At 35.8% G+C, this 57671-nt stretch carries 47 protein-coding genes, 1 riboswitch and 1 other annotated feature (1 of these 49 cut by a window edge); of the genes, 36 read left to right on the top strand and 11 right to left on the bottom strand.

Features of this window, described 5'->3' with window-relative positions:
- The first annotated feature begins 98 nt into the window (after positions 1 to 98).
- Positions 99 to 1766, top strand: coding sequence for a formate--tetrahydrofolate ligase (locus G8Y84_RS02015; RefSeq protein WP_037574397.1), 1668 nt, complete (start codon positions 99 to 101; stop codon positions 1764 to 1766).
- A 154-nt stretch (positions 1767 to 1920) separates the two neighbouring features.
- Here the strand turns inward: G8Y84_RS02015 and G8Y84_RS02020 are convergent, their stop codons facing one another.
- Positions 1921 to 2742 carry a transglycosylase domain-containing protein gene (locus tag G8Y84_RS02020; RefSeq protein WP_084276034.1) on the bottom strand — a complete coding sequence of 274 codons (822 nt, stop codon included), beginning with the start codon at positions 2740 to 2742 and terminating at the stop codon, positions 1921 to 1923.
- Between the two features lie 410 nt (positions 2743 to 3152).
- Between G8Y84_RS02020 and tyrS the strand changes: the two genes are divergently transcribed.
- On the top strand, positions 3153 to 4415 hold the full coding sequence (tyrS, locus tag G8Y84_RS02025; RefSeq protein ID WP_037574392.1) for a tyrosine--tRNA ligase: 1263 nt from the start codon (positions 3153 to 3155) through the stop codon (positions 4413 to 4415).
- A gap of 48 nt (positions 4416 to 4463) precedes the next feature.
- Here the strand turns inward: tyrS and G8Y84_RS02030 are convergent, their stop codons facing one another.
- Positions 4464 to 5693 carry a S1C family serine protease gene (locus G8Y84_RS02030; RefSeq protein WP_051604965.1) on the bottom strand — a complete coding sequence of 410 codons (1230 nt, stop codon included), beginning with the start codon at positions 5691 to 5693 and terminating at the stop codon, positions 4464 to 4466.
- A 154-nt stretch (positions 5694 to 5847) separates the two neighbouring features.
- On the opposite strand from G8Y84_RS02030, the gene G8Y84_RS02035 reads away from it, so the two are divergent.
- Both G8Y84_RS02035 and G8Y84_RS02040 read left to right on the top strand, forming a co-directional pair.
- Complete coding sequence (locus G8Y84_RS02035) at positions 5848 to 6465, top strand: lysophospholipid acyltransferase family protein (protein WP_105962874.1); 618 nt, start codon at positions 5848 to 5850, stop codon at positions 6463 to 6465.
- A gap of 203 nt (positions 6466 to 6668) precedes the next feature.
- Positions 6669 to 7796, top strand: coding sequence for an HAD family hydrolase (locus G8Y84_RS02040; RefSeq protein WP_037574387.1), 1128 nt, complete (start codon positions 6669 to 6671; stop codon positions 7794 to 7796).
- Positions 7797 to 7935: 139 nt separating this feature from the next.
- Here G8Y84_RS02040 and serA read toward each other — a convergent pair whose 3' ends face one another.
- The 3 genes from serA to G8Y84_RS02055 all read right to left on the bottom strand — a co-directional run bounded on the left by serA (position 7936) and on the right by G8Y84_RS02055 (position 11214).
- The gene (gene serA / locus G8Y84_RS02045; protein ID WP_037574637.1) at positions 7936 to 9528 is read right to left on the bottom strand and encodes a phosphoglycerate dehydrogenase; all 1593 of its coding nucleotides are present in this window, start codon (positions 9526 to 9528) and stop codon (positions 7936 to 7938) included.
- Complete coding sequence (locus G8Y84_RS02050; RefSeq protein ID WP_037574385.1) at positions 9518 to 10678, bottom strand: pyridoxal-phosphate-dependent aminotransferase family protein; 1161 nt, start codon at positions 10676 to 10678, stop codon at positions 9518 to 9520. Before G8Y84_RS02050 ends, serA begins: the two co-directional genes overlap by 11 nt.
- A gap of 89 nt (positions 10679 to 10767) precedes the next feature.
- Positions 10768 to 11214 (bottom strand): SACOL1771 family peroxiredoxin, encoded by a 447-nt coding sequence (locus G8Y84_RS02055; RefSeq protein WP_165806084.1) that lies wholly within the window; start codon positions 11212 to 11214, stop codon positions 10768 to 10770.
- A 76-nt stretch (positions 11215 to 11290) separates the two neighbouring features.
- On the opposite strand from G8Y84_RS02055, the gene G8Y84_RS02060 reads away from it, so the two are divergent.
- Positions 11291 to 12034 carry a glycerophosphodiester phosphodiesterase gene (locus tag G8Y84_RS02060; protein ID WP_103159170.1) on the top strand — a complete coding sequence of 248 codons (744 nt, stop codon included), beginning with the start codon at positions 11291 to 11293 and terminating at the stop codon, positions 12032 to 12034.
- 130 nt (positions 12035 to 12164) lie between these two features.
- Here the strand turns inward: G8Y84_RS02060 and G8Y84_RS02065 are convergent, their stop codons facing one another.
- From G8Y84_RS02065 to G8Y84_RS02075, 3 genes are all read right to left on the bottom strand, one after another.
- Positions 12165 to 13124, bottom strand: coding sequence for an ornithine cyclodeaminase family protein (locus G8Y84_RS02065; RefSeq protein ID WP_037574379.1), 960 nt, complete (start codon positions 13122 to 13124; stop codon positions 12165 to 12167).
- Positions 13125 to 13292: 168 nt separating this feature from the next.
- Positions 13293 to 13895, bottom strand: coding sequence for a 30S ribosomal protein S4 (gene rpsD, locus G8Y84_RS02070; RefSeq protein ID WP_037574377.1), 603 nt, complete (start codon positions 13893 to 13895; stop codon positions 13293 to 13295).
- Between the two features lie 227 nt (positions 13896 to 14122).
- Positions 14123 to 14578, bottom strand: coding sequence for a GAF domain-containing protein (locus G8Y84_RS02075; protein WP_037574375.1), 456 nt, complete (start codon positions 14576 to 14578; stop codon positions 14123 to 14125).
- A 169-nt stretch (positions 14579 to 14747) separates the two neighbouring features.
- On the opposite strand from G8Y84_RS02075, the gene ezrA reads away from it, so the two are divergent.
- The 7 genes from ezrA to G8Y84_RS02110 all read left to right on the top strand — a co-directional run bounded on the left by ezrA (position 14748) and on the right by G8Y84_RS02110 (position 22753).
- Positions 14748 to 16448, top strand: a complete 1701-nt coding sequence (gene ezrA, locus G8Y84_RS02080; protein ID WP_105962873.1) for a septation ring formation regulator EzrA — start codon at positions 14748 to 14750, stop codon at positions 16446 to 16448.
- 276 nt (positions 16449 to 16724) lie between these two features.
- Positions 16725 to 17861 (top strand): cysteine desulfurase family protein, encoded by a 1137-nt coding sequence (locus tag G8Y84_RS02085; RefSeq protein WP_037574371.1) that lies wholly within the window; start codon positions 16725 to 16727, stop codon positions 17859 to 17861.
- Positions 17858 to 19078: a tRNA uracil 4-sulfurtransferase ThiI gene (gene thiI / locus G8Y84_RS02090; protein ID WP_105962872.1), complete on the top strand. Its 1221-nt coding sequence runs from the start codon at positions 17858 to 17860 to the stop codon at positions 19076 to 19078. The genes G8Y84_RS02085 and thiI overlap by 4 nt, the downstream gene beginning before the upstream one ends.
- Positions 19079 to 19098: 20 nt before the next feature.
- Positions 19099 to 19872, top strand: coding sequence for a sulfite exporter TauE/SafE family protein (locus G8Y84_RS02095; protein ID WP_037574367.1), 774 nt, complete (start codon positions 19099 to 19101; stop codon positions 19870 to 19872).
- Between the two features lie 89 nt (positions 19873 to 19961).
- Positions 19962 to 20456, top strand: a complete 495-nt coding sequence (tpx, locus tag G8Y84_RS02100) for a thiol peroxidase (RefSeq protein ID WP_037574364.1) — start codon at positions 19962 to 19964, stop codon at positions 20454 to 20456.
- A 71-nt stretch (positions 20457 to 20527) separates the two neighbouring features.
- Positions 20528 to 21475 carry a class I SAM-dependent methyltransferase gene (locus tag G8Y84_RS02105; RefSeq protein ID WP_165806085.1) on the top strand — a complete coding sequence of 316 codons (948 nt, stop codon included), beginning with the start codon at positions 20528 to 20530 and terminating at the stop codon, positions 21473 to 21475.
- 81 nt (positions 21476 to 21556) lie between these two features.
- Positions 21557 to 22753 carry an acetate kinase gene (locus G8Y84_RS02110; RefSeq protein ID WP_037574360.1) on the top strand — a complete coding sequence of 399 codons (1197 nt, stop codon included), beginning with the start codon at positions 21557 to 21559 and terminating at the stop codon, positions 22751 to 22753.
- 196 nt (positions 22754 to 22949) lie between these two features.
- Here G8Y84_RS02110 and G8Y84_RS02115 read toward each other — a convergent pair whose 3' ends face one another.
- Positions 22950 to 23450, bottom strand: a complete 501-nt coding sequence (locus G8Y84_RS02115) for a universal stress protein (protein ID WP_037574358.1) — start codon at positions 23448 to 23450, stop codon at positions 22950 to 22952.
- Positions 23451 to 23597: 147 nt separating this feature from the next.
- Here G8Y84_RS02115 and ald point away from each other — a divergent pair, with 147 nt between their 5' ends.
- The gene (gene ald / locus G8Y84_RS02120) at positions 23598 to 24713 is read left to right on the top strand and encodes an alanine dehydrogenase (RefSeq protein WP_037574356.1); all 1116 of its coding nucleotides are present in this window, start codon (positions 23598 to 23600) and stop codon (positions 24711 to 24713) included.
- Positions 24714 to 24790: 77 nt separating this feature from the next.
- Here the strand turns inward: ald and G8Y84_RS02125 are convergent, their stop codons facing one another.
- Complete coding sequence (locus G8Y84_RS02125; protein ID WP_037574355.1) at positions 24791 to 25846, bottom strand: M24 family metallopeptidase; 1056 nt, start codon at positions 25844 to 25846, stop codon at positions 24791 to 24793.
- A gap of 122 nt (positions 25847 to 25968) precedes the next feature.
- On the opposite strand from G8Y84_RS02125, the gene G8Y84_RS02130 reads away from it, so the two are divergent.
- Entirely contained in the window at positions 25969 to 26664 is a 696-nt protein-coding gene (locus tag G8Y84_RS02130) for a metal-dependent hydrolase (protein WP_037574354.1), read from the top strand.
- Between the two features lie 155 nt (positions 26665 to 26819).
- On the opposite strand, the gene G8Y84_RS02135 is transcribed toward G8Y84_RS02130, so the two are convergent.
- Complete coding sequence (locus tag G8Y84_RS02135) at positions 26820 to 27233, bottom strand: universal stress protein (protein WP_037574634.1); 414 nt, start codon at positions 27231 to 27233, stop codon at positions 26820 to 26822.
- 185 nt (positions 27234 to 27418) lie between these two features.
- Between G8Y84_RS02135 and G8Y84_RS02140 the strand changes: the two genes are divergently transcribed.
- From G8Y84_RS02140 to infC, 22 genes are all read left to right on the top strand, one after another.
- Positions 27419 to 28714, top strand: coding sequence for a DRTGG domain-containing protein (locus tag G8Y84_RS02140; RefSeq protein ID WP_037574353.1), 1296 nt, complete (start codon positions 27419 to 27421; stop codon positions 28712 to 28714).
- A gap of 13 nt (positions 28715 to 28727) precedes the next feature.
- On the top strand, positions 28728 to 29663 hold the full coding sequence (locus G8Y84_RS02145) for a DHH family phosphoesterase (RefSeq protein ID WP_105962870.1): 936 nt from the start codon (positions 28728 to 28730) through the stop codon (positions 29661 to 29663).
- 24 nt (positions 29664 to 29687) lie between these two features.
- Positions 29688 to 32885: a DNA polymerase III subunit alpha gene (locus G8Y84_RS02150; protein WP_165806086.1), complete on the top strand. Its 3198-nt coding sequence runs from the start codon at positions 29688 to 29690 to the stop codon at positions 32883 to 32885.
- A 117-nt stretch (positions 32886 to 33002) separates the two neighbouring features.
- The gene (ystJ, locus tag G8Y84_RS02155; RefSeq protein WP_105962868.1) at positions 33003 to 34232 is read left to right on the top strand and encodes an NADP-dependent malic enzyme; all 1230 of its coding nucleotides are present in this window, start codon (positions 33003 to 33005) and stop codon (positions 34230 to 34232) included.
- Between the two features lie 36 nt (positions 34233 to 34268).
- Positions 34269 to 35129: an acetyl-CoA carboxylase, carboxyltransferase subunit beta gene (accD, locus tag G8Y84_RS02160; protein WP_103159064.1), complete on the top strand. Its 861-nt coding sequence runs from the start codon at positions 34269 to 34271 to the stop codon at positions 35127 to 35129.
- Positions 35129 to 36073 (top strand): acetyl-CoA carboxylase carboxyltransferase subunit alpha, encoded by a 945-nt coding sequence (locus G8Y84_RS02165; protein WP_105962867.1) that lies wholly within the window; start codon positions 35129 to 35131, stop codon positions 36071 to 36073. Before accD ends, G8Y84_RS02165 begins: the two co-directional genes overlap by 1 nt.
- Positions 36074 to 36432: 359 nt before the next feature.
- Complete coding sequence (gene pfkA, locus G8Y84_RS02170) at positions 36433 to 37404, top strand: 6-phosphofructokinase (protein ID WP_105962866.1); 972 nt, start codon at positions 36433 to 36435, stop codon at positions 37402 to 37404.
- Positions 37405 to 37420: 16 nt separating this feature from the next.
- Positions 37421 to 39181 carry a pyruvate kinase gene (gene pyk / locus G8Y84_RS02175; protein ID WP_105962865.1) on the top strand — a complete coding sequence of 587 codons (1761 nt, stop codon included), beginning with the start codon at positions 37421 to 37423 and terminating at the stop codon, positions 39179 to 39181.
- Between the two features lie 397 nt (positions 39182 to 39578).
- Positions 39579 to 40700, top strand: a complete 1122-nt coding sequence (locus G8Y84_RS02180) for a citrate synthase (RefSeq protein WP_105962864.1) — start codon at positions 39579 to 39581, stop codon at positions 40698 to 40700.
- Between the two features lie 49 nt (positions 40701 to 40749).
- Positions 40750 to 42012, top strand: a complete 1263-nt coding sequence (gene icd, locus G8Y84_RS02185; protein WP_107366492.1) for an NADP-dependent isocitrate dehydrogenase — start codon at positions 40750 to 40752, stop codon at positions 42010 to 42012.
- 339 nt (positions 42013 to 42351) lie between these two features.
- Positions 42352 to 43056, top strand: coding sequence for a response regulator transcription factor (locus G8Y84_RS02190; protein ID WP_165806087.1), 705 nt, complete (start codon positions 42352 to 42354; stop codon positions 43054 to 43056).
- The gene (pnpS, locus tag G8Y84_RS02195) at positions 43057 to 44757 is read left to right on the top strand and encodes a two-component system histidine kinase PnpS (RefSeq protein WP_105962862.1); all 1701 of its coding nucleotides are present in this window, start codon (positions 43057 to 43059) and stop codon (positions 44755 to 44757) included. It abuts the gene before it with no gap.
- Positions 44758 to 44983: 226 nt separating this feature from the next.
- Positions 44984 to 47611, top strand: a complete 2628-nt coding sequence (polA, locus tag G8Y84_RS02200) for a DNA polymerase I (protein WP_165806088.1) — start codon at positions 44984 to 44986, stop codon at positions 47609 to 47611.
- A 15-nt stretch (positions 47612 to 47626) separates the two neighbouring features.
- Complete coding sequence (gene mutM / locus G8Y84_RS02205; RefSeq protein WP_037574318.1) at positions 47627 to 48499, top strand: bifunctional DNA-formamidopyrimidine glycosylase/DNA-(apurinic or apyrimidinic site) lyase; 873 nt, start codon at positions 47627 to 47629, stop codon at positions 48497 to 48499.
- A gap of 15 nt (positions 48500 to 48514) precedes the next feature.
- A complete protein-coding gene (coaE, locus tag G8Y84_RS02210; protein ID WP_037574315.1) occupies positions 48515 to 49120 on the top strand; it encodes a dephospho-CoA kinase in 606 nt (201 codons plus the stop codon).
- A 228-nt stretch (positions 49121 to 49348) separates the two neighbouring features.
- Positions 49349 to 50359 (top strand): glyceraldehyde-3-phosphate dehydrogenase, encoded by a 1011-nt coding sequence (locus G8Y84_RS02215; RefSeq protein ID WP_165806089.1) that lies wholly within the window; start codon positions 49349 to 49351, stop codon positions 50357 to 50359.
- 132 nt (positions 50360 to 50491) lie between these two features.
- A complete protein-coding gene (nrdR, locus tag G8Y84_RS02220) occupies positions 50492 to 50959 on the top strand; it encodes a transcriptional regulator NrdR (RefSeq protein ID WP_037574309.1) in 468 nt (155 codons plus the stop codon).
- Between the two features lies 1 nt (position 50960).
- Complete coding sequence (locus G8Y84_RS02225; RefSeq protein WP_069191681.1) at positions 50961 to 52322, top strand: replicative helicase loading/DNA remodeling protein DnaB; 1362 nt, start codon at positions 50961 to 50963, stop codon at positions 52320 to 52322.
- Complete coding sequence (dnaI, locus tag G8Y84_RS02230; protein ID WP_037574305.1) at positions 52319 to 53242, top strand: primosomal protein DnaI; 924 nt, start codon at positions 52319 to 52321, stop codon at positions 53240 to 53242. Before G8Y84_RS02225 ends, dnaI begins: the two co-directional genes overlap by 4 nt.
- Positions 53243 to 53545: 303 nt before the next feature.
- Positions 53546 to 55483: a threonine--tRNA ligase gene (thrS, locus tag G8Y84_RS02235; protein ID WP_037574303.1), complete on the top strand. Its 1938-nt coding sequence runs from the start codon at positions 53546 to 53548 to the stop codon at positions 55481 to 55483.
- Between the two features lie 51 nt (positions 55484 to 55534).
- Positions 55535 to 55709: riboswitch (Lysine riboswitch) on the top strand.
- 106 nt (positions 55710 to 55815) lie between these two features.
- Positions 55816 to 57324, top strand: coding sequence for an amino acid permease (locus G8Y84_RS02240; RefSeq protein WP_037574300.1), 1509 nt, complete (start codon positions 55816 to 55818; stop codon positions 57322 to 57324).
- A gap of 41 nt (positions 57325 to 57365) precedes the next feature.
- Positions 57366 to 57500 (top strand) — a sequence feature (ribosomal protein L20 leader region).
- Positions 57501 to 57525: 25 nt separating this feature from the next.
- Positions 57526 to 57671 carry the start of a translation initiation factor IF-3 gene (gene infC, locus G8Y84_RS02245; RefSeq protein WP_165806223.1) on the top strand. 382 nt of this gene lie beyond the right edge of the window, so the window shows 146 of its 528 coding nt (coding positions 1-146); it begins with the start codon at positions 57526 to 57528; its stop codon lies beyond the right edge, outside the window.

A 57671-nucleotide genomic window follows, 5' to 3' on the forward strand; every position in this document is an offset into this window, starting at 1 on the left:
GTTATTATTAACTGTGGAAATAGTTTTTTTTAGAACTGTTTGTATGCGTTTACATAGCGCATGATTGTTAATGAAATTCATTTAAGGGGCTGAAAATTGTGAGTCATTTATCAGATTTAGAAATTGCAAATCAATCTACATTAAAACCGATTAGTGAGATTGCTCAAAAAGCAGGTATCTCAGAAGATGCGCTTGAGCAATACGGTCACTATAAAGCTAAAATTGATATTTCTAAAATTACAACAAAAGGTGAAAAAGGGAAAGTTGTACTTGTTACAGCAATGAGTCCAACTCCTGCAGGTGAAGGTAAATCTACAGTTACTGTAGGACTTTCAGATGCATTCAATAAAATTAATAAAAATGTTATGGTCGCTTTACGTGAACCCGCATTAGGACCAACATTTGGTATCAAAGGTGGCGCAACTGGAGGGGGTTACGCACAAGTTTTACCAATGGAAGATATTAACCTTCACTTCAATGGTGATTTTCATGCCATTACAACTGCAAACAACGCATTATCAGCATTTATCGACAACCATATTCATCAAGGTAACGAATTAGGTATCGATCAACGTCGTATTGAATGGAAACGTGTTTTAGATATGAACGACCGTGCATTACGTAATGTTGTTGTAGGTTTAGGCGGACCAACACAAGGTGTGCCACGTGAAGATGGCTTCAATATAACTGTAGCATCAGAAATTATGGCAATTTTATGTTTAAGCACAGGAATTATGGACTTAAAAGAAAACATCTCTAAAATTACAATCGGTTATACGCGTGATCGTCAACCTGTAACTGTTAAAGATTTAGGTGTTGAAGGCGCGTTAGCTATGATTTTAAAAGATGCGATCAAACCTAACCTAGTGCAAACTATTGAAGGCACACCAGCACTTGTACATGGCGGACCGTTTGCAAATATTGCACATGGTTGTAACTCTATTCTTGCAACAGAAACAGCACGTGATTTAGCAGATATCGTTGTAACTGAAGCAGGATTTGGTTCAGATTTAGGCGCAGAAAAATTTATCGACATTAAATCTCGTAAAGCAGGTTTTGAACCTGATGCTGTTGTGTTAGTTGCAACAATTCGTGCGCTTAAAATGCACGGTGGAGTAGCTAAAGATAACCTTAAAGAAGAAAATGTTGAAGCATTAAAATCCGGAATTAAAAACTTAGAACGCCATGTAACTAATATTAGAAAATTTGGTGTTGAACCGGTTATCGCCCTTAACGCATTTATCCATGATACAGATGCAGAAACACAATTTGTTCAAGAATGGGCAAAAGAAAACAATGTTCGTCTTTCATTAACAGAAGTTTGGGAAAAAGGCGGAGAAGGCGGCGTCGACTTAGCGAATAAAGTACTTGAAGTGATCGAACAGCCAAATGACTTTAAACGCCTTTATGACTTAGAATTACCATTAGAAGAAAAAATCGAAAAAATCGTTAAAGAAATCTATGGTGGCTCTAAAGTTACATTCTCAAGCAAAGCGCAAAAACAATTAAAACAATTCAAAGAATACGGATGGGATAATTACCCAGTATGTATGGCTAAAACGCAATATTCATTTACTGACGATGCAACTCAATTAGGTGCACCAGAAGGCTTCGAAATTACAATTCGCGAATTAGAAGCAAAAACAGGCGCAGGATTTATTGTTGCATTAACAGGAGCAATTATGACAATGCCTGGTCTTCCTAAAAAACCAGCGGCATTAAATATGGATGTTACTGAAGATGGACATGCTGTAGGTTTATTCTAATCTTAAGTTATCTTATTAGACTGGTGACAGGAATACTGTTTCACCAGTCTTTTTATGTATAGGTAGAAATTTAACTTTTTAAGAAGTATAAAAAAACAAACCCGCTTTTTATAAGTAGGTTTGTCTATTTCACAAAGGTCTATCGGATAAGGTTTTATATAAATCTTTCAGCTATTGGATATTTTAATGCAGCTTGATATTCTTTTTTTGTAATCATTTTTTCAATATACATCCGTTTTAAGACATATTTTTGACGACGTATAGAATCTGAAAGTGCTTGTTGGCTTTTAACCTCACCATAGGTGTTATAAGGCGTATAATAATATGGGCTTTGAACCAATCCTGCTAAATACGCTGATTCAGCCAAGTTGAGTAATTGTGGAGGTTTACCAAAAATACCATAGGACGCCGAGGTAATACCGGTAATATGATGTCCGTTCGTATCTCGACCAAATGACACACGATTAATATACGTATAAATAATTTCATCTTTACTCATTAGGTTTTCCAATCGCATTGCATACATAATTTCCTTAGCTTTACGGTTATATGTTTTTTGCTGAGATAACATTTGATTTTTAACGAGTTGTTGCGTAATCGTACTTCCCCCTGTTGGGTTCTCACGATTGAAAATATCTTGATACATTGCTCTGAAAATAGCTTTTGGTAAAATACCATGATGCGTATAAAACTGTGCATCTTCACTAGAAACAATGGCTTTTGTTACATATGGAGAGACCTCAGCGGGTCCGGCGATAAGAATCGGTGACTGTTCATTGTATAATGCAATGAGATTCACATTTTTGGATTTTATTGGAGGCATCTCAGGGAGGCGTGTAATTTCTCTAACAAGCGCATCATCATCAATTTCATTTGCATTCGAAACAATACTTGCAAAATAGCCTAACACAATGCCAATAAATAAAATTATAATCCAAATAAGAACAGTGATGGAAAAGATAAACAGATGTTTCATCTTTTTAAAGTACTGATCATAGCGATTCGTGTATTCTATCAATCGATGGGGATGTATCACGCCTCATTAGACCTCCTTTTTAACAATTATAGTATAGCATAATTTGGTTTTAGTCGTTTTAATCCTTCAAATGTGTATTATATTGACTTTTCAAGCACGACATTTTATAATATGAAGCATTATCAATAAGATTTGAAACAGAGGAGAAGTAACTTTATTTTTTTGAATTTTAGAGAGTCAATGGTGGGTGTGAATTGACATTCAAATTAAAGTGAATACACCTTGTGAAGTGTTTCATCGTTTTAGCAATGTACGTAACATTGTAAGAGTATCCAAGTATGGTGGTAACGTGCAACAGCGCCCTTACATTTTTGTAAGTGGTGTTTTTTTATTTTTAAGGAGGTTTTTCCATGGCAAATCAATTAATAGAGGAATTAAAATGGCGAGGGTTAATTTATCAACAAACAGACGAAGAGGGGATAGAAACCCTACTCAACAAAGAGCAGGTTAAATTATATTGTGGTGCTGATCCAACTGCAGACAGTTTGCATATCGGTCACTTATTACCATTTTTAACATTACGTAGATTCCAAGAATACGGACATCGCCCCATTGTTTTAATAGGTGGAGGAACAGGTATGATTGGTGACCCATCTGGTAAATCCGAAGAACGTCTTCTTCAAACTGAAGAACAAGTAGAAAAAAATGTTCAAGGTATTCAAAAACAAATGAAACAACTTTTTGATTTTGATACAGAAAATGGTCCTATTCTAGTGAATAATAAAGATTGGTTAGGTCAAATTTCATTAATTGAATTTTTACGTGATTTCGGTAAGCATGTGGGCGTAAACTATATGCTTGGGAAAGATTCCATTCAATCTCGCTTAGCAAACGGTATCTCATATACTGAATTTACTTATACGATTTTACAAGCGATTGATTTTGGTCATTTAAATCGTGAATATCAATGTAAAATTCAAATTGGAGGTTCTGATCAATGGGGGAACATTACCAGTGGAATTGAATTAATGCGTCGCATGTATGGGACAACTGAAGCCTATGGTTTAACAATTCCTCTTGTGACAAAAGCTGATGGCAAAAAATTTGGTAAAACAGAATCTGGTGCAGTATGGTTAGACCGTGAAAAAACAAGCCCATATGAATTTTACCAATTCTGGATTAATACACGAGACGAAGATGTTGTTAAGTTCTTAAAATATTTTACATTTTTAACTCAAGAAGAAATACAAAATTTAGAAGAATCAGTTGAAAATGAGCCTCATTTACGTAAAGCTCAAAAAGCGTTAGCTGAAAGTATGACACGTTTCATTCACGGAGAAGATGCTCTAGCTGAAGCAGAACGCATCTCAGCGGCATTGTTTAGTGGGGATTTAAAATCATTAACGGCTGATGAAATAAAAGCTGGTTTTAAAGATGTGCCACAAGTAACCCTTTCTGAATCAACTGTTCAACTTGTAGAGGCTTTAGTAGAATCAAAGATTTCACCTTCTAAACGCCAAGCACGAGAAGATATTACTAATGGTGCGATTTATATCAATGGGGAACGACAACAAGATTTGCAATATGAATTATCAAGTAATGATAAATATGATGATACATTTACTATTATCCGACGCGGTAAGAAAAAATATTATATGGTCAATTATTCGTAAAGTAGAAAGCCCCTCTCAGTGTGTGTTGAGAGGGGCTACATTTATAGGTTATTTTGCTGTATCTAGTGTGACTTTAATTTTTGAAGTTTTTCCATCTCGATTAACTGTAAACGTAACTTCATCTCCAGGTTTTTTATCTTTATACAGATAGCTACGTAAATCCGAATCACTTTCTACTTTATGTCCATCAATTTCAGTAATGATATCGCCACGTTTTAAATCTATGCCTTGTCTTGGTACGTTGGCGACATAAACACCTGAGTTTGTCTCTAAGTGGCGTTTATAATTGTCTGGAATATCTGTCACATTAATCATCTCAATTCCAATAGAAGGGCGTTTCACCTCTCCGTTATTGACAAGTTGTTCAATGACTAATTTAACTTCATTACTTGGAATGGCGAAACCAATACCTTCAACTTGAGGCGCAGCAATTTTTAAGGTGTTAATTCCTATTAAATTACCATTTAAATCGACTAATGCACCTCCAGAGTTGCCGGGGTTAATTGCAGCGTCTGTTTGTATCACATTCACTTTGTTTGAACCCGCTGAGGTGTCAGTTTCAATGGTACGCTCATTCGCTGAAATAATACCTGATGTCACTGTATTGGCAAATTCTAAGCCAAGTGGATTTCCCATAGCAAACACACTGTCACCCGTTTTTACTTTACTTGAATCGGCAAATGACATCGTTTTAATGTCATTTCTGTCTTTGATTTTTAAGACGGCTAAATCTGTTAATGAATCATTTCCGACTAATTCTGCTGAAACTTGTTGAGAATTATGTAGTTGGATTTTAATAGAGGATGCACCTTCAATGACGTGATTATTTGTAACGATATAAGCATTTTTACCGTCTTGTTGATAAATGACGCCAGAGCCAATGCCAGAAGGTTGAGACTTAAGGGATTTTCCGCGTAATAAGTCTTCTAGATTTTGTGCTTTTTGCTCATTAATCACTCCAACTATAGATGGGGCTTTATCATTTATCATTTGATTCACTGTTTTGTATTTGCTACTTTTGCCATCTAGCGTACTTCCACTAGAGTCTTGATTTGATTCATTGACTTGTGAGCCTGATTTGTTTGCAAAAGGGGAACTGAAATTAGAGGTCATATTTAATAAACTAAAAGCGATAAGTCCTCCAATTATCCCTGCAATAAGGGCGATAAGTATGGTTTTAAGCCATGGAAATTTACTTTTTTGTCGACGACGTGTAGCAGAGTTAGATTCATATTCATTTGATTGTTGTGAAGGATTAAAATTGTGTTCTTCTCTCATAAAATGCCTCCTTTAAATTTATTATCCTATGTTCATCACATTTTGACCAGTCTAGCGCTCTCCATCTTTAGTCGTATTTTTAAATGTAGTTGTTCAAATGTTTAGGAAGTGATAAAATTTAAAGGGCTAAAAGACGTAAAGAGTAGGTGTTAATATGTTATATCGATTAATTGCGAAAGCATTAGATTTTATTATCGTAAAAAAACTAAAAAAATTAGAAGTGTTTGGACTAGAAAACAAGCCTGATTCCAATCGGTATGTCGTTACATGTAACCATGAAAGTTACAATGAAATTATCCTTTTAGGATTAGCTTTATTACCAAATGAAATTCATTATATGGCCAAACAAGAATTATTCAAAAATAAGTGGATGCATCAATTTTTTACAGCGTTAAATGCTTTTCCTGTCAACCGAGAAAACCCTGGGCCAAGTACGTTAAAGGTTCCTGTTAAAATTTTAAATCAAAACAAAACTGTAGGTATTTTCCCATCTGGGCAACGTACTTCAGTTGAAGTGCCTTTAAAGAAGGGGGCAGCAACGATTGCCATGTTAGGAAAAGCACCTATTTTACCTGCAGCTTATGTGGGACCTACTAAAATCCCACATCTTTTTACTAAAAAGGCCTATATTAAGTTTGGGGAGCCGATTGATACAACAGCCATCCCAAAAGATTTGAAACGCCAAGAAAAAGTAGAATACATTACGCAAATGTTAACTGAACGTACACGTCAGTTACAAAAAGAGCTAAATGCATACGTAGAAGGTCACTAATGATTAAACATATAGAAGCTTGGACATAGAATTCATCAAAAAATTATTCTCAATAAATATATAAGGATAACTTTATTCTATGACATGCTTCTTTTTGTTTTATGCACCTTTAAAGATAAAATATACAAATACAAGTGCATACTCATGTAGGTTTTTATGTTATAGTTGTTTTATCTGAAAATTCTGTTTATGGAGGTTGCCCTATGGAAAAAGTGATTTTATTTGATGTAGATGGTGTTTTTTTAGATGAGGGAAGATGTTTTGATGTTTCAGCATTAGCAGTTTATGAATTACTTTTTGATGAAATGTATTTAAATTTAGGCGATAGTGTAGATTTGAGTCATTTAAAAGATTCTCAAATCCAGGCGATTCGTAATGATATTTTTGAGAACGATATGATTTTAAATCACTTGAAATCTTTAGGGATCAACTCGAATTGGGATATGTTATTTGTTGTATTTTCGATTCATTTTATCAATTTGTTAAAACAGCTCAATGAAGAAGACCGTCAGCATTTTTTAGATTCAAAGTCAATTTCTCAAACACAAATCAAAAGTTTAGGTGACAAATTCACAAATAAAGTCATCGACTATGCAGCACCATTAGACTTTTTATCCACTTGCTCAAAAGGTAAAGAAGCATTGTATGAAGAATTAAAACAATTTGCAGGTTTACAATTGAATACGACAAATGTTTCGCTCTTTGATATTCAAAGTCCTTTGTGGAAGTTTGCGCAATCCATTTATCAAGAGTGGTATCTAGGACGAACATTATTTGAAGAAGTTGAAAAGCAACAGCCAAAATCACATTTTAAAAAGGGTTATATATATCATGAAAAACCACTTGTTCCAATAGACGAAGTTAAAAACCTTTTGTGTGAACTTAAAGAAAAGGGATATAAAATCGCTATTGCAACAGGACGAACTCGGGGAGAAACGTTAATCCCCTTTAAGTCATTAGGGCTATTAGAACATTTTAATGAATCACATATTGTAACTGCGAGTGAAGTGATGGATGTCGAGCAGAAATATCCGGATTTGAAACCACTAGGTAAACCTAATCCTTTTAGCTATATTGCAGCTTTAAACGGTAATCAAGTAGAAGATTATTATCAATACGCAACAAATCAATCAAATTGTGTAAACAAAGAAGAAGTGACGATTGTGGGAGATTCTCTAGCAGATTTAATATGCGCCCAAAAAATGAATGCCTATTTTATTGGGACCTTATCGGGATTAAAAGGTCAAGATGCACGTGAAGAATTAGAAAAGCATCATGCTGACCAAATTGTAAATCATGTGCTAGATATACGTGCGACATTTATTGAGTAGTGGGTTGTAGATGTAATAAGAGCGTCAAGATATAGAAGATAACTTAAATAATAGAGCCATCAAAATTGAGGTGAGGTAATTTTGATGGCTCTATCTTTATATGATTAAACAAAAGAATTTACAAATGGTCTTATTCCTACTACAAATTCAAAGTGACAGGTGTTACTGAACGAAAGCCATCAATATGCAACAAATGAGATTCAACTTGATCATTAATAGGGTGATCTATTGATAAAATCATCATGGCATGACCGCCAATATTTGTCCGACCTAAGTGCATAGAGGCTATATTAACATCATGTTCTCCTAAAATTTGTCCTGTCTTTCCAACGATACCTGGTCGATCATGATGATGAATGACTAATTGATATTGTTCCGGTCTAAAATCAACAGGATAGTCGTTGATACGTACAATACGAGGGCCAAATCCATTTAGAACAGTGGCTCCAATTTTAACTGTGTCCCCTTTGTTAATTAACTCAAGTTCGATATAATTGCTAAATCCTTTTTTACTTTTTGTTTTTTCAATAGAATAAGTGACATTTTGTTCGCTTAGAAGTGCAAGTGCATTTATCAGATTCACATGATCTCCCATATCTTGCTGTAATACCCCTTTGACGAGTGTTCGTGTAATCAAACTTGTATCATCTAAAGCAATATCTCCTGCATAGGTAATATTTAATTCACGTGGAGCTTTCGGTAAAAGTTGAATACCCATTTCACCAGTAACTCGTGCCAGTTCAACAAATGGCTGTAATGCTTCGTCGTCTCCTAAAATAAAATTAGGGGCGTTGACGGCATGTGCAATATGTTGCTCTGTTAATATATCGATGATGTCTTCAGAAACAGACACGGCTACTTTTTCTTGCGCTTCAATTGTAGAGGCTCCCAAATGAGGTGTGACTATGACTTTTGGATGTTGTACCAAAGGTGAATGAGTTGCTGGCTCATTTTCAAATACATCTATCGCTGCTCCGGCGATTTTTTCATGATCTAAAGCTTCAATGAGTGCATTTTCGTCAATGATACCACCACGTGCTACATTAATAATACGAAGCTCTGGTTTTGCTTGTTCGAAAAATGAAGCACCCACTATCCCTTTTGTTTTTTCAGTTAAAGGTGTATGTACGGTTACAAAGTCAGATTTTTGAGCGATTTCGTCAACCGTCGCACGTGTGAAATCCAATTCTTTTGCTTTATCTTCAGTAAGATAGGGATCATAAGCGAGGATATCCATACCAAAACTTTGCAAACGTTTTGCCACGCCAATTCCGATACGTCCGGTACCAATAACACCTAACGTTTTACGATATAATTCAGTGCCTCGAAATGATTTTCTATCCCATTCGCCACTTTTTAATGAAGCATGCGCTTGAGGAATGTTGCGTGCCATTGCGAGAATCATAGCCACCGAATGCTCTGTCGCAGAAATTGTATTACCATCAGGGGCATTAATCACAATAATTCCACGTTTGGTTGCATGATCTAGATCGATATTATCTACACCCACACCTGCACGGGCTACGACTTTAAGTTGGTGTGCGGCATTGAGTAAGTTAGCCGTAACCTGAGTTTGGCTACGAACAATGAGCGCATCGAATTCTGGGATAATTTGAATTAATTCTGATTCACTTAAACCTGTTTGATGAATGATTTCAAATCGTGTATCTTCATTTAAGCTTTTTAGACCCTCTTCTGAAATAGGGTCAGCGACGAGTACTTTATAAGACATCATTTACCACCTCCATAAATCCTTGCGTTCCCTTTCCAATATAAGGTGTCTTACGATATTGTGAGAGTAAAATTTCTAGTGCTGAGATAAACGACAATAAGGTAAAAGGAGAGACATCCCCCATATGACCCACACGTAAAATTTGGCCTTTTAATTTACCTTGTCCTCCCGCAATAGTGATATTAAATTGCGTTTTAAGGTCTTTTTTGATTTTTTTAAGTTCATTTTCGTCCTTTGGAATAAAGGCGGTAACTGTAGGTGAGGCATGTTTATCTTTGACGAGGAGTTCTAAATCCAATGCGCGCAATGCCGTGCGTACAGCATCTCGAATTTGATAATGTTGCGCTATGATGGCATCAAAACCTACGCTTTCAATGTGACGTCTATATGCGATGATACCGCGAAAAGCTGAAATATTAGGCGTATAAGGCGTAGAATGTTGTAATAAGGATTTGTGATGTTTGGCCAAATCTAAATAAAATTTAGGTGTTTTGCTTTTGTAAAATTCATCTAGAGCACGTTGATTATAGGCAACAAAAGCAATGCCAGGAGGTAACGCCATTGCTTTTTGACTTCCTGAAATTAATACATCAATAGCATCTCTTTCCATATGAACATCAACAGCCCCGATACAGCTAACGCCATCTACGACAAAGAGGGGAGTTGTATTTAAGGTTTTTAATTTTGCCCCAAGTTGTGCGACTGGATGGAGAACAGCCGTTGAAGTTTCACAAAATTGTGTAAAGACAGCTTTGATAGGCGTTTGGATTTCTTGTATAAATGAAAATACTTTTTCTGGATCAAAAGCTTCTCCCCATGGGACTTCATAGATATGTACATGAGTATAATATGTCTCGGCAATCTGCTTAAATCTATTACCAAATGCTCCAGAAACAATAACTACAAAATGATCGTCTTTTTCTATCAAATTGACCATACTTGCTTCCAGTGCACTCGTTCCACTTGAGGACAAAATCATGACCTCTTCATCACTACCAAAAACTAACTTTAGTGATTGGAATGCCTCTTTCGCAATAGCTTCAAAATCAGAAGAACGGTGACCCACCATAGGTAAATTCATTTCGGCTTGGATATGCGCAGGGACAGGTGTTGGACCTGGCGTTAATAAAATGGAGTTTTGGAAATACATAAGCAACCTCCTTTAGTAAGATTTTTTCATTTTAACAAATATTCTGACAAATTAAAAGTAAAATTTCACGGAACCTTTTTCCCGTGAAATTAAATAATGATTTTTGCTCGACTTTCTATGCGTACATTGCCTCTTAAACTATTAGAGACCATACAATGATTATCCGCAATTTCAAGTAATCGTTTGATACGTCGTTCCAATTTATCTTTGGTTGCGTGATCTTCAACAGTAATTTGAATATCGTGTAAAATTTGATTCATAGTAAATCTATTTTCATTAAATTCAGCTGTTCCAATTGATGTTAATTGCAGTTCTTGAATATTGAAATGCGCGCGCTCCAGTGTAGCGGCTAATGAAATGGTAAAACAACTCCCTGCAGCACTGACTAATAATTCATCAGGATTTGTACCATGTCCCATCCCTCCTAATGATGCAGGAATAGAAAATGATTCTTGCAAAATATCCCCTTTAAATTTGCCTGTTTCATCACGGCCACCTTGCCAATGGAAATTCACTTTAAAATCGTGTTGAACCAAATTACTTCACTCCTTATGAGAATGTGTTAAGTTTAGTGTAGATGAATTTTGTCACTTTGGAAAGGAAGGGGAGTTTATGAAACTCAATAAACCTTTTAAGGAATTTAAAATCGTGGCTCATCGTGGTTTTTCAGAACAATTTCCAGAAAATACACGTGAAGCCTACCAAGCGGCTCTGAGTCGCCATATAGATATGCTAGAAATTGATTTACATATGACGCGTGATGGAGCGCTTGTCGCGATACATGATGAATCCATCGATCGAACTTCTAATTCGAAAGGCGACGTGGCTTCCTATACGTTAGAAAAATTGAGAAGTTTTGATTTTGGAAGTTGGAAAAAAGGACATAAAGAAGCGGAAATTATGACCTTCGATGAAGTATTAAAATTATGTAAAAACTATTCTAAAACTTTGCTCATTGAAATAAAAAATCCAAAAAAATACCCAGGTATTGAAAAAGCAGTCATTCAAAAAATTAAAAATGCACAATTTCCATATTACAGAGTGATTATTCAATCGTTCGATATGAACTCTGTGCAAACATTCCGTACATTAACACCTTATATTCAAACGGGTGTATTGATTAGTAAACGAAAATATTGGTTAAAACAACCACCCTTCAAAGATATTGCAAGTTACGCTGATTATATTAATCCAAATTATAAATTAGCAAATCGTAAGTTTATAAAACGGGCACACTCAGAAAATTTAAAAGTCATTCCATATACTGTTAACGATATGAAGATTGCTAAAAAGTTGATTCAACGAGGCGTAGACGGTCTCATTACAGATGCACCAAGCCGATTGTTTAAATTATAATTTAAATAACAGGAGAGGTAAACTGTGGTTAGTTTGTTTCCTCGCTTTTAAAAATAAGCTGTCGACATGATGACGTACGATGTCGACAGCTTTTTTAGTATCAATTTTGATAAGTGAATAAAAAGAAACTTTAGTTCGCATTTTTTAATAATTTTTCATAAGCTCCAATAGCTACTGCTAAATCGAAGTGTGCTGCACCAACACATTTAAAAATGCTGATTTCGTCATCTTGTTTCCTTAATGATTCATCATTCAACACGACAGATTGTAAATCACCATCAATTTCATCAAATTTAAAGATATTTTGCTGATCCGCTTCTATAAATTCTCCTGATTCTTCTTTTACACCTTCAATATCATCAAAGACAATATGTTGGGCATCTGGAAATAAATGAAAATCGAGTTCTTTCATATCTGGACGATAAGAACCTATCCCATTGATATGCGTCCCTTTTTGCACATCTTTCGCTTCAAACACGGGGGATTGAGAGGCGGTTTGACAATTAATGATATCTGACTGCTTAACGAGCGTTTGAACGTCTTGCACAATGTCGACTTCTAAAGAAGGGAAGGACTGAAAAATGCGTTGCTTAAACTGTTCAGCTTTTTCTTGCGTTCTGTTATAGAGTAATACTTTCTTTATCGGGCGTACTTCTAAATTGCCTAATAATTGTTCAAAGGCCATTCCTCCAGTCCCAATCATTCCTAAAGTTTGACTCTGAGTACGGCTCATATATTTTGTCGCGATACCGCTTAAAGCTCCTGTACGCAAACGCGTTAAATAACTAGCATCAAGACTTGCAACATGCTCACCCGTCTCGATATTCGTAATAATGATGTTCGCTTGAGTGGTAGGGCGCCCTTGTTGTGGGTTTTCAGGCGTAATTGATGTAATTTTAATGATGCCCATTTGTTTTTCTGTATGAATACAAGGCATGTAAAGCATGGACTTTGCACCTTCTCCAGTAGGAAGAACGACACGTTGTGCGGTAGTAATCGCATCCATATTATTAAAAAGTGTCTCAATATCTTTAATTGCATCAGACATTTTGTATGTAGATTGAATGATTTCATCGTTCCATATTTGCATTATGATTCCTCCTCATTCAGTAGATAATTTCAGTATACGTATATTCCCGTGCGTTGAAAAGTACGGACGATTCTCAAATAGCGGAGATAATCCGTTTAATTAAGGAAGGGAAAATGAATCAACAAAAAAACCACCATACAAGCGTATGGTGGTGTGTTAAGACGAAGATTAACGTGAGTAGTACTCAACGATTAATTGTTCGTTGATTTCAGCTGGTAATTCGCTACGTTCAGGAAGACGTACGAAAGTACCTTTTAAGTTATCAGCGTCAAATTCTAAGTAGTCAGGAACGAAATTATTGATTTCGATGGACTCTTCGATAATCGCTAATTTTTGAGATTTTTCACGAACAGTGATTTCTTGACCAGGTTTTAAAGTATATGATGGGATGTCAACACGTTTACCATCTACTTCAACATGACCATGACCTACTAATTGACGTGCTTGACGACGTGTACGTGCTAAACCTAATGCGTAAACTACTGCATCTAAACGGCTAGCTAATAAGATCATGAAGTTTTCACCGTGAACACCGCCTTGTTTACCAGCAGCTTCGAATGTGTTACGGAATTGTCTTTCAGTCATTCCATATAAGTAACGTAATTTTTGTTTTTCACGTAATTGTAATCCATACTCAGATAATTTTTTACGTTGAGTTGGACCATGTTGTCCTGGTGCATAAGGACGTTTTTCTAATTCTTTACCAGTACCTGATAATGAGATACCTAAACGACGAGATTTTTTCCAGCTTGAACCTCTGAATCGAGCCATAATTGACTCCTCCTTTATCTTTTTTGTTGTTATGAAAAAACAAAAAAGAGTGTTGAATGCTCGTAAAGATATGATATTTTATGTGTCCTCGCCTCATAGCTACGGTTACACGGCACGCCCACTTTGGGAATATCATAGCGCCTCACAATATTCAACTGCTATTTTCGTTTTTCACACAAAGACAATTGTACCATGGTGGCATTAAAAGTCAAGTGTAATCTTAAACTTTATAAATGGCGCTCTAAAACTTCAACGATTGTTTGTAAACCTTGCTCATCTGAATGGCTAAATCGATCTTTAATAGGGGCGTCAATATCTAATACACCGATAATTTCGTTATTTTTATGAATTGGAAGCACTATTTCTGATTGACTATTCGCATCACACGCAATATGACCAGGAAAAGCATTCACGTCAGCAACACGTTGAACGCTATCATGTTTAACAGCAGTACCACATACACCACTACCGATTTGAATATGGACACAGGCAGGTTTACCTTGAAAGGGCCCCAAAATTAACGCATTGTTTTTTAGTAAATAAAAGCCAACCCAATTAATATCGGATAGGTTTTCATTTAAGAGTGCGGATGTATTACTTAAATTTGCAATGATATCCGTCTCGTCAGTCAATAATGCATCCAGTTGACGCGAGATTAAATCGTAATTTGTTTGATTATTCATAATAGGTTGCCACTCCCCCTTGAAATTTTAAAATTATTATAGCCTTTTCATACAAGTTACGCAATTTGTAGCGAATGTATGGTAAACTTTTATTATTGAAGATTTCATTTTAATGCGTTATAGAATTACGTTATAATGAATTTATGTTTTTAGAAGGAGACGAAAGGACATGGCATTATATATTATTTTAGCTATTATCATCATTATACTGATTGGTATCGGTATCCTTTTTATGATGCGATCCAACAAGAGAACCATCATTCAAAGTGCAGAAGATCGTAAAGTAAAATTAAACGATCTCTCTTATGACGAAAGTTTACATAAGTTAGAGCAATTGAATTTGACAGGTCAAACAAAAGCCGAATACGACGCATTAAATTCGTCATGGAAATCATCCCTTAATGACTACTTAATGCCAGTAGATGAAAAGATTCACGAAGCAGAAGTAAATTTAGATAAATTTAAATTTACGCAAGCAGAAACGGACATCAATGATGCGCACGAAATGATGGATGTGTATGAAGCCAAACATTTAGAATTAACTGAAAAAGCCGACAAGGTATTGAAGATTCATCATGACAGTGATGAGCTATTTGAACAAACTAAAGAAGAACATCGCAAACTCAAGCGTGAGGTGCTTGCGAATCGTCATCAATTTGGAGAGGCTGCTCCGCCATTAGAAAAAGAAATAGAACAAGTGGAACCAGAATTGTCTTTATACGAAGAATTAAAGCAAGAAGGGAATTTTAGACAAGCACACGAACATATTAAAAATTTAAATGAAGACTTAACATTTTTGAAAGAAGATATGAAAGAAATTCCTGATTTAATTCGCGAGGCACAAAAAGAGTTGCCAGGACAATTTCAAGATTTGAAATATGGCGTGCGTGATTTAAAAGTGGAAGGTTATGATTTAGATCACGTTAAAGTCGATGGTACATTACAGAGCTTGAAAACAGAATTAAGCTTTGTAGAACCTATGATTAGTCGGTTAGAGTTAGATGAAGCGAATAAAAAATTAGAAAATATTAATCTACAGTTAGATGAAATGTATGATTTGATTGAGCATGAAGTGAAAGCTAAAAATGCTGTAGAAGAATCAAAAGAGCGTATTACAGATGATTTATTTCATGCGAAAGATATGAACTATACGCTACAAACTGAAATTGAATACGGACGAGAAAACTACTACATTAACGAAAGCGACATCCAAAGCGTTCGACAATTTGAAAATGAAATTCAAAATTTAATTACGGTATACGACGAAATTTTGATGGAGATGGCAAAATCATCTGTACGATATAGTGAAGTGCAAGATAATTTGAAATATATTGAAGATCACGTTGACGTAATTAACGAAAAACAACAAAAGCTTCAAAACCATCTTGTGTCATTACGAGAAGATGAGGCAGAGGCAGAAGAGCACATTTTACGTGTTCAAAGTAAAAAAGAAGAAATTTATCGACGCCTACTCGCTTCAAACTTAACGAGTGTGCCTGAACGTTTCATCATTCTTAAAAACGAAATTGACTATGAAGTCAGAGAAGTGAATGAACGTTTTAGTGAAAGACCCGTTAATGTTCAACACTTAAAAGATAAGGTGAATAAAGTCGTATTACAAATGAATAAGTTTGAAGATGAAGCGAATGATGTATTAATCAATGCAGTCTATGCCGAAAAGCTCATTCAATATGGTAATCGCTATCGAAAAGACTACAACGATTTAGATAAGAGCTTAAATGAGGCCGAACGTTTATTTAAAAATAACCGTTATAAACGTTCAAGTGAAATCTCTGCACAAGCTTTAGACCGGGTTGAACCTGGTATTTCTGAAACGATAGAACGTGAAGTAATGAATCAACAACCTTAATCACTGAAAAGAACCTGAGATGATGAAATTCTCAGGTTCTTTTATATTATTCATGATAAATACTTATCAAAATCTAGGATATGTTTAAAAGTAGAGTGACAGGTTGGAGTTACTTTAATGATGAACAATCCCTCTTATCTAGATACAGTCAGTTAGCATTTTCTATTGACCTTATCGGTTAAATTATAGAAAATAGCTAATATGTGTTTTATTTTCATGGAGATAGTGTAGTACAATAATGATTATTCATAATCTTTTTCAAGGAGTTCTTGTAAGATGTTATATTTTGACAATGCTGCGACAACAAGACCTGACCCAGAAGTATTAAAGAGTTACATGAAAGTGAATGAAACGTTGTTTTTTAATCCAAATAGCCCTCACGTAAAAGGGGTGGAAGCTGCGCGTCTACTTGAAAAAGCACGCGAGCAAATTAAATCCTCGTTAAATTTGCGTGAGGAGACACTTATTTTTACGAGTGGCGCCACAGAATCAAATAATATGGCATTAAAAGGTGCGGCGTATCAGAAAAAACCTTTTGGTAAAACAATTCTCACCTCTGTTCTTGAACATCCATCTGTCTTAGAAGTGATGCGACAGTTAGAGCAAGAGGGCTTCACTTTAAAATATGTCAAGATCACGGAATCAGGTCAAATAGACCTAAATCATTTAGAATCGTTACTCAACAACGATGTGATTCTTGTGACGTGTATGCAAGTGAATAATATTATGGGGCAAATTCAGCCTATCGAAGAAATCGGTCAAATCTTGACACGCTTTCCGAAAGTTCATTTTCATGTGGATGCTGTTCAAGCCTTAGGCAAAGTCCCTTTGACGATGACAGGAATAGATAGTTTAGCTATTAGTGGACATAAATTTAATGGTTTAAAAGGCCAAGGATTACTTGTACTAAAAAATGCACATGCTGTTTCACCGATTATTCAAGGGGGCGGTCAAGAGCTCGGACTTCGGAGTGGTACTGTGAACTTACCAAGTGATGTTGCGTTAGCGAAAGCAATTCGTTTAGCTGTTACCACGCAAAGTGAAATGATGTCCACTTTAAGAAAAGTTAATGACGAAATACGCCAACGCCTCCAAAACTACCCTGGTATAGTAGTGAACTCACCGATCACTGCATCCCCTCATATTTTAAATATTGCTTTTCCAGGGGTAAGGGGTGAAGTTTTAGTGAATGCATTTTCTAAACAAGACGTTTTGGTTTCAACGACTAGTGCATGTTCATCTAAACAGTCAAAAGTTAATGAGGTATTACTTGCGATGAATATTGACACTACAAATATATTAGGAAGTATTCGTTTATCTTTTGACCAACATACATCAAATGAGGATGTAAACGTATTCTTCCAAGCATTAGATCACGTCTATAATGAAGTAGAGGAGTTGCTAAGAAAATGATATATGATCATCTTCTAGTAAGATATGGAGAACTAACATTAAAAGGGGCAAATCGTAAAACATTTGTAAGTCAATTACGTTCAAATGTCAAACGTGCTTTGATGCCTTTAAAAGGTTATGAAGTGAAAGCCAATAGAGATAGAATGTATATTCAACTTCAACCTGAAGCGGAAATAGAAGAAATGATTGCGCGTATTTCAAAAGTTTACGGGGTTCATTCGATAAGTCCAGTGCTTAAAATTGAAAAAACAATGGAAGCGATGTACGAACATGCTATCAAGTTTGCAGATCAATATAACGCTGGAGACAGTTTTAAAGTCGAAGTTAAACGTTCGGACAAACAGTTTGAATATGAGACTTTTGCAATACAACGGATGGTTGGAGGGGCAGTTCTAAAACATGCAGAGGATTTACACGTTGACGTACGTCAGCCAGACCATGAAATTAAAATTGAGGTCCGTTTGGATGCGGTCTATATGTATGATCGAGTGATTCCAGCAATCGGCGGATTACCAGTTGGTACCGGTGGAAAAACACTCTTAATGTTATCAGGAGGCATTGATTCACCTGTAGCTGGCATGGAAGTTATGCGTCGAGGTGTGACAATTGAAGCTATTCATTTTCATAGTCCACCTTTTACTAGTGAGAAGGCGAAAGAAAAAGTCATTGAACTCACGCGTATTATGGCTGAGCGTGTAGGGACAATTAAGCTACATATCGTGCCATTTACTGAAGTTCAAAAACAAGTTCATAAAGTCGTTCATGAACGTTATACAATGACATCAACACGCCGCATGATGTTAAGAATTGCAGATAAAGTTGTGCAACAAATTGGTGCAGATGCCATTGTAAATGGAGAAAATTTAGGTCAAGTTGCAAGTCAAACGCTTAAGAGTATGTATGCTATAAACGCAGTGACATCAACACCAGTTTTACGTCCTTTATTATCGTTAGATAAAGAGGAAATCATTAATAAAGCCAAAGCGTTAGGAACGTTTGAAACGTCTATCCAACCTTTTGAAGATTGTTGTACGATTTTTACGCCTAAAAATCCAGTGACAGAACCACAATTTGATAAAGTAATACAGTATGAATCTGGCTATGATTTTGAACCAATGATTGAGAAAGCGGTGGCTGAGATTGAAACATTAGTCATTGATAAAAATTATCAAATCCATGCTCAAGAAACAGAACAATGGGATGATGATTTATTCTAATTTAATTGGGGGTGAAGGGGATGGAATTAGATTTAACGCTTATTTTAATTGCAGTCGCTTTTGCTTTTCTAGCTGCCTTTATTGATGCTGTCGTTGGGGGCGGGGGATTGATTTTAATTCCTGCTTTGCTTGCGCTTGGAATCCCGCCGGCAACGGCATTAGGAACTAATAAAATGGCAAGCGCCTTTGGTTCATTTACCAGTGCCACTCGTTTTATTCGTGCGAAGAAAGTGGATCTTGCCATTGTTGGAAAACTGTTTCCACTCTCATTTATTGCAGCCATCGGGGGGACATCCTTAGCGGTTTTTTTACCCTCAGAGGTGTTAAAACCACTTGTTATCATCATTTTAACGTGTGTGCTTATTTATACGCTTGTGAAAAAAGATTGGGGAGCGACACGTACTTATCGTAAATTAACACCTGTAAAAGCGATGATTTTTATTCTTTTAATTGTGGTTATTGGGTTTTATGATGGCTTTTTAGGTGGAGGTACGGGTTCATTTCTCATGTTTGCATTACTCGTCGTCGGTTTTGACTTTTTAAGTGCAGCTGGAAATGCAAAAGTTCTTAATTTTGCTTCCAATTTAGGTTCACTTCTTATGTTTATGTATTTAGGTCATGTAGATTATGTGCTCGGACTCTTATTAGCATTAAGTTCTGTTGTAGGATCTTATGCCGGTGCGCAATTTGCCATCCGAAAAGGTGTAAGTTATGTCAAAGTGTTATTCGTCGTTGTCACGCTCATTCTCATCTTAAAAAATACATATGATTACATTCAAGATTTTTTACTTTAGTCATAGTAATGAAGACCTATGACGTGCGAAGTACCTTCATTACTCGTATAATATAATTGACTTAGATTGATTTAAGGAGGCAAAATATTTTGACACAAATTACGTTTAAACAAAATCCTGTTACACTTAAAGGAACAGAAGTTAATGTAGGTGATCAAGCACCTGACTTTAAGGTTGTTGATAATAACTTACAGGAAGTCACATTATCTCACTTTGATGGTAAAAAGAAATTGTTGAATGTTGTTCCATCATTAGATACGGGTGTATGTGACCAACAAACGCGAAAATTCAATAAAAAAGCGAATGATGAGGACGGTTACGTTTTAACATTATCTTTAGATTTACCATTTGCTCAAAAAAGATGGTGTGCCTCTAGTGGATTGGATAACGTCATTACCCTTAGTGATTATCAAAAACACTCTTTTGGTGAAGCTTATGGCGTTGTTATGGAAGAACTACAACTCCTCGCACGCTCTGTATTTGTATTAGATGAAAATAACAAAGTTGTCTATAAAGAATTAGTGCCAGAAGGAACAGACTTTCCAAACTTCGATGCAGCACTTGAAGCATATCGTCAATTATAAGGAATTACAATTAAACTGGAGGCTGGAACATTTATGATGTACCAGCCTTATTTTTTGAAAGGACGTAAACAATGGCAGAATCAGCAACAATTATGGAACAATTATTTAAAAAGTTGGATGAAACAACCCAACAACTCAATGAAGAGAATGGACAAAGTTTTATTGAGAATTTAGGGCTTGCAATGGAACAATTGTATACAAAAGATCGCGAATTCATCGAACAAGCAACACTACAAGATAGACGAAAAGCGTTTCAATTTGCTTATTTAAGCCAACTTCAAAAAGAAGAAGTACAAGCTAACCATCAAATCACGCCAGATTCTATTGGCTTAATATTAGGATATTTAATTTCTCAATTCGAAGAAGAAAATAAGGAGCTACATGTTGTTGACTTGGGGAGTGGCGCAGGACATTTAAGTGCTACAGTACATGAAGCGATGCCAGAGAAGACAATGATGCATCATTTGGTTGAAGTCGATCCCGTATTGTCCAGACTAAGTGTGCATTTGGCCAATTTCCTTGAAATTCCATTTGACGTGTATCCCCAAGACGCTTTAATGCCTCTGCCGTTTGAAGAAGCAGATGTCGTTTTGGGAGATTTGCCAATCGGCTATTACCCGGTAGATGAACGTAGTCATCAAATGAAATTAGGTTTTGAATCGGGACATAGTTATGCGCATCATTTGTTTATAGAACAAGCTATTACAGCATTAAAACCAGCCGGGTACGCATTTTTAGTCGTACCGAGCCAACTTTTTAATGATGAAAATATAAAACAGTTGGAAAATTTTATTGCAACAGAAACAGAAATGCAAGCTTTTCTGCACCTGCCTAAAAATTTATTTAAACAAGAACATGCGCAAAAATCGATACTGATTCTACAAAAGAAAGAGCAAGGTAAAACGCAATCTGTAGAAGTATTACTTGCTAATATTCCAGATTTAAGACAGCCACAAAATTTTCAAAATTTCTTATCTGAACTTAAAAATTGGATGAATCATAATCATCCTCAAAAATAATCTGTGGTACTCTTGAAATACGACTGTGATAATGGTTAAATAGATTTTGGAGATAAACTTTAAATATTGGAGGACGTTTACATGTCTAAGTTAATTTTGGCAATTAACGCTGGTAGCTCATCATTAAAATTCCAATTAATTGAAATGCCAGAAGAAAAATTAGTAACAAAAGGTCTTATTGAGCGTATTGGCCTTAAAGACTCTATTTTCACTGTAGAAGTGAATGGAGAAAAAGTGAAAGAAGTTAAAGATATTAAAGACCATGAAGAAGCTGTAAATATCATGTTAGAGAGTTTACAAGCACATGGCATTATTAATGACATTAATGATATTGATGGCACAGGTCATCGTGTCGTACACGGAGGAGAACGTTTCCCTGAATCTGCATTGGTGACAGATGAAGTTGTCGCTGATATTAAAAAATTAACGGATTTAGCACCGTTACACAACCCAGCTAACTTAATGGGTATCGAAGCGTTTAGAAAATTATTACCAAACATTCCTCACGTGGCTGTTTTCGACACATCATTCCATCAAACAATGCCAGAATCAGCATATTTGTATAGTTTACCTTATAACTACTATACAGATTATGGCATTCGTAAATATGGTTTCCATGGGACAAGTCATAAATACGTTTCACAACGTGCGGCTGAAATGTTAGGTAAACCTGTCGAAGAATTACGCATTATCTCATGTCATATTGGTAACGGCGCGTCAATCGCTGCTATCGATGGCGGAGAGTCAATAGACACATCAATGGGCTTCACACCACTTGCAGGGGTGACAATGGGTACTCGTTCAGGAAATATTGACCCTGCATTAATCCCATATATTATGGAAAAAACAGGCAAAACAGCTGATGAAGTTTTAAATACATTAAACAAAGAATCAGGCTTATTAGGGATTACTGGCACATCAAGTGACTTACGTGATATCGAAGAAGATGCGAGCAATGGTAATAAACGTGCAGAATTAGCACTTGAAGTCTTTGCTTCACGTATCCATAAATATATGGGTTCTTATGCAACACGTATGCACGGTGTAGACGTCATTGTCTTCACTGCAGGTGTAGGTGAGAATTCAGATGTCATTCGTGCACGTGTATTAGAAGGTTTAGAATTTATGGGCGTGTATTGGGATCCTCGTAAGAATGAAGGTTTACGTGGAAAAGAAGCTGAATTAAACTATCCACATTCTCCAGTAAAAGTACTCGTTATTCCAACTAATGAAGAAGTAATGATCGCACGTGACGTCATGAAATTTGGAGAATTATAATTTACAAATATAAATAAGACAGGACTGAAATCGTTTGATTTCAGTCCTGTCTTTATGTATATCGAAAAAGTAGGTTTTAGTTATTTTCAATTTTACTTGTTATTTTTGATGAATTTGCATATTAAAACTGCCTACAAAGAGGAAACTTTGTAGGCAGTAAATGATATCATTTCTCTTAATTTCTAAGAGAAAGTCTTTAAATATTATGATCTTGCAGGAGTTCTTTCGTTGCAACTCGAGGTTCAAATGTTTCAGGAATTTGTTCTGTACGAACCACAAGTACGTCACATTCAGCATGGCGTACAATAGCTTCAGAAACAGAGCCGACAATAAAGCGTTCTACAGCATTGAGTCCTGAAGTACCACACATAATAAGATCAATGTCTCCATCTTCAGTTGCTTTCTTAGGGATAATTGATTTTGGAGAACCAAATTCTAATTTTGTTTCCACATGTGTAAGTCCTTCTTCTTCAGCTACTTTACGATAGCCATCGAGTAGCTTTTCAGCGAATGATTTAGACTTTTCAGTAAAATTAGCATCATAGACCTCGAATGATGTGTAAGTACGGGAATCGATGACATTCATAATGGTTAACTTGGCATCGTTACGTTTAGCTACTGCTACAGCTTTATTGAATGCCCATTCTGCTTCGTGTGAACCATCGACAGCGATAAGAATATGTTTGTACATTAACATGGCAAAAACCCCTTTCTTATTTCACTTCAATTATATCATATTTTTTGTAAATTCCGCCAATTATTATAAGTTAGAAAAAGTATTGAAAGTTATGATTGCGCTTACATTCATCATGCGTTATGATTAGTCGTGGGAGGTGTAGGGAGAATGAAAATTGGTATTCCTAAGGAGATAAAAAATAACGAAAATCGAGTGGGGTTATCCCCAAGTGGTGTTCATGCACTTGTTGAAGCTGGACATACTGTATTAGTAGAACAATCAGCAGGTATTGGATCTTTCTTTGAAGATCAAGACTATGTTGAAGCAGGTGCAAAAATCGTTGATGCTCAAACAAAGGTTTGGGACGTAGATATGGTGATTAAAGTTAAAGAACCTTTAAAAGAGGAGTATGACTTCTTTAGAGAAGGGTTAATTTTATTTACGTATTTACATTTAGCGAATGAACCTGAATTAACCGAAGCTTTAATTAAAAATAAAGTGGTTGCGATTGCTTATGAAACAGTTCAACTTGCAGATCGCTCGCTTCCTTTACTTACACCTATGAGTGAGGTTGCTGGTCGTATGTCTGCGCAAATTGGTGCTCAATTCCTACAAAAAATTAATGGGGGTATGGGTATCCTATTAGGCGGTATCCCAGGTGTACAAAAAGGCAAGGTTACGATTATTGGTGGGGGACAAGCAGGAACAAACGCAGCACGTATTGCTTTAGGGCTTGGTGCTGACGTAACAATCTTAGACGTTAACCCTAAACGTTTGCAACAATTAGAAGAACTTTTTGACGGACGTGTGCATACAATTATGTCTAATCCACTTAATATTGAAGAGCACGTTAAAGCAAGTGATTTAGTCATTGGGGCGGTACTTATTCCAGGTGCTAAAGCGCCACGTCTTGTGACTGAAGACATGATTAAGCAAATGAAAGCAGGGTCAGTTGTTGTTGATATTGCCATCGACCAAGGTGGTATTTTCGAAACGACAGACCGCATTACGACGCATGATGATCCAACTTATGTCAAACATGGTGTTGTACATTATGCGGTAGCAAATATGCCTGGAGCTGTACCACGTACATCAACAATCGGTTTAAATAACGCGACGCTACCATATGCGCTTCAACTTGCGAATAAAGGATATAAACAAGCATTAACTGATAATGTACCTTTATCACAAGGTTTAAACACTTATAATGGTTTAGTGACTAATAAAGCTGTTGCTGAAGCTTTCAACAAAGAATTCACACCTGTTGCAGATGTTTTAAAATAAATAAAGAGTAAAAAATGCCAACAAAGTTTGTCGCTTTGTTGGCATTTTTATGAGATTGGTTTTCATAATAAATAGTTTTACTTTTTGAAAGATGACAATGATTGATATCCCTCGTGAGTGACTAAAATATCATCTTCAATACGAACTCCGGCAATTCCAGGGACGTATATGCCAGGCTCCACTGTAATGACCATGCCTTCTTCTAGGAGATTGTCATTCGTTTCAGAAATGTCTTGATATTCATGAGCTTCAAGTCCTAATCCATGCCCTAAGCGATGTGGGAAATAGTCCCCATAGCCAGCCGCTTTAATAATATTTCGCGCAGTCTTATCAATGTCACTAATTTTCATGCCAGGTTTAATTTTGGAAATGGCCTCTGATTCCGCTTCTTTAACTATGTTATAAATTTGTTGAGCTTCCTCGCTTGGGTTTCCAAATGCAATTGTACGTGTAATATCGCTACAATAATTTTGATAGATAACACCAAGGTCAAATAAAACATATTCATCTTTTTGAAGTTTTCTATCTCCTGGTGTACCATGAGGGGCTGCCGCATGATCGCCAAATAGCACCATAGTGTCAAAACTCATTTCATGAACACCATAAGCTTTAATTTCATTTTCAATATGATTCACGACTTCTCGTTCAGTCACGCCCTCTTTTAAATAAGCTTCACCTATACGCATACATTCATCAGCGAGCTCAGCTGCACGTGCTAACACATTGATTTCTTCTTGCGTTTTGACATTACGCATCTCTTGAATAAGAGGGTCAATGGATTGTACATTTTGGATTTGAAAGGCTTGTTTAAGTTCTTTATATCGACGATAAGTTAAATGGTTTTCTTCGATGAGTACTGTATTGAACTTATCTCGATACTTTTCGTAAGGGTTTTCTGTGTCTAAATAACCAATGATTTGCCCTGTGAAAGGAGAGGCTTTAACTTCTTCAACTTCAAGTTGAGGGCAAAATAAAATACACTCTCCATCAGATTTAGCTAATAATGCAAATAAACGCTCATGAGGCTCACTTTTATAGCCCGTATAATAATAAATGTTAATTGGATTCGAAATCCATGCGGCATCCGCATTTGATGTTTTAATCTTCGTAATAAGTTGCTCTAAATGTGTCATTTGTTGTGCCTCCTTAATATCATCATTTTAATTAAAAAGGGTAAGTAATTCAATTTCTTTGAATGTGTGTCGCATAGTATCTCGTGGTATAGTGAGAGTAACAGTAAAAAGGAGGATGCATAATGAAACTATCTTTTCATGGACAATCAACAGTGTATTTTGAATCAAATGGAAAAAAAGGGATTATTGACCCATTTATTACTGGAAATGAATTATCAGATTTAGATGCGTCATCACTAGAAGTGGACTATATTATTTTAACGCATGGACATGAAGATCATTTTGGAGATACTATTGAAATCGCAAAACGGACAGAGGCTACTGTTATTTCTACAGCTGAAGTAGCCAATTATTTAAATTCTGCTCATGGAATTGAAAATGTGCATGGCATGAATATTGGAGGAAAATGGCAATTTGATTTTGGCACACTTAAGTTTGTTCAGGCCTTCCATAGTTCAAGTTTAATGGATGACAATGGCAAGCCTATATATTTAGGCATGCCAATGGGCGTCATTTTAACACTCGAAAATAAAACAATTTATCATACAGGAGATACAGGATTGTTTAGTGATATGAAACTCATCGCAGAACGCCATCCTGTCGATGTTTGCTTTGTACCTATTGGAGATAACTTTACTATGGGAATTGAAGATGCGAGTTATGCAATTAATACATTCATTCAACCTAAAATCAGTGTTCCAATTCATTACAATACGTTCCCATTAATTGAACAAAACCCAGAAGATTTTAAAAACGCTGTGACACACGGTCAAGTTCAAATATTAAAACCGGGTCAATCTGTGCAATTCACTGATTAATAGTGTATAAAAAAGAAGACGATGTTAATGAGAACTTTAACGAAAGTAGCTTTAGCATAAACAATTTATAAAAGCGCCTGAAATGCATTTTTCGGAATGATTTTTCAGGCGCTTTTTAAAATTTAGACAAGAGGCTCAATGTGGAGATAAATAATTTATTTAACGATGAGTACAGGAATATGCGCACGTTTAGCGATTTTGTGACTCACACTTCCTAAAACGACTTTTTTGTTTTCTTGTGCTTTGTGATTGCTTACAACTACAATATCGTAATTGCCGTTATTAGCATAGTCTACAATTTTCTCTTTTGGGTTTCCGCGTTCAATAATTTCCTCATATTGAATATTAGCGGCTTCTAACAAGTCTTTAGTGTCTTGTAATTTCTCACTTCGGATCTTTTTGAGTTCATTTACATGGGTTCCCAGTCGAACAGAGGCTTGTACATCTTGTTCACCCATCACATGCAATATCGTTACGATACTTTCTGTTCCGACTAATTTTTGAACTTCCTTAATGGCTTTTGCATTTTTAATCTCCGGATCTACTGCTAATAAAATATGTTTATGCATCATGTATCTCCTCCTTTTAATTATATTTTAAAGGAATGAAATTCATAATGCTATTAAATATCTGTATTTTTAGAAGTTTCATCTCGTTCCCAATAGTCATTAAAAAAGGTATAATGAACAAGAGAAAAATCGATTTGGTAAAGCAAAGGGTAAGCAAATAAATGCCCTTAGCTAAAGGAGTTCATATGACAAAACATGAGCAAATTATCAAACATATTGAAAAGCTTTCAATAGGTCAAAAAATTTCAGTTCGCAAAATTGCTAAAGACTTAGAGGTCTCTGAAGGGACTGCATATCGAGCAATTAAAGATGCGGGTCAACGGGGATTAGTTGCAACCATTGACCGAGTAGGAACTGTGCGTATAGAGAAAAAATCACGCGAGCAATTAGATGTTTTAACCTTTGGTGAAATTGCTAAAATCGTAGATGGCCAGTTAATTGCTGGAAAAGGAGGGCAATTTAATTCACTAACAAAATTTGCGATTGGCGCTATGGAAGTTGAAAACGTAGTGAATTATGTTTCCAAAAACACGCTTCTTATTGTTGGAAATCGCATTGATGTGCAGAAAGCTGCGCTAAAAAAAGGGAGTGCGGTACTTATAACAGGTGGGTTTGAAACGTCTGATGAAATTGTTAAGTATGCGGATGAACATGACTTACCCATAATTTCTTCTAATTATGATACATTCATGGTGGCAAATATTATCAATAGAGCGATGTACAATCAGATGATAAAAAAAGAAATTTTGCTCGTTGAAGATATTGTGATACCAATTGAAGAAACATCCTATTTATATGATACGATGGCGGTAAAAGACGTACGCAATAAATCTCATGAAACCGGGCATTCTCGTTTCCCTGTTGTTGACAAGGAAATGAAGTTGACGGGGATTATTACGAGTAAGGATATTTTAAGCCAATCCTCTAAAATGCAGTTGTCTAAAGTTATGTCAAAACCACCGATGAGTGCTCAATTAAGTACGACAGTGGCGAGCTGTGCGCATTCCATGATTTGGGAAGGGATTGAATTATTGCCAGTAACTTCAGCTGATAGACGTTTAATTGGTGTCATATCTAGAGAAGATGTTTTAAAAGCGATGCAAATCGCCGGAAGACAACCACAAGTAGGAGAAACAATCAACGATCAAGTTGCTAAACATATTGATATTCGAAATAATCAAATTAAAGTAGAAATCACGCCGCAACTGACTAATCAATTTGGAACTTTAAGTAAATCAGTTTCAGTTGCGATAATTGAAGAAACCATTAAATATGTGATGCGTAAACATAAAAAATTAGAAGTCATGATTGAGAGTCTCAACATTTTTTATATAAAAACCGTTCAAATAGAGAACGAGGTTGAGGTTCTATATAATATATTAGATATGGGGCGAAACTTCGCTAAACTGGAAGTGACTATGCAAAGCGGGCAACAACCCGTAGCAACGGCTTTATTAATGTGTCAATTACTAGATAATTAAGGAAGTGCTATATATGAATACTTTTGAAGAAATTAAAACGAAAATTGAAGAATATGAAACAATTATTATACATCGTCATATAAGACCAGATCCCGATGCATTAGGGTCACAAACAGGACTACAAAAATATATTCAAACGAGATATCCAAATAAAAATGTTTTTGCCGTAGGTACGGATGAACCAACACTCGCAATGTTTGGAAATATGAATCGCATTCCTGATGAAGTTTATGAAAATGCATTAGTCATTGTATGTGATACAGCAAATGCACCACGTATAGATGACCAACGATATGATAATGGCTCAGCTTTAATCAAAATTGACCACCATCCCCCAGTAGATAACTATGGGGATTTAAACTATGTTGATACTGACGCTTCATCTACAAGCGAAATTATCTATGCTATGATTCACGCGTTAGGGGACGAAGCCTATATAAATTCAGCAATAGCTTCAGCCCTTTATTTAGGTATTGTAGGGGATACTGGAAGATTTTTATTTAATAATACAACGCCGAAAACGATGAATGTGGCTGCAAATTTACTAACGTATGACATTAATCATCACGACTTATTAAATCAAATGGCAGAAAAAGAACCCTATTTAATTGCGTTTCAAGGATATGTTTTACAAAATTTCCAATTAGATGATGATGGTTTTTGTAAAGTTAAAATTACAAATGATGTTTTAAAAACGTATCAGATTCCACCAAATGAAGCGTCATTATTTGTGAATGCAATCGCAGATATTAAAGGGTTACGGATTTGGGTTTTTGCCGTGGATGAGGGGCAAGACATCAGATGTCGCATTCGCTCGAAAGGTCTTGTGATCAATGATGTTGCACAAGCATTTGGCGGTGGAGGTCATCCTAATGCTTCTGGTGTTACAGTGAATGATTGGGACGAGTTTGAAGCGCTTGCACTGGCATTAAAGAAAAAATTATCTTAACAATAAACGAGGGAGGTCCATCCTATGGTTGCACATTTAAATATCCATACATCCTATGACTTGCTTAATTCGAGCGTTGATATTAAACGTATTGTCTCAAAAGCAAAGGCTATCGGGTATACGGCTATAGCTATTACGGACCTAAATGTTATGTATGGCATACCTCAATTTTATGATGCATGTGTCCAAGCTGAAATTAAGCCTCTATTAGGAATAACGGTTTATGTTACTGATGATCTCGTTGAAAAAGAAGCGGTTATTTTAGCTAAAAGTGATCAGGGTCTTAAAAATTTATTTAAATTATCATCTGAAATCAATACCCAACAACGCGCCCATTTAAATATTAATGAAATGAGTCCATTCATAAAAGAGACCGTTGTCATATTTAAATCCATGGATGAATCATCATCGACGTGGCTTAAAGGGTTGCCTGAGAGTACTACTGTTTATGTAGATGCACACTCTCAAATCTCGAATATTCAAAAAGTATGGATTGAGTCAACAATATATGAAGATTCAGAGGATGCAGATACGATAGACGTTCTTGCGGCCATTCGTGATAATACAAAACTAAACCTAGTGGACCCTCCCCAATTTCCCAATCAACATTTAAAATCATTTGGTGAAATTGAAAGTCTACAAATACCTCATGAGTGGTTATCAAACACTGATGAAGTTGCACAGTTATGCCAAGCGACTCTAAACTATCACCAATCATTATTACCAGAATTTAAAACTCCAAATGAAATGTCGTCTGATGATTATTTATGGATGAAGTTACAACAAGCAATGAAAGAAAAACGACTTTTACAATCAGATTATCAATCGCGGGTTTTACACGAATTCAAAACAATTCAATCTATGGGATTCAGTGATTACTTCTTAATTGTAAGTGATCTTATTAATTATGCTAAAAACAACGGCGTAATGGTAGGGCCAGGAAGGGGGTCTTCTGCTGGTTCACTTGTAAGTTATTTATTAAACATAACGACTATTGATCCTTTAAAATATGATTTACTCTTTGAACGTTTTTTAAATCCGGAACGTGTCACAATGCCTGATATTGACATTGATTTTGAAGATACACAACGTGAAAAAGTCATTCAATATGTGCAACAAAAATATGGTGATTATAAAGTTGCAGGTATTGTGACATTTGGTCATTTGCTTGCAAAAGCCGTCGCGCGTGATGTGGGACGCGTGATGGGGTTTGATGAATCAACATTGAGTGAGGCTTCTAAATTAATTCCTAGTAAATTAGGTGTTACGCTTGATGAAGCCTATGCAACAGAAGCATTTAAACAATTTGTGCATCGCAATCATCGACACGAACAATGGTTTAAATTATGTAAGAAATTAGAAGGTTTACCCCGAAATACATCGACGCATGCGGCAGGAGTTATTGTTAATGATCATCCCCTCTATGAAACAATCCCCTTAACACAAGGGGACACTGGTATTTTAACGCAGTGGACTATGACTGAAGCCGAACGCATCGGGCTGTTGAAAATTGACTTTTTAGGTTTACGTAATTTGACCATTATTCATCAGGTCATTAAACAGATTCAAAAAGATCAGAATCATCTTATCGATATCGAATCTATTCCCTTTGATGATCATGCAGTATTTGAATTGTTGTCCAAAGGAGATACAACAGGAATTTTCCAATTGGAATCTGAAGGTGTACGTCGAGTGCTTCAAAAACTCAAACCCCAACATTTTGAAGATATTGTTGCGGTGACCTCTTTATATCGTCCCGGTCCTATGGAAGAAATTCCAACTTATATACGCCGTCGCCATCAACCGAGTGAAGTAAGATATTTACATCCTGATTTAGAACCTATTTTGAAGCGGACTTATGGGGTTATTATTTATCAGGAACAAATCATGCAAATTGCAAGCCAGTTTGCTGGATTTAGTTATGGTGAAGCGGATATTTTAAGGCGAGCGATGAGTAAAAAAAATAGAGCGGTATTGGAAAATGAACGCCAACATTTTATTGAAGGGGCGACGTCGAAAGGTTATGAACAATCGCTAAGCGAAGAAATCTTTGACTTAGTATTGAAATTTGCAGATTATGGTTTTCCACGAGCACATGCAGTAAGTTACTCTAAGATAGCCTATATTATGAGTTATTTAAAAGTTCATTATGCCTCGTATTTTTATGCGAACATTTTAACCAATGTGATTGGGAATGAATCAAAAACAGCACAAATGGTATATGAGGCGAAACAACAAAAGATTCGCGTTCATGGGCCTCATATTAATCAAAGTCAATGGCGTTATCGTGCAGTGAACAATGAAATTTATATCTCATTAGGTGCGATTAAAGGCATCGGATATCAAAGTGTGCAAATAATTGTAAAAGAACGTATAGATAACGGTCCATATAAAGATTTTTTTGACTTTTGTCAACGTATACCGGCAAGGATACGCTCCAGAAGAATTTTAGAGGCGCTTATTCTATCAGGGGCAATGGATTGTTTTAAAAAGAATCGCGCAACCTTACTACAATCTATAGACCAAATCAATGATTCACAATCTGATTTAGATCAAAGTTTTCTAGAAGCTTTTTCGACAACAAAACAAGATTATCAAGAAACTGAAGAAATGCCTGACCATCAAAAATCAGAATACGAGAAACACTATTTAGGGTTTTATGTCTCAACGCATCCCGCGCAAAAAGCTTTTCAATTAAAACAATATCTTGGTGTATTTCCACTTACAGTCAAAGCACAATATGCACCAATTTTGGTGACCATAGATGATGTCAGAGTCATTCGAACTAAGAAAGGCCAACAAATGGCATTTGTTGCTTTGAACGATGGGGTGCGTCATATGGATGGGGTGCTCTTTCCAAATACTTTTCATAAAATAGAAGCTACGCTCACTCCCAAAAATTTATATGTCGTGGAAGGTAAGTTTGAACAAAGAAATCATCTGCATCAATTAATTATCCAAAGTTTAGATACTTTAGAAAATTATGAAGCAAAAAGGTTAGAAACGGCAAGAAAAATAGTCACACGTCAAAAATTACCTGAATCCATATACAAAGAGGTATTGGTAGCTCAAGTACCTCAAAATCATCTAACAAGCGATTATTTAAATGTGGCTTATTTTAATAACAAATCTAATACAACAAAACCAATAGGCTACGTTAACCGAAAATATTTGAAGAAAATAATCCAAGCCGTGGAACCTCATAATATAAGATTGTTATAAGAAGGTTGTAAATGTAAATTATATATCAATTTTTTATGACGTATAGTATAATGACGAATAAGTTCGGCTGTTTTTCAGTCAGCATAATGAGAAAGTAAACAATGGAGTTGATAATGAATGTCTTTAAGAGACGAAGCTTTGCAAATGCATAAAGAAAACCATGGAAAACTTGCAGTCGCGCCTAAAGTTAAGGTTACGAATAAAGAGGAACTCAGTTTGGCCTATTCACCAGGAGTCGCTGAACCATGTAAAGATATCCATGAACATCCAGAAAAAGTTTATGATTACACGATGAAAAACAATACAGTCGCTGTAATTTCAGACGGTACAGCTGTACTTGGACTAGGCAATATCGGTGCAGAGGCCAGTCTTCCAGTTATGGAAGGGAAAGCAGTTTTATTTAAAAGCTTTTCAGGTATTGACGGCATTCCATTATCTCTTTCAACCACAGATACAGAAGAAATTATACGAACAGTGAAATTGTTAGAACCTAATTTTGGTGGGATTAATTTAGAAGACATTTCTGCACCACGTTGTTTCGAAATTGAAGAACGATTAAAAAAAGAAACTAAAATTCCAGTGTTTCATGATGATCAACATGGGACTGCGATTGTAACATTAGCAGGATTGATGAATGCATTACGTATTGTTAAAAAAGATCTTTCTGATATAAGAGTTGTTTTAAATGGTGCAGGGGCCGCTGGTATCGCAATAGTAAAATTATTGTATTCTTATGGCGTAAGAGAAATGATTATGTGTGATTCCCAAGGTGCGATTTATGAAGGTCGTCCTCACGGAATGAATCCGACAAAAGAATATGTAGCTAAATGGACAAATAAAGATAAAATTAACGGTAAACTCGCTGATGTTATTGAAGGTGCTGATGTGTTTATTGGTGTTTCTGTAGCAAATCTTTTATCTGAAGAAATGGTACGTTCCATGGCGGATAATCCTGTTATATTTGCGATGGCAAATCCTAATCCAGAAATTACGCCTGAGTTAGCGAAATCAGCTGGGGCTAAAGTGATTGGGACAGGTCGTTCGGATTTTCCTAATCAAATTAATAATGTACTCGCATTTCCAGGGATTTTTAGAGGCGCATTGGACGTTCGTGCGACACATATAAATGAACAAATGAAACAAGCAGCAGTTGAGGCGATAGCAAGTTTAATTTCAGAAGAAGAACTTACTGAAGATTATGTTATTCCTGGACCATTTGACAAACGTGTGGCACCTTCAGTTGCTAAAGCAGTTGCCAAAGCAGCAATGGAATCTGGTGTTGCCCGTATTGATGTTGACCCAGAAGAGATTTATCAAAAAACATTAGCATTAACTGACCTTAAGTAACTCAGATAGAAAAAAGGGTAGTGTGGAGGTAAAACTATGTTTAAAGATTTTTTCAATCGTAATTCCAAAAAGAAAAAATATGTTACGGTGCAAGATTCAAAACAAAATGATGTGCCAGAAGGAATTATGACGAAATGTCCTAACTGTAAAAAAATAATGTACACAAAAGAACTGACTGAAAATCTTAATGTTTGTTTTAATTGTGATCATCATATCCCATTGTCAGCATACAGTCGTATAGAGGCAATTTCTGACGAAGGTACATTTAATGAGTTTGACAAAGGGATGACCTCTGCTAATCCTTTGAATTTTCCTGGATATGAAGAAAAACTTGAAAAAGATCAAACGAAAACAGGCCTGAACGAAGCAGTGGTGACAGGGACTGCAACTTTAAATGGTATTCGATTTGGCGTTGGTGTAATGGATTCTCGTTTTAGAATGGGGAGCATGGGTTCTGTTGTAGGCGAAAAAATCTGTAGAATTGTTGATTATTGTACCCAACATCGGTTGCCGTTTGTGTTATTTACAGCTTCTGGTGGCGCTCGTATGCAAGAAGGAATTATCTCTTTAATGCAAATGGCAAAAACAAGTGTATCGCTTGAGAAACATTCAGATGCAGGTTTGTTATTTATTTCTTACATGACACATCCAACTACTGGTGGTGTATCTGCAAGTTTTGCCTCTGTAGGAGACATAAATTTAGCGGAACCTAAAGCTTTAATTGGCTTTGCCGGTCGACGCGTCATTGAACAGACAATCAACGAAAAATTACCTGAAGACTTTCAAACTGCTGAGTTTCTTTTAGAGCATGGACAACTTGATAAAGTTGTGCATCGCAGTCAGATGAGAGAAACGTTAGCACAAATTTTTGAAATGCATCGTGAGGTGAAATCGTAATGCTTGAATTTGAAAAATCTATTCAAGAAATTAAAAACAAAATCGATTCTTTAAAGGATGCTCAGTCAAAAAATGATGTCGACCTTTCAGATGAAATTGACATGCTAGAAGCAACGCTGCAAACAGAGAAAGAAAAAGTTTATACATCGTTAAAACCTTGGGATCGTGTGCAAATTGCACGTCTACAGGAACGTCCAACTACACTTGATTATATTTCACATATTTTTGAAGACTTTATCGAATTTCATGGAGATCGTAATTTTAGAGATGACCCTGCGATTATTGGGGGACTCGCATTCTTCAATGGAACCCCAGTAACTGTGATAGGACATCAACGTGGGAAAGATACTAAAGATAACATTTATCGTAATTTTGGGATGGCTCATCCTGAAGGTTATCGTAAAGCGTTACGTTTAATGAAACAGGCCGAAAAGTTCAATAGACCTATTTTTACATTTATAGACACAAAAGGCGCTTATCCAGGTAAAGCTGCGGAAGAACGTGGACAAAGCGAGTCGATAGCACGTAATTTAATTGAAATGGCAAGTTTATCGGTGCCAATTATTGCAATTGTGATTGGTGAAGGTGGAAGTGGCGGTGCATTAGGACTTGGCGTGAGTAACCGCATTCTAATGCTCGAAAACAGTACCTATTCGGTTATTTCGCCAGAAGGGGCTGCTGGTATACTTTGGAAAGATAGTGCTTTAGCTAAAATTGCTGCTGAAACAATGAAAATTACTGCGTATGATTTAAAAGAACTTCAAATTATAGATGAAGTCATTAAAGAGCCTTTAGGTGGGGCCCATCACGACATTGAGCGTCAAGCTAAACAAATTAAAGAGGCATTTACAAGACATTTAAAAGCGTTTCAACAAATGGATGAAAAAGCGATCAAGGAAGATCGTTTTAATAAATTCAGACAAATGGGTACATTTGTTGAATAAAGCGCACATTAGTAATTATTACAAAACAATTTGGTATGCGCATATTGACGATGGATATCGTATGTGCGTAAGTGTGAATTAAATCATATTTCTAATAAAAGGTCGGGATATCTTTTAAGATGTTCTGCCCTTTTTATATTTTTCACTTGATATTATGTTACTATTTTTAGCGTTTTATAGAAGATTAGAATGACATATTTGAAGTTGTGAAAACACATATGAAAGCTTGTAATATGTACGTTTCGTGACAGTTGTTATTTAAACCGTTTTCATTTCATGGAGATGCTATTTTTAATGGAATGCCATGATGATTTATGTTATTTTTAAAGTAATAACAAAGCGAGAAAGGGAATGTCTACATGAAAAAGATTGCTGTTTTAACAAGTGGAGGAGATGCTCCGGGAATGAACGCAGCGGTTCGTGCGGTTGTTCGTAAAGCGATTTATCACAACATTGAAGTTTATGGAGTTTATCAAGGTTACCAAGGTTTAATTAATGACGATATTCATAAACTTGAGCTCGGTTCTGTTGGAGATACCATTCAACGCGGGGGCACATTTTTATACTCTGCCCGTTGCCCAGAGTTTAAAGAAAAAAGTGTTAGAGCTAAAGGGATAGAAAACTTAAGAAAACGTGGGATTGAAGGCCTTGTCGTTATTGGTGGTGATGGAAGTTATCGTGGTGCACAACGCATTAACGAAGAATGCCATGACATCCAAACAATTGGAATTCCTGGGACAATTGATAATGATATTAATGGGACTGACTTTACAATTGGATTTGATACAGCTTTAAATACAATTATCGAATCTGTCGATAAAATCAGAGATACTGCTTCAAGTCATGCCCGAACTTTTATTATTGAAGTCATGGGCCGAGACTGTGGTGATTTAGCGCTTTGGTCTGGACTTGCTGTAGGTGCAGAATCTATCATATTACCAGAAGCAGAATATAATATTCAAGATATTGCCGAAAAAATACAACACGGTATTGATCGTGGTAAAAAGCACTCTATCATTATTGTGGCAGAAGGTTGTATGTCTGGAAACACTTGTGCAGACGAACTAACAAAATATATCAATGTGGACGCACGTGTATCCGTATTAGGACATATCCAACGTGGAGGAAGCCCAACCGGTATGGACCGTGTGCTTGCATCAAGACTGGGTGGGTATGCTATGGAATTGTTGATGAATGGTGAGACTGCAAAAGGGGTAGGTATTAAAGATAATCATTTAACAGCAACTGACTTTGATCAAATCTTTAATGCAACATCAGAAAATAAAATTAATGAACGCATGCTTGAATTAACTAAAGAATTATCGATTTAATCTAGGAGGCAAAATCATGAAAAGAACAAAAATCGTATGTACGATTGGACCTGCTTCAGAATCTGAAGAAATGTTAGAAAAATTAATGAGAGCAGGTATGAATGTTGCACGCTTAAATTTTTCACATGGGTCACATGACGAACATCGTGCACGTATTGAAACCATCCGAAAAGTAGCAAACAAATTAAATTTAAATATTGGTATCTTATTAGATACAAAAGGACCAGAAATTCGTACACATAACATGAAAGATGGTTTGATTACTTTAGAAAAAGGGACGAAAGTGTCTGTAAGTATGACAGAGGTCGAAGGAACGCCTGAGATGTTCTCTGTAACTTATGAAAATTTAATTAATGATGTGCATGAAGGTTCATTTATCTTACTTGATGATGGATTGATTGAATTACAAGTGGAAGAAATAGACCACAGTGCAGGTCAAGTTCACTGTAAAGTATTAAATACAGGTGAACTAAAAAATAAAAAAGGTGTAAACCTACCGGGTGTGAGTGTAAATTTACCAGGTATTACTGAAAAAGATGCGGATGATATTCGTTTTGGTATCGACCAAGATGTTGATTTTATTGCCGCTAGCTTTGTAAGACGCTCAAGTGATGTATTAGAAATTCGTAAAATTTTAGAAGAAGCGAACCATCATACGATTAGTATCATCCCTAAAATAGAAAACCAAGAAGGCATCGACAACATTGATGAAATACTTGCAGTGTCTGACGGCTTGATGGTTGCTCGTGGAGATATGGGGGTTGAAATTCCACCAGAAACGGTACCAATCGTGCAAAAAGAATTAATCCGTAAATGTAATAAACTTGGCAAACCTGTCATAACTGCGACACAAATGTTAGACTCTATGCAACGTAATCCGAGAGCCACACGTGCAGAAGCATCAGACGTTGCCAACGCTATTTATGATGGTACAGATGCTGTCATGTTATCTGGAGAAACTGCGGCAGGATCATATCCTGAAGAGGCTGTTAAAGCGATGCATAATATTGCTGTAGCTGCTGAACAAGCGCAAGATTACAAAAAATTACTATCTGATCGTACAAAACTCGTAGAGACTTCACTTGTAAATGCGATTGGTGTTTCAGTTGCTCATACCGCTTTAAACTTAAATGTAAAAGCAATTGTTGCTGCGACTGAAAGTGGAAGTACAGCGAAAACAATTTCTAAATATAGACCAAAATCTGATATTCTTGCTGTCACACCTAACGAATCAACTGCACGTCAGTGTGCATTAATGTGGGGTGTCTACCCTATCATCAAAAAAGGCAATTACTCTACAGATGAATTATTAAATAATGCTGTTGCGACAGCGATTGAATCTGAGCGTGTTGTTAATGGTGACCTTATTATTATTACTGCAGGTGTCCCTACAGGTGAATCAGGCACTACGAACTTAATGAAACTTCATCTCATTGGTGATGAACTTGCATCAGGACAAGGTATTGGCCGTACTTCTGCCGTGGGCCGTACAGTTGTTGTGAACCAAGCTTCTGAATTAAAAGGAAAAGACTTATCAAATGCAGTCATCGTCACATCTTCTATTGATGAAACTTTCGTACCTTATCTCGATCAAGCCGTTGGCCTTATTACAGAAGAAGGTGGCTTAACTTCACCTAGCGCTATTGTAGGTTTAGAAAAAGGGATTTCTACGGTTGTAGGTGTGGAAAACGTCCTTCAAAGCGTCAAAGATGATGTATTAGTCACTGTTGATGCCGCCCAAGGTAAAATATTTGAAGGTTACGCAAACGTTCTTTAAACTGTTGCGCACGAATAAAGCTTAGAACAAGACAAAACCACTATATATCGTGTATAAATGATATATAGTGGTTTTTATATTACTTTTATTTAAAATAAAGTGCATCGCTTTTTAACAAAATTTGTTTATGAGTATAATGCCTATCATATCTAATTATTAATTATGATAAAGAAAGCAAATGATTATAATTTTGAGGTTTGATTGGTTAGAGTCATTGGCGAGAAACATCTTAAAATCAATGTTTATACATATTTTTAGGCTGTTTAACTCTTGGTTTTAACAAGAGGGTCCGGAATTTTGAACGTTCAATAAATATTCACAAATCGTGTGATATTAGCTATAATAACTTATGAAAGCCATTACAAAAGAGCGAATATATAGTAAAGGGGAAATTCATATGGCAGAACTACAGAAAGGTCTAGAAGGTGTAATTGCAGCAGAGACAAAGATTAGTTCAATCGTCGATAGCCAGTTGACTTATGCTGGATATGACATTGATGATTTGGCAGAAAATGCTTTGTTCGAAGAAGTAATGTTCCTTCTATGGAATTACCGATTACCTAATGAGAAGGAACTACAAGAACTTAAAGATAAATTACATCATTATATGACGCTAAATCCACGTATGTATAGTCATTTTGAGGAGTATACAACTGATGAAGTTCATCCAATGACTGCGTTACGAACTTCTGTTTCGTATTTGGCGCATTTTGACGATAATGCAGATGATAATGATGAAGCAGCATTGTATGAGAGAGGTATTCGAATTCAATCTAAAATTGCTTCATTAGTAACTTCATTCGCACGCGTACGTGAAGGTAAAAAGCCAGTTAAACCTGATACTTCTCTTTCATATGCAGCGAACTTCTTGTATATGCTAAGAGGGGAAAAACCAACAGATGTTGAAGTAGAAGGTTTTAATAAAGCGTTAATTTTACATGCAGACCACGAATTAAATGCTTCTGCGTTCACAGCGCGTTGTGCAGTTTCATCTATGTCTGATATGTATTCTGGGATTACTGCAGCAGTTGGTTCATTAAAAGGGCCGCTTCACGGTGGTGCAAACGAACGTGTTATACGCATGTTAACAGAAATCGGCTCAGTGGATAATGTTGAAGCGTACTTGAAAAAGGCTTTTGACAATAAAGAAAAAATTATGGGCTTTGGACATCGGGTATATAAAAACGGAGATCCTCGTGCAAAATATTTAAAAGAAATGAGTCAAAAAATTACAGATGAAACAGGACAAAGTGAATTGTTCGAAATTTCTGTTAAAATTGCGGATATCGTTAAAGAAGAAAAAGGATTACTACCTAATGTCGATTTTTATAGTGCTACAGTTTACCACAGCATGGGTATTGAACATGATTTATTTACACCAATCTTTGCGGTTAGCCGTACATCAGGTTGGGTAGCACATATTTTAGAACAATTACGAGATAATCGTATTATGAGACCTAGAGCAACATATATTGGTGAAACAAATCGCAAATATTTACCAATAGAACAACGTGATTAATATTAAAGATTTCTGAACAAGATATTCAATTCATGGAGGTTACTTTAAAATGAGTGAAAAAATTGTAAAAACAGCAGATGGTTTAAATGTCCCAAATCAACCTATCGTTCCATATATTATAGGCGATGGAATTGGTCCAGACATTTGGAAAGCAGCAAGTCGTGTCATTGATGAAGCTGTCAAAAAAGCTTACAACGGTGAAAAAGAAATTTCTTGGAAAGAAGTATTAGCGGGTCAAAAAGCTTATGATCAAACTGGAGAGTGGCTACCACAAGAAACTTTGGACACGATTAAAGAATATTTAATTGCGATTAAAGGTCCATTAACAACACCGATTGGTGGAGGTATTCGCTCATTAAATGTAGCGTTACGTCAAGAGTTAGATTTATTCACATGTTTACGTCCTGTACGTTGGTTCCAAGGTGTTCCTTCACCAGTAAAAAATCCTCAAGATACAGATATGGTTATTTTCCGTGAAAATACAGAAGATATCTATGCAGGTATTGAATTTAAAGAAGGTTCTGAAGAAGTCAAAAAAGTGATTGATTTCTTGCAAAATGAAATGGGTGCTAAAAATATTCGTTTTCCTGAAACATCAGGTATTGGGATTAAACCTGTTTCAAAAGAAGGAACAGAACGCCTCGTACGTGCAGCCATTCAATATGCTTTAGACAATAATCGTAAATCTGTCACACTCGTTCATAAAGGTAACATTATGAAATTTACTGAAGGTGCATTCAAACAATGGGGTTATGATTTAGCAGAACGTGAATTTGGTGATAAAGTATTTACATGGCAACAATATGACAAAATTGTTGAAGAAAAAGGTAAAGAAGAAGCTAATGCAGCGCAAGAGAAAGCTGAAAAAGCTGGGAAAATTATCATTAAAGATTCGATTGCAGATATTTTCTTACAACAAATTTTAACACGTCCTTCAGACCATGATGTTGTAGCTACAATGAACTTAAATGGGGACTATATTTCAGATGCTTTAGCTGCTCAAGTTGGTGGCATCGGAATTGCGCCAGGGGCAAACATTAACTATGAAACTGGACATGCCATTTTTGAAGCGACACACGGTACAGCTCCAAAATATGCGGATTTAGATAAAGTGAATCCATCTTCTGTACTCTTATCAGGTGTTCTTTTATTAGAACATTTAGGTTGGCAAGAAGCGGCAGACTTAATTACAGCGTCTGTTGAAAAAACAATCGCTTCAAAAGTGGTAACATACGACTTTGCACGATTAATGGATGGCGCAACAGAAGTGAAAACATCTGAATTTGCGGATGAATTGATTAAAAATCTATAATATTAGTTAACCTATAGTTGAGATATGTTCTTACAAAGCTTCATTTGTAAAGCATAGATTAAGCGGTATTGAGAGCCATTTGTGCTTTCATTACCGCTTTTTATTAATATCAACTGCCTTTACCATAGGAGAGGAAATCTCATAAAAATCTTAATAATTGTAAAGTTGTCGTCGTGCTTTGACTCATTTAACTTAAAAGTGGGTAATACAAAAATGAAGTACGAAGATGTTTTATTTGTTAAGTGATTATTAAGATATTGTAAAGTTACTTAATAACATATTATTTTTAAGCTCATTTTAAGTTATAATGAACTTAATCATACATAGGAGGTACATGTAATGGTGCAAAGAGTGCTTGTGGTTGATGATGAACAATCAATTGTCACATTACTCAAATATAATCTTGAGCAAGCAGGATACCTTGTAGAAATTGCCCAAGATGGTGAGGAAGCAATTGAAAAGGAAAAAGAAACAAAACCTGATCTAATTGTTTTAGACGTGATGTTGCCAAAAAAAGATGGTATTGAAGTATGTAAAACAATCCGTTCTGATAAAAATCAGGTGCCCATCCTTATGTTAACTGCAAAAGATGATGAATTTGATCGTGTTTTAGGGTTAGAGCTTGGGGCAGATGACTATATGACTAAACCGTTTTCCCCTAGAGAAGTCGTGGCACGTGTCAAAGCGATTTTGAGATGTTCATCCCAATTTGATGCTGCACGTGCTGAAGAGGATGATGAAGATATTGTCATCGGCCCTATCCGTATTAGACCTGACTATTTTGAAGTCTATCGTCATGATGAATTGTTAGAACTGACACCCAAAGAATTTGAATTATTACTGTACCTTGTCGAACGTCAAGGACGTGTCATTACGAGAGAGCACATGTTGAATTCTGTATGGAATTATGAATTTGCGGGAGATTCACGTATTGTTGATGTACATATAAGTCATTTACGTGACAAGCTTGAAGAAAACCCTAAACAGCCCCAATTTATAAAAACGGTACGAGGATTAGGCTATAAATTGGAGCGTCCAAAATAAATGATTAAATTTTATCATAAATTATTAATCATACTTACAACAATTACTGTTGTAAGTTTTCTTATATTAGGGTTTATTGTACATAATTCTATATATACTATTTCTGTTGAACATCAAAAGAAAGAACTTCAAAAACATGCGCAACAAATCATTAGTTTACATCATAATCATAACGATAGACGTATTCAATCTCTTGCCGAAACCTATGAGTCAAATATTTTAATTTTAGATAAAGGGAAAACTTATCGCGTCAATACAAAGCAAGATTTTAATATTGAAAAAAGAAAAGCTGAGTTATTAAGACAATTGAAATCAGAAAATCCAGTTTATATCTTAGATGGTAAAGCTGGAGAATATTTATTTGGGATTGAAAAAGGAAATGTGACCTTATTAATGAGTGGCGAATACGATACAGTATATGCACTTCAAATGCAATTTTGGAAATATTTAATTTTAATGGGTATCGTTTTCATTGCACTTATCTTCTTCACAGTGCGATATATTAACAGAACATACATCCAACCAATAAATGAAGTCTCTTATGCCGCTTCACTTTTAACTCAAGGTAATTATCGCGTGCGTGTCCCTGAAAGTAGTGTAAAAGAAACACGTGAATTGTATGTCACAATTAATGTATTAGCGCGACGTCTTGAACGATTAAATAGTGAACAAAAAATTCAAAGGAACAGATTAGTGACTACATTGGAAAATATTCCTAGTGCGGTATTAATGATTGATAAACATGGCAATATTGTGGTAGCGAATAAAACCTTTTATGATATTTTTAATGAAAATACTAATGTTGAACAGCAAAACTATGAAAAATTACTACATCCGACTTTAAAAAAATTAGTCGTAGAAGGGTTTCGTACAGAAAAGCCTGTTTATGATCAAGTTGAATTACTTTTGAATCAAATTCATCAAAAGTTTTTTGATACTTCATGTGTGCCAATTTTGACACGTACTAAAAAGAGACTACAAGGTATGGTTATCGTTTTACATGATATTACACAACTCAAAAAATTAGAAAATTTAAGGAGAGATTTTGTTGCTAATGTCTCTCATGAGTTGAAAACACCAATAACCTCTATTAAAGGGTTTACTGAAACATTATTAGACGGTGCCAAAAATGATGAGGCCTCACTAGACATGTTTTTAAATATCATGTTAAAAGAATCCAATCGTATTCAGTCTTTAGTCGATGATTTATTAGATTTATCCAAAATTGAACAAAATACTGAGCTTGATAAACATTCGATTCGTTTATCGAAAGTCGCCCATCATGCATTAGAAATGATTCAACCGCTTGCTCAAGATAAAAATATTGAGCTTATTGATGAAATCAATGATAATGTGACCGCAATGGCAGATGAATCGAAAATGTCTCAAGTCATTGTAAATTTACTTTCTAATGCAGTAAACTATTCACCACCAGATAAAACGATCACGATACGTGTTTATAACAAAGAACGCTGTAAAGTGATTGAAGTGATAGACCAAGGTATTGGTATTGCAAAAGAAGAAACTTACCGGATATTTGAACGCTTTTATCGAGTTGATAAGGCGCGTAGCCGTGATTCAGGTGGCACTGGTTTAGGATTATCTATTACAAAACATATTGTTGAAGGATATCAAGGCACGATTGAAGTTGAAAGTGAGCTTGGAAAAGGGTCAATATTTAGAGTCCAATTACCAGAATAATGAATACTTATTAAAGAGGAATGGAAATCGCATTGATTTTCGAAATTCCTCTTTTTTGCATTTCACGAAGCGTCTTTCTAGTCATATCATCGCTTCTAATAGTTTTTCATATATGTGTAGATTATGTTTTTAATTTGCGAGGCTATGAGATGGAGTTTTAATGTCCGAATGGGTATTTGGTAAGGGATATGATAAAATAAATTCAAAGTAACTAGGAGGGACCGTTGTGGATAAATTAGTATTAATTGATGGAAATAGCTTAAGCTTTCGAGCATTTTACGCTTTGCCATTACTACAAAATAAGGCAGGAATTCATACCAATGCAATATTTGGCTTCGCACGTTTATTAGAAAAGATTATCAAAGAGGAAGCGCCCACACATTTTCTAGTTGCCTTCGACGCAGGTAAAACAACGTTTCGTCATGAAACATATCAAGATTATAAAGGTGGGCGTCAAAAAACACCTCCTGAACTGAGTGAACAATTTCCATATATTCGTCAATTGTTAGATGCATACCACATCCAAAGATATGAATTGGAGAACTATGAAGCGGATGACATTATTGGTACTTTGAGTCGTCAAGCTGATGAGCGTGGCATGCAAACCATTATTATCACAGGCGACCGCGATTTAACACAATTAGCATCTAACAATGTCACAATATATTACACGAAAAAAGGTGTCACAGATGTGGATCATTATACGCCTGATTTTATATCAGAAAAATACGGTGGCTTGAGTCCAGATCAAATTCGTGATTTAAAAGGACTCATGGGGGACACTTCAGACAATATACCTGGCGTGGTAGGTGTCGGTGAGAAAACGGCACTCAAATTGTTACATCAGTTTGAGACTGTCGAAGGTGTTTATGAAAATATAGACCAAGTGAGTGGTAAAAAATTAAAAGAAAAGCTTGAAAATAGTAAAGCCGATGCTTTAATGAGTAAAAAACTTGCCACTATTAATAGAGAGAGTCCGATTGAAGTTTCTTTAGAGGATACAAAGCGACCTGAAAATAATGATGAAAGTGAAAAAATCCAATTATTTAAAACGCTTGAATTTCGTCAACTTTTAAATGAAGTAGATGTGAATACTGACACAAACTTTCCCCAAAAAGAATACAAAGTTCAAATAGATTTTAACAATGTAGATTTTCATCAATTAACTTCAGCTGTAATCCACATAGAAGTTGACGGTGATAATTATATCCAAAATGATATCCTAGCAATTGGCTTAAAAACAGTAGATGAATATATCGTTATTCCGGCAAATAATATTTCTAAACATGACGCATTTGTCCAATGGTTAGAAAATAGCGATACGCAAAAATTAGTGTTTGATGCCAAAAAAACATACGTCGCATTGAAACGTTTAGGTGTGACGATTCAAAATATTACATTTGATACCATGTTAGGGAGTTATCTCATTGATCCATCTCAGACGATTGATGATGTTGCTTCCGTGGCTACATTGTATGAAGGGACTTCAGTTAAAGAAAATACAGCAGTATATGGAAAAGGCAAATCTTATAAAGTCCCAGATTTTTCTATTTTATCCTCACACATTGCGACGGTGCTTGATGCCATTGAAGTACTACAACCCGTTATGAAAGAAAAACTGATGAGCAATGCGCAAATGGAGTTACTAGAGGAAATTGAATTACCTTTAGCAATCATTTTAGGAGATATGGAGTATACAGGTATTTATACTGATATCAACACTTTGAAAGCTATGGAGAATGAAATTCAAGCAAAGTTAGACACACTTATTGCAGATATTCATGCCCAAGCAGGGGAAACTTTTAACATTAATTCTCCTAAACAACTGGGTGTCATTTTATTTGAAAAATTAGAACTTCCGATTATTAAAAAAACAAAGACAGGTTATTCTACAGCTGTAGATGTTCTAGAAAAATTGCAAGGACAACATCCTATTATCGATCTCATCTTAGCTTATCGTACATTATCAAAATTACAGTCGACGTATGTCGAAGGTTTACAAAAGGTGATTTGGGAAGATCAACGTATTCACACGAGATTCAACCAAACATTGGCACAAACAGGTCGACTTTCTTCAGTGGATCCTAACTTACAAAACATCCCGATTCGAATCGAAGAAGGTCGTAAAATTCGAAAAGCTTTTAAACCAACAGATGAGAACAGTGTCATATTAGCGGCAGATTATTCACAAATTGAATTACGGGTTTTGGCACATATTACAAAAGATCCAACTTTGCAAAACGCTTTTATAGAAAATGAAGATATTCATACCACGACTGCGATGAAAGTGTTTCACGTGGATGCCTCTGATGTCACGTCACTTATGCGTCGTCAAGCAAAAGCGGTTAACTTTGGAATTGTGTATGGTATTAGCGACTACGGATTAAGCCAAAGCCTCGGTATTACTCGTAAAGAAGCGCAACAATTTATTGATGATTATTTAAATCATTTTCCAGGCGTGAAAACTTACATGGAAGAAATAGTTCAAGATGCAAAACAAAATGGGTATGTTGAAACATTGTTAAAACGCCGTCGTTATATTCCTGATATCACGAGTCGAAACTTTAATAAACGGGGATTCGCTGAACGTACAGCAATGAATTCACCAATACAAGGGAGCGCAGCAGATATAATCAAATGCGCCATGGTTCAATTGGATGCTGCAATGAAAGAGAAATCATTTAAAGCTAAATTACTTCTTCAAGTCCACGATGAATTAATTTTCGAACTGCCAAAAGATGAGGTAGAGGCATTTAGCAAGTTTGTTGAAGAAATTATGGAACATGCTTTAGAATTAGATGTGCCGCTTCGTGTAGAATCCGATTATGGTGACACATGGTATGATGCAAAATAGAAAGTAGGGAGTTAATTGCCAGAATTACCTGAAGTAGAACATGTAAAAAGGGGTATTCAACCTTTCGTCGAAGGGGCAGATATCGAAAAAGTTACTTTTTCTAGTCATGTCATAAAAGGAAAAGCTGAAGGGAAAGCGACTATTGTTAAAGGAATGAGTTTAGAGGCTTTTGAGCAATTTACCGTTCATTTTACAATTAATCGTGTATACCGAAAAAGTAAATATATTTTGTTTGACTTATCGAATGGTGAAACTCAACGCATGATGATTTCACATTTAGGTATGGCCGGAGGTTTTTTTGTCGTCAAACGTATTGATGATATTGCAATTGCTAATTATCGTAAACATTGGCACGTCATATTTCATCTGAGTAATGATTGGTTATTAGTCTATTCAGATATAAGAAGGTTCGGTGAAATTCGAAACGTTGAACGTATTGAAGAATATCCTTCGCTATTAGAAATTGCTCCAGAACCTTTTAGTGAAGAAGCTTTACCTCATTACTTAGCGCAATTCGAACAAAAAAAATTCCGAAAAATGCCCATTAAGCGTATGATATTAGAACATCGAGTGATTTCAGGCTGTGGAAATATTTATGCTTGCGAAGCGTTATTTGATGCGAAAATAAATCCTCACCGATTGAGCCAAGATTTATCTCAAGAGGAACGTATTCGTATTTTTAAAAGTGTTGTAAAAGTTTTAGAATTGGGTATTTTAAATGGGGGAACGAGTATTTCTGACTATGTTCATGCAGATGGTCAACGTGGTTCAATGCAAAATAATCTAAAAGTCTATAAACAAAAATGTTGCCCAGATTGTCAAAACCCAATTGAAACGGCCATCATCGGAGGAAGAAATACGCACTATTGTAAGTATTGTCAAGTTTAAGGAAGAAGGTATGTTATGACTAAAGTCATCGGATTAACTGGTGGAATCGCAACAGGAAAATCGACTGTTGCTGAACTTTTAAAAGCGCATGGATTTAAAATTGTAGATGCAGATATAGCTTCGAGAAAGGCTGTTGAAAAAGGCTCTGAAGGATTGAAAAACGTAGTAGCTGAATTTGGAGAAGAAGCCCTTACAGAAGAGGGTGAAATGAATCGTGAATATATTGGACAACAAATATTTTACGATGACCTAAAAAGAGAAAAACTCAACGCAATCATCCATCCTATTGTTAGAGAAATTATGGAAAACGAAAAAAAACAATATTTAGCTCAAGGTTATGATGTTGTGATGGACATTCCGTTACTATTTGAAAATGGATTGGAGAAAACTGTGGATGAAGTATGGTTAGTCTATACTTCGCCAAGTATTCAAATTGATCGGCTTATGGAGCGAAATCAATTGTCAATTGAAGATGCTAAAGCACGGATTTACAGTCAAATTTCAATTGATAAGAAAAGTCGAATGGCGGATGTTGTCATTGACAATTTCGGAACTAAACTTGAATTAAAACAAAATCTTGAGCAAGCTTTAACAGAAAAAGGATATCTTAAAGAAGCATAACTAAAAATACCTCACAGTGTAAAAATTGTGAGGTATTTTTATGTATATATATGGATTAAATATTACCTGTAATTATGCTATGTAAACCTATGGATGTTAAAAAAGGAGTGAAAGTAGAGATATTGCCATTAAATCGTAAAATTTTCCGTCGTAAACGGTTTCATTTTTGCATAATTATGATATACTCTTAAATATAAGTATAACACATTAACAAGGAGTGCTTTTTTCATGACGACAAAGATTGCGATTAACGGTTTAGGCCGTATCGGACGTATGGTATTAAGAATTGCTTTAAATAGAGAGGACATAGAAGTAGTTGCAATTAATGCGAGCTATCCGCCAGAAACGATTGCACATCTTATCAAATACGACACAACGCATGGACGTTTTAATAAAGAAGTACAACCTACTGAAAATGGAATTATCGTAGAGGGTAAAACGATAAAATTAGTTTCTGACCGTAACCCAGAAAATTTACCATGGAAAGACTTAGGAATTGATGTAGTCATTGAAGCTACAGGGAAATTCAATCATGGTGACAAGGCAGATGCACATATTAAAGCCGGAGCTAAAAAAGTCTTACTTACAGGTCCTTCAAAAGGTGGACATGTTCAAACCATCGTTAAAGGGGTAAATGATCAAGATTTGAATGTTGATGAGTACGATATTTTCAGTAATGCTTCATGTACAACAAACTGTTTAGCGCCGGTTGCTAAAGTATTAAATGACAAATTCGGTATTGAAAACGGCCTTATGACGACTGTTCATGCAGTAACAAATGATCAAAATAATTTAGATAATCCACATAAAGACTTACGACGTGCGCGTGCAGCATTTGAAAGTATTATTCCTACATCTACGGGTGCTGCTAAAGCTTTAGCACTTGTTTTACCTGAATTAGAAGGAAAATTACACGGTATGGCATTACGTGTTCCTACAAAAAACGTTTCATTAGTTGATTTAGTCGTTGATTTGGAACAATCTGTAACGAAAGAAGAAGTAAATCAATTATTTAGAGACAATAATCTAAATGGTGTCATCGATATCGTGGATGAACCTCTCGTTTCTGATGACTTTAATACTGATAGTCATTCTGCAATCATCGATGCGCAATCTACAATCGTTATGGGAGATAAAAAAGTAAAAGTTCTCGCTTGGTATGATAACGAATGGGCATATTCAACTCGTGTTGTAGATGTCTTACAACAAATTGCAGAGGCAATTAAAGTAACAGCATAATTAAAAATATGTAAAACTCCTCAAAAAGAGTCAAGGTGTGCTTTGCGCCTTGGCTCTTTTGAACGTTGCACTTTGGTTATTAAAACAGTTTGTAGTATAATGAAACAAAAATATTGAAGAAGGTGAAAAGTTGTGAAATGCCCAAAATGCCAAAATACGCAATCTCGCGTGATTGATTCAAGACATGTGGATGACCTAAATGCTATTAGACGAAGACGTGAATGTGAGCATTGTGGGACTCGTTTCACTACTTTTGAACATATAGAGATGAGTCCGCTCATTGTTGTAAAAAAAGATGGCACAAGAGAACAGTTTAACCGTGAAAAAATATTAAATGGCTTAGTGCGTTCATGCGAAAAACGACCTGTTCGTTTTCAACAGTTAGAGGATATTACGAACCAAGTTGAATGGCGACTTAGAGATTCAGGGATGGCGGAAATTTCCTCGAGAGCTATCGGAGAATATGTCATGGATCTTTTGATAAACGTCGATCAAGTGTCATACGTACGATTTGCATCAGTTTATCGTGAGTTTAAAGATGTGGATCAGTTATTAACATCAATGCAAGGCATCATCAATGAAAATAAGCGGAGTGAATAAAATGGTTTCCATGTTTGATAGTCAATTAAATGCACATGACGGATTTAAAGTTATTCGTCCTTTCCATTACCATCGCCTCCATCAAGAAGTGTTGAATCGTTTGTTTATTCCACTTATTGGTGCTGAAGCGGTAAGTTATTATTTATATTTAGAACAATTTCATCAACAGCCTCTTGAATCCAATTTAACTCATTATACGGTGATGTCTGAACTGAAAATCAATTTATTGAAGTTTCGAAAAAACCTAGATCTATTGGAAGGCATTGGTCTTTTAAAAACCTACGTCCGTCATTCGCAACAAACGACAGAATTTATATATGAACTTGTGCCACCGCCTTCACCATCTGGTTTCTTCAATGATCCTATGCTATCTATTTATTTTTATCAGGTTGTGGGGCAGGCCCGCTATCATGAAATAAAACGCTTTTTTATACCTCAACAAAAAGATTTAACCGGTTATACAGAGGTTACCAAAAAATTCACCGATGTTTTTAAAGTTCCTCAACAATCCAATCATTTACGGGACCAAAAACTGATTGAATCACGATATGAAGGTGTAGATTTATCAGACGTCACGTTTGATTTTGATTTGTTAAAAGATATGTTGCAAACGCATTATGTAAGTGACGAAGTGATTTCTGAACCTAACAAAACAACGATTATCCAATTAGCCACTTTATATCGTTTATCGCCCGATGTGATGAAAACAGTGATTTTAAAATCGTTAAATAGTGACCAAAGTATATCTATTTCCACTTTACGAAAGACAGCGCAAGAATATTACCTCATAGAAAACCAACAAGAATTGCCATCTTTAACTGAGTCAAATACCGATCACTCGCAAAATGAAGATGAAAATATTGAAGCAGTGGAAGTAACGAATTGGGAAGAGTGGTATGAGGTAATGGACAATACGAGTCCAATAGTAATGCTGACTTCATGGGGAGGCTCAGAACCTACGCCTCAACAAAAAGCGATGATTGAAGATTTATTGAATAGAGAACAATTGAGCTTTGGGGCAATTAATGTGTTATTACAATATGTGATGCTTTCAAAAGACCAAAATTTACCTAAAAATTATGTGCTTTCAGTCGCATCAAGCTGGAAAAAAAATGGTGTCACTGATGCTAAATCTGCACATGCTTTAGCTGAAAAAATCAAAGAGAAGCAATCACGTTCGTACTCAAACTATAAATCACAACGTCCTCAAGAACAATTACAGTCAAAAGAAAAAACGCCTCGTTGGCTCACACATCCAGACGAATTTAAATTACAGGATGAGGATCAAGAAAGTTTACAAAAAGATAAAGATGCATTTCTAAATAAACTAAAAAATAAAAAGCGGGCAGGTGAGAAAGAATGAAATCGTTTGGGAGCATTATTGGTTCAAATGAAGCATTTGAAAAAAGAATCGCTAAAATCAAACGCGACGTGTTACAAGATCCAGATGTCAAAAAATTTTTAGAGGCACATCAAAGTGAATTAACAAATCGTATGATTGATGAAGATTTGAATATTTTACAAGAATATAAAGATCAACAAAAAAACTATGACGATCATCATACTTATGAAAACTGTCCTAATTTTGTTAAGGGTCATATCCCCGAACTCTATATTGAAAACGAGCGAATTAAAATCAAATATATTCCGTGTCCATGTAAAATCAAACATGATGAAGCTAAGTTTTATAGTAATATGATTACTTCATTTCATATGCATCCAGATACATTGAACGCCAAAATCAAAGACATATATATGAATCGTCGGAATCGCCTAGAATTGGCAATGCAATTAGACGAGATGATTGATCAGATTATCGCAAAACAACCCACAAAAGGATTATATCTTTATGGTGAATTCGGAACGGGCAAATCCTTCATTTTAGGAGCGATTGCCAATGAATTAAAAAGCAACCGTGTGTCTTCCACTATCATATATGTTCCAGAATTTATACGTACACTTAAAAATGGCTTTAAAGATGGTTCAACTGACCGAAGAGTTAAAGAAGTTCGAGAAGCAAGGGTATTATTTTTAGATGATATTGGAGCTGAAGAAATTTCTCCATGGGTTAGAGATGAGGTGCTTGGACCTATTTTACATTATCGTATGATACAAGAATTACCCACATTTTTTAGCTCGAATTTAAATCTCGATGAACTTGAACACCATTTGTCTGTAACGCGTGGGGGGACAGAAATGACAAAAGCTGCGCGAATCATGGAACGGGTTAAAACGCTCGCTCAACCCTATCGACTCGAAGGAGAAAATTATAGAAAGCGTTGATATTTTTAAGAAAAGCGTTATAATGTAATTAACTAAATGAACGACTAAAAGTATGAGGATTCGATAAAATACCTCCTATTATCCAGAGAGCTACCGTTGGTGAGAGTGTAGTTTTTAGTGTATTTTATTACTCCCTCTATTTTGGCACTTGTAATGAGTGCACGGCTCAAGACCGTTATCTTATGTAGAGTTTGTATGTTTATTTAACATACTTTTCTAGGGTGGTACCACGATTGACCTCGTCCCTGTTCTGGGATGAGGTCTTTTTGTTTTTAGTCGTTATTTAATTTAAGGAGGATGCATATGGCTGAGATAAGTATACGCTTTCCAGATGGAAATGAAAAAAGTTTTGAAAAAGGAATAACTACTGAAGAAATCGCACAATCTATCAGTCCTGGTTTACGTAAAAAAGCAGTAGCAGGTAAATTCAATCAACAATTAGTAGATTTAACACGTCCACTAGAAGAAAATGGCGACATTGAAATTATTACACCAGGGAGCGACGAAGCACTAGAGGTATTACGTCACTCAACAGCACATTTAATGGCACAGGCCATCAAACGCTTATATGGTGATGTAAAATTTGGCGTAGGCCCAGTTATTGATGGTGGTTTTTACTACGATTTTGATATGGAAGAAAAAGTGTCGAGTGATGACTTTGAAAAAATAGAAAAAACAATGAAACAAATTGTTAATGAAAATCATCCCATCGAACGTCGTGTGGTTTCACGTGAAGAGGCGAAATCATTTTTTAGTGAAGATCCATATAAACTCGAATTGATTGATGCGATTCCTGAAGATGAAAGTGTAACGCTATACTCACAAGGAGAATTCACTGATTTATGTCGTGGCGTGCATGTGCCATCTACGTCTAAAATTAAAGAATTTAAATTGCTATCTACAGCAGGGGCGTATTGGCGTGGTGACAGTAATAATAAAATGTTACAGCGTATCTATGGTACAGCATTTTTTGATAAAAAAGACTTAAAAGCACATCTTAAAATGTTAGAAGAACGTAAAGAACGTGACCATAGACGTATTGGTAAGGATTTAGAACTCTTTACGAACAATCAATTAGTAGGGGCAGGATTACCGCTTTGGTTACCAAATGGTGCGACAATTCGACGAGAAATTGAACGCTATATCGTCGATAAAGAAGTGAGTCTCGGTTATGATCATGTATATACACCTGTCATGGCAAATGTAAATTTATATAAAACATCTGGACATTGGGATCATTACCAAGATGATATGTTCCCTGTCATGCAATTAGATGAAGATGAAGCAATGGTGCTTCGTCCAATGAATTGCCCACATCATATGATGATATATGCAAATAAGCCACATTCTTATCGTGAACTTCCAATTCGTATCGCTGAACTAGGTACAATGCACCGCTATGAAGCGAGTGGGGCTGTATCAGGGTTACAACGTGTGCGTGGAATGACTTTAAATGATGCTCACATTTTTGTTCGTCCAGATCAAATTAAAGATGAATTTAAACGTGTTGTAAACATGATTATCGATGTATACAAAGATTTCGGGTTTGAAGATTACCGCTTCCGTTTAAGCTATCGTGATCCTGAAGATAAAGAGAAATATTTTGATGATGATGACATGTGGAACAAAGCAGAAGCGATGTTAAAAGAAGCTGTAGACGAATTAGGTTTAAGTTATGAAGAAGAAACAGGTGAAGCTGCGTTTTATGGTCCAAAACTCGACGTACAAGTGAAGACAGCAATGGGTAAAGAAGAAACCTTATCTACGGCTCAACTTGACTTTTTATTACCGGAGCGATTTGATTTATCTTACATTGGTCAAGATGGTGAACAACATCGTCCAGTCGTTATTCATCGTGGCGTCGTTTCGACAATGGAACGTTTCGTTGCCTTCTTAACTGAAGAAACAAAAGGCGCTTTCCCTACATGGTTAGCTCCTCAACAAGTTGAAATCATTCCTGTTAATGTGGACCTACATTATGATTATGCGAAACAAATTCAAGATGAACTTAAATCCCAAGGTGTTCGTGTGAATATTGATGATCGTAATGAAAAGATGGGATACAAAATTCGTGAAGCTCAAATGAAGAAAATTCCTTACCAACTTGTTGTTGGTGATAAAGAAGTAGAAAATAATGAAGTGAACGTTCGTAAATATGGTTCTCAAGATCAAGAAACAGTTGAAAAAGATGATTTTATTTGGAATTTAGTAGACGAAATTCGCTTGAAAAAGCATAGATAACTTGTCAATCTTTTGTGATTAAGTTATAGTAGTTATTAATAAATGAATATGAATTTAGTTAGAGGTTGCGTCTTTAAAAAGTCGTTTGTCAGAAGTCGAATGGGACATATGTTGCACAAATAAAAGGTAAAGACGCCGAAGTGAAAGGTGAACCATCAACATCTTTTGCTGGGCTAGTATTCGAACAGAAGCTAGACTGTCACAATAGTGGTGTGCTATCTATGTTATACATGAAACAAAGGTTGCATTCTCAATGTAACCTTTGTTTTTTTAAGAGAGTAATGACTTAAATTGTAACACCTACCTCTAGGTAAAAGGGAAAGGATAATGATATGAGTCAGGTTCATTCGGAAAAAGAAAACACAGTCCAAAGACATCTTAAAGATCGTCATATATCAATGATTGCGATAGGAGGGGCGATTGGCACAGGTTTGTTTATGACATCTGGGGGTGCCATTGGTGATGCAGGCCCATTGGGGGCATTATTAGGCTATGCCATTATTGGTATTATGGTATTTTTCTTAATGACTTCATTAGGTGAAATGGCAACGTACCTTCCAGTTTCAGGTTCTTTTAGTACATATGCGACACGTTTTGTGGATCCCTCACTAGGGTTTGCGCTTGGTTGGAACTATTGGTTCAATTGGGTGATTACTGTAGCTGCTGACGTGACCATTGCTGCACAAGTCATCCAATATTGGGCGCCTTTACAGTTTTTACCTGCATGGGCATGGAGTTGCCTATTTATGGTCATCATTTTTAGTTTGAACGCCTTATCTGTAAAAGTATACGGTGAAAGTGAATATTGGTTTGCCTTCATAAAAGTAGCAACTGTCATTATTTTTATCATTGTAGGTCTTTTAACAATACTCGGAATTATGGGTGGTTCAGCTGTAGGATTTGATACTTTCACAAAAGGAGATGCCCCTATTTTAGGCGATAATATAGGGAGTAGTTTACTCGCTATTTTTGGTGTCTTCCTTATTGCAGGTTTCTCATTCCAAGGAACAGAACTTGTGGGTATCACAGCAGGTGAATCTGAAAACCCGCAACGTGCAGTCCCTAAAGCGATTAAACAAGTGTTTTGGCGTATCTTACTATTTTATATTTTTGCCATTTTCATTATTGGAATGTTGATTCCTTATGATAGTCCAGCATTAATGGGTGGCGGAGATGATATTGCGACATCTCCATTTACATTAGTATTTAAAAATGCTGGTTTGGCTTTTGCAGCCTCATTTATGAACGCGGTTATATTAACTTCTGTATTATCTGCTGGAAATTCTGGGATGTATGCAAGTACGAGAATGTTATATTCCATGAGTAAAGATGGCTTAGCGGCGAGAATTTTTGGTAATACGAACAAAAATGGAACGCCAATTATTTCTATGATTGCAACGGCTGCTATCGTCATAATTATTTTTATTGTGCAACAAGTGAGCGGTAATGCTTACGAGTATATTGTTGCAGCAAGTGGCTTAACAGGATTTATCGCTTGGGTAGGGATTGCAATCAGTCATTACCGCTTTAGAAAAGCCTTTGATGCTCAAAACTATGATAAAGACAAATTGGTTTATAAAGCAAAACTCTTCCCATTCGGTCCTATTTTGGCAGGCGTTTTATGTGTCATTGTAATTATCGGTCAAGATGTAGATTTAATACAAAGTGGTCATTTTGATTTTAATCGATTTATCATTACGTATATGGGAATACCTGTATTTTTAGGCTTTTTCATTTATCATAAGTTAAGATATAAAACGAAATTGATTCCTTTAAAAGAAGTGAATCTTGATCCATCAGTTACAACAAAAGAAAAAAACTTCCAAAAACATGTTGACTAATTCGAATTAACTTGGTATAGTTAGTTCTGTTGATTACGAAACGGACCAAGTAGAAGCACCCGCTTCTCACCTGTAGCGACGCATAAAGCAGTTGGCAGGTAAACGATAACATGTGAAAGAAGTTCATGTGAATTTAGAAGCGGGGACATAGACTGTCCTCGCTTCTTTTTTGTACTTGGACCATTCGTAAAACTAATGGAGGTGTCAACCATAGCTAAGGATCAAACGCAAGTAAATGAAAAGATTCGTGCAAGAGAATTACGTCTTATCGGTCAAAATGGTGACCAAATTGGTGTCAAAACCAAAAATGAAGCATTAGAAATGGCAGATCGTCTAGGTTTAGATGT

This window comes from Staphylococcus sp. 11511212 (assembly GCF_011394755.1).
Classification (GTDB): domain Bacteria; phylum Bacillota; class Bacilli; order Staphylococcales; family Staphylococcaceae; genus Staphylococcus; species Staphylococcus chromogenes.

What these genes read in the sequence shown, in the direction of transcription:
- G8Y84_RS02040 (WP_037574387.1), top strand. Translation starts at nt 6,669, where the DNA reads ATGGAAAAAGTGATTTTATTTGATGTAGATGGTGTTTTTTTAGATGAG.
- G8Y84_RS02085 (WP_037574371.1), top strand. Translation starts at nt 16,725, where the DNA reads ATGTTATATTTTGACAATGCTGCGACAACAAGACCTGACCCAGAAGTA.
- G8Y84_RS02095 (WP_037574367.1), top strand. Translation starts at nt 19,099, where the DNA reads ATGGAATTAGATTTAACGCTTATTTTAATTGCAGTCGCTTTTGCTTTT.
- tyrS (WP_037574392.1), top strand. Translation starts at nt 3,153, where the DNA reads ATGGCAAATCAATTAATAGAGGAATTAAAATGGCGAGGGTTAATTTAT.
- ezrA (WP_105962873.1), top strand. Translation starts at nt 14,748, where the DNA reads ATGGCATTATATATTATTTTAGCTATTATCATCATTATACTGATTGGT.
- G8Y84_RS02145 (WP_105962870.1), top strand. Translation starts at nt 28,728, where the DNA reads ATGAATACTTTTGAAGAAATTAAAACGAAAATTGAAGAATATGAAACA.
- pyk (WP_105962865.1), top strand. Translation starts at nt 37,421, where the DNA reads ATGAAAAGAACAAAAATCGTATGTACGATTGGACCTGCTTCAGAATCT.
- G8Y84_RS02165 (WP_105962867.1), top strand. Translation starts at nt 35,129, where the DNA reads ATGCTTGAATTTGAAAAATCTATTCAAGAAATTAAAAACAAAATCGAT.
- pfkA (WP_105962866.1), top strand. Translation starts at nt 36,433, where the DNA reads ATGAAAAAGATTGCTGTTTTAACAAGTGGAGGAGATGCTCCGGGAATG.
- G8Y84_RS02030 (WP_051604965.1), bottom strand. Translation starts at nt 5,693, where the DNA reads ATGAGAGAAGAACACAATTTTAATCCTTCACAACAATCAAATGAATAT.
- G8Y84_RS02060 (WP_103159170.1), top strand. Translation starts at nt 11,291, where the DNA reads ATGAAACTCAATAAACCTTTTAAGGAATTTAAAATCGTGGCTCATCGT.
- thrS (WP_037574303.1), top strand. Translation starts at nt 53,546, where the DNA reads ATGGCTGAGATAAGTATACGCTTTCCAGATGGAAATGAAAAAAGTTTT.
- G8Y84_RS02105 (WP_165806085.1), top strand. Translation starts at nt 20,528, where the DNA reads ATGGCAGAATCAGCAACAATTATGGAACAATTATTTAAAAAGTTGGAT.
- pnpS (WP_105962862.1), top strand. Translation starts at nt 43,057, where the DNA reads ATGATTAAATTTTATCATAAATTATTAATCATACTTACAACAATTACT.
- dnaI (WP_037574305.1), top strand. Translation starts at nt 52,319, where the DNA reads ATGAAATCGTTTGGGAGCATTATTGGTTCAAATGAAGCATTTGAAAAA.
- G8Y84_RS02140 (WP_037574353.1), top strand. Translation starts at nt 27,419, where the DNA reads ATGACAAAACATGAGCAAATTATCAAACATATTGAAAAGCTTTCAATA.
- G8Y84_RS02110 (WP_037574360.1), top strand. Translation starts at nt 21,557, where the DNA reads ATGTCTAAGTTAATTTTGGCAATTAACGCTGGTAGCTCATCATTAAAA.
- G8Y84_RS02135 (WP_037574634.1), bottom strand. Translation starts at nt 27,233, where the DNA reads ATGCATAAACATATTTTATTAGCAGTAGATCCGGAGATTAAAAATGCA.
- G8Y84_RS02035 (WP_105962874.1), top strand. Translation starts at nt 5,848, where the DNA reads ATGTTATATCGATTAATTGCGAAAGCATTAGATTTTATTATCGTAAAA.
- G8Y84_RS02075 (WP_037574375.1), bottom strand. Translation starts at nt 14,578, where the DNA reads ATGAATAATCAAACAAATTACGATTTAATCTCGCGTCAACTGGATGCA.
- G8Y84_RS02130 (WP_037574354.1), top strand. Translation starts at nt 25,969, where the DNA reads ATGAAACTATCTTTTCATGGACAATCAACAGTGTATTTTGAATCAAAT.
- G8Y84_RS02240 (WP_037574300.1), top strand. Translation starts at nt 55,816, where the DNA reads ATGAGTCAGGTTCATTCGGAAAAAGAAAACACAGTCCAAAGACATCTT.
- G8Y84_RS02215 (WP_165806089.1), top strand. Translation starts at nt 49,349, where the DNA reads ATGACGACAAAGATTGCGATTAACGGTTTAGGCCGTATCGGACGTATG.
- G8Y84_RS02115 (WP_037574358.1), bottom strand. Translation starts at nt 23,450, where the DNA reads ATGTTAATGTACAAACATATTCTTATCGCTGTCGATGGTTCACACGAA.
- G8Y84_RS02180 (WP_105962864.1), top strand. Translation starts at nt 39,579, where the DNA reads ATGGCAGAACTACAGAAAGGTCTAGAAGGTGTAATTGCAGCAGAGACA.
- rpsD (WP_037574377.1), bottom strand. Translation starts at nt 13,895, where the DNA reads ATGGCTCGATTCAGAGGTTCAAGCTGGAAAAAATCTCGTCGTTTAGGT.
- G8Y84_RS02125 (WP_037574355.1), bottom strand. Translation starts at nt 25,846, where the DNA reads ATGACACATTTAGAGCAACTTATTACGAAGATTAAAACATCAAATGCG.
- coaE (WP_037574315.1), top strand. Translation starts at nt 48,515, where the DNA reads ATGACTAAAGTCATCGGATTAACTGGTGGAATCGCAACAGGAAAATCG.
- G8Y84_RS02225 (WP_069191681.1), top strand. Translation starts at nt 50,961, where the DNA reads ATGGTTTCCATGTTTGATAGTCAATTAAATGCACATGACGGATTTAAA.
- ald (WP_037574356.1), top strand. Translation starts at nt 23,598, where the DNA reads ATGAAAATTGGTATTCCTAAGGAGATAAAAAATAACGAAAATCGAGTG.
- icd (WP_107366492.1), top strand. Translation starts at nt 40,750, where the DNA reads ATGAGTGAAAAAATTGTAAAAACAGCAGATGGTTTAAATGTCCCAAAT.
- accD (WP_103159064.1), top strand. Translation starts at nt 34,269, where the DNA reads ATGTTTAAAGATTTTTTCAATCGTAATTCCAAAAAGAAAAAATATGTT.
- G8Y84_RS02050 (WP_037574385.1), bottom strand. Translation starts at nt 10,678, where the DNA reads ATGTATTTCCAAAACTCCATTTTATTAACGCCAGGTCCAACACCTGTC.
- G8Y84_RS02020 (WP_084276034.1), bottom strand. Translation starts at nt 2,742, where the DNA reads ATGAAACATCTGTTTATCTTTTCCATCACTGTTCTTATTTGGATTATA.
- thiI (WP_105962872.1), top strand. Translation starts at nt 17,858, where the DNA reads ATGATATATGATCATCTTCTAGTAAGATATGGAGAACTAACATTAAAA.
- G8Y84_RS02065 (WP_037574379.1), bottom strand. Translation starts at nt 13,124, where the DNA reads ATGCAAATATGGAACGATGAAATCATTCAATCTACATACAAAATGTCT.
- G8Y84_RS02190 (WP_165806087.1), top strand. Translation starts at nt 42,352, where the DNA reads ATGGTGCAAAGAGTGCTTGTGGTTGATGATGAACAATCAATTGTCACA.
- ystJ (WP_105962868.1), top strand. Translation starts at nt 33,003, where the DNA reads ATGTCTTTAAGAGACGAAGCTTTGCAAATGCATAAAGAAAACCATGGA.
- serA (WP_037574637.1), bottom strand. Translation starts at nt 9,528, where the DNA reads ATGTCTTATAAAGTACTCGTCGCTGACCCTATTTCAGAAGAGGGTCTA.
- G8Y84_RS02150 (WP_165806086.1), top strand. Translation starts at nt 29,688, where the DNA reads ATGGTTGCACATTTAAATATCCATACATCCTATGACTTGCTTAATTCG.